Genomic DNA, 55654 nt, shown 5'->3' with positions numbered 1-55654 from the left:
CGGATGAAACTTCAGCCACTTAACGCAAATTTAAGAATTTGTTTGCCTGTGGCGGTAAAGCAAGGGGTGGTCTGCCGGTAAAAACGGCAAAAGCCGGCGCCTGGCGCCGGCCCCGCTGATCAAACGCGCTCGGGATTCCGCGGTTCCGCAACGCCAGCCGTCACACGCTCCCCACCGTCTTCAGCCGCGCCCGCGGATGGATTTCGGCCTGCGACAGCACCGTGGTCTGGGCGCGGAAGCGCTCGACCAGCGAGCGGACGAAGGGCCGGATCGCGGCCGACGTCACCAGCACCGGCGATTCGCCCTCGCGCGCGGCGCGCTCGAACGCATCGCGCGTCGCGGTCATGAACTCCGACAGCTTCGACGGCTGCATCGCCAGGCTGCGCTCCTCGCCCTGGCCGATCAGCGATTCCGCAAACGCCTGCTCCCACCTCGCCGACAGCGCGATCAGCGGCAGGTAGCCCATCGGCGAGGTGTTCTGGGCGCAGATCTGGCGGGCGAGGCGGGCGCGGACATGCTCGACGATCGTGGCCGGGTTGCGCGAGAACGCGAGCGCGTCGGCGATGCCTTCGAGGATGGTCGAGAGGTCGCGGATCGAGATGCGCTCCGACAACAGCAGCTGCAGCACGCGCTGGATGCCGGAAATCGTGATCTGCGTCGGCACGATGTCCTTGACCAGCTCGCTCTGCTCCTTCGGCAGCTCCTTCAGGAGCTTCTGCACCTCGCCGTAGGAGAGCAGGTCGCTCATGTTGGCCTTGAGCAGCTCGGTCAGGTGCGTCGACAGCACGGTCGCCGCGTCGACGACCGTGTAGCCCTTGAGCGTCGCCTCTTCCTTCAGGCCGGCGTCGACCCAGGTGGCGGGCAGGCCGAAGGTCGGCTCCGTCGTGTGGATGCCGGGCACCGCGACCTGGTTGCCGCCGGGGTCCATGACCATGAACTGGCTCGGCCAGATCTTGCCGGAGCCGGCGTCGACCTCCTTGATCTTGATGATGTAGGTGTTGGCCTCGAGCTGCACGTTGTCGAGGATGCGCACCGATGGCATCACGAAACCCATCTCGATCGCGAGCGACCGGCGCAGCGCCTTGATCTGGTCGGTCAGGCGGTCGGTGCCGTCGGGTGCGTTCACGAGCGGCAGCAGCGCATAGCCGAGCTCGATCTTGAGGTCGTCGATCTTGAGCGCGGCCGAGATCGGCTCCTCGGCGGCCGCGGCGGTGGCAGCAGCCGCCGGCGCTGCAGCCGCGGCGACCTCCTCGGCCTTCGCGACCTCCTTCTGCTTGCGCGCCTTGAGGGCGAGCGCGGCGGCGCCGCCGCCGAGCGCCAGGAACGGAAGGGTCGGGATGCCCGGCAGCAGCGCCAGCACCAGCATCACGGCGGCCGACATGCCGAGCGCCTGCGGATAGCCCGAGAACTGCTTGATCAGCGCCTTGTCGGCGGCACCGCTGACGCCGGCCTTGGAGACCAGGAGGCCCGCGGCGGTCGAGACGATCAGCGCCGGCACCTGGGTCACGAGGCCGTCGCCGACGGTCAGCGTGGTGTAGGTGCGGGCGGCCTCGGCAAAGCCGAGACCCTGCTGGGCGACGCCGATGATGATGCCGCCGATGATGTTGATGAAGACGACGAGCAGGCCGGCGACCGCGTCGCCGCGAACGAATTTCGAGGCGCCGTCCATGGCGCCGAAGAAGCCGCTTTCGTCCTCCAGCTCCTTGCGCCTGATCTTGGCGACCTTCTCGTCGATCAGGCCGGCGGAGAGGTCGGCGTCGATCGCCATCTGCTTGCCGGGCATGGAGTCCAGATGGAAGCGCGCCGCGACCTCGGCGATGCGGCCCGAACCCTTGGTGATGACGACGAAGTTCACCGTCACCAGGATCGCGAACACGATGATGCCGATGACGAAATTGCCGCTCATCACGAAGTTGCCGAACGCCTCGATGACGTGCCCGGCCGCATCGGTGCCCTCGTGGCCGCGCGACAGGATCAGCCGGGTCGAAGCCAGGTTGAGCGACAGCCGCAGCATCGTGGAGATCAGGAGGATGGTCGGGAAGGAGGAGAATTCCAGCGGTGCCTGGATGAACAAGGCGGTCATCAGGATCAGGATCGACAGGGTGATCGAGATCGCCAGGAACAGATCGAGCACCAGCGAGGGCAGCGGCAGGATCAGCACCACCAGGATGGTGAGGATGCCGAGCGCCAGCGCGATGTCGCCGCGCAGGACTGCTGTCTTGAGGTCAGCGAATGAGAACCCGCCGGCCGGAGATCCGACCCCCTGACCCGCCGTGACGTCGACCATGGCTTTCGCCCCTTCCCGCCGGCCGCGTGTGCCGGCCCCAAACGACTGCGCGACGGCCGCAGGGCCGCCGTTCCGAAACTGAGGTACCGCGCCGGCGTCCACGGAAGGTCTCCTCCGTCAACTGCACCCAACCACGACACGCACATTCCACTCGGCAATTTTTGCCCGGTGGTTGGTTAGCGTTCGGTTAATGGCGGTTAACAAAGGGTTGCGGGGGAGACGGGATGCGCTCTCCTGCCGCATCTCCGTTACGCCACCACGATCCGGGCCTCGCCTTTCGAGACGCCCGCCTACGGCGGGCTCCTCAGGGTGAGGAGCGAGGGTCGTACCCGGACGATGAATTGTGCCGGCCATCGCGCTCCTCCCGATGAGCACACCGCTCACGGCCAAATGCAGCTCCGGTTTCGGCGCCAAACCCTCATGGTGAGGAGGCGCGCAGCGCCGTCTCGAACCATGAGGCCCCTGCCGGCCCTGACTGCGAACAAGCACGAATGAATTTCCGCTCGCAGACATGCGGCATCGTCTCCCGCGGCGCCGCGCGCCCGAGTTGTGCGTCAGGTCCGCCCTCGATCGGATGGAGGGCGCAGGGAAGGCCGGGCGCTGGCCGCGCCCGTGGCCCGCCTGCAGCAAAAAAAGCAGGCGGCAGTCACCACAGGTCTGGCCGAAACACCCGGCCTTCCCTGCGCGACGGTTGGAACGGCTTATACGTGGTCTCCCTGGTGCACCGGGCTTGTTGGCCACCATGCGCGACGGCGCGCTTGCGCACGCCAGCCGCGGGACACCAGCATCGGGGTGTCAGGACCGCACGATTTCGCCGTGCGCAACGAACCGTTCGTCCGCGCGACCAGAGGCCACGCTGCGATTCCCTGCGCCCATCGCATCCCACTCCCCACGTCTCGTGACGGTCGCGACACGCCCCTCCGGCGGAAGCAGGACGGCGCAATATAAGCACGGATTCGGAAAAAATGAAATAGAAAAGTCTCGGTAAATCAAAATACTCGCGCTTCTAGCGAATCTCTTGGGGCGTCCTTGGAATGCCGCATTGCTACCAAGGGCGTTCCTGCGAAATTACACAATCCAACGGATCATGCAGCTACGGCCGGCAAGTAACTCAAGATACTCTGATCTCCCGATGCCTTTCACTTGCCGATCGCCGCGATAGCTTCAGAAACTCCAATGAGCACATCGGTCGCTTGCATGTAGAGGAGGTGCTCCTTGTTGTCGGGTTCGAAGCTGATTGGCTTGCCCCGAGTCATGTCACGCGCAATCTCCTTAGGGGTAGGAATTTTGCGGAAGTCGAATTGAAAGTCTTTTCTAAGGATCTCTAAGATCTCCTGATCGGACTTGCTGAGATAAATCTGCTTCATCAACGATCGAAGCCAATCTGCATATAGTAATTGGTGGATGTATTCATAGTGTGACTGCGAAATGAATGCCGGTCGCCAAGCGATTGGAAAGGGGGTTCTTCCTGTATTTGCGATCGTTAGTCTCTCCGATTGCTGTTCAGTCTGAGTAGCTCCACTAGCGTCAACGGAAGATAGCCGCGATCTAATGACCCCGCTCGCAGCTGCGCTCACTCTAGTCGTTGTTCGGTAAGCAGTGTTCACTGTTGCGTACCAAACTGATTGGATGATCCATGGAACGCTATTCGGGTCGTCGGATGTGGATCGTAGCAAAGAGAGTAGACGTTGACGGCAGGCATTCTTGGTATTCTGGTCAGACAGAAGGGTGCCTAGGTTGCGGACAGTGATCTGGTCCCACTTAACTTTGCCGCTCTCTCCGAACGACACTTTCACGGAATTTTCGAGTGATGTTCCCGCTTCGGCGGTGATCTGCCCGATCATCTCGCGAGCCGCTGCAGCTTCTCCGGATAGATTTCTGATGTCTAAAGTGAGGGCTCTTAGAAAGTATGTCTCAGAAGAATCGACTTTAGCTTCTGGAAAACAATCAGCTTTGCGGGCGTATATCGTGCCGGGGATATCATAAATGTCACCCGGTCGCTCATTTTGTGGAGTTACGATTGGCAGTGCTGGAATGAGGGAAAAGTAGTTATATAGTTCGATATAGTAGCTGGCATCGGCCTTCGTTGGAAAAGAGACTAATGCAAAAAATCCGAGAGCAAACAAGCTCCGCGAGGAATTTTCAAGCATCCTCCCCCCTCCCAAATGCCTTCATCTTATGATTGCATTTCGGTGTATCTGTCACAAGTCTTTTTGATTGTTTTGCGATCTGCTGGCTGACGAAGCTAACCGTCGTTAGCCCGTTTCCGGGACGAGTCTTCCAGTAGCTGTATTATTCCTCGGTGCCCACCGATTCGCGCCCACCTCAGCGCATCGTTGTCGGCAGCATGAGGACTGGCTCCAGCCTGTAGGAGGAGCCTAACAGTTTCGATCTGTCCAGCGCTGGACGCAACGCGCAAGGCCAAATCGTCCTCGGCGTGTATATTTGCTCCCCTTTCGAGCAGTATCTGAACAATTTCGGTCCGGCCGTACTTCGCCGCTTCCGCTAGAGCGAAATCGTCCGCAGCGTGAACGTCTGCTCCCGCATCTAGAAGGGCTCTTACGGTCGCGCTATTACCCATAAGTGCGGCGATCCATAGAGCTTGGCCATCGATCGCCGGGCTGTTCGGTCGAGCCCCCAAATAAATCAAAGGTTCTATGGCAAGCGCCGCATTGGTCCGAGCTGCTACTTTCAGCCAGTAGTCGGGAGCGGCACTAACAATCCAAACGCCGCATATTGCCGCCGTGCTCACAATCCCAATGGCCGAATAGAGCCGTCTAAGCATGATGGGCTCCCGCGAAGTTGCGCTCCAACTATCCACTGACACTTAGCAAGGCTCGTGCCACTGAAGTCGGGCGATCGTCCGGCTGAGGTATTATAATGTGGATTGCTGGAACGTCCCTCCAATCAGTCTTCAGGCAATTCTCCCGTGCTTTGCTGTTGGCGGATATCACTTCCTAATCTGCCAGAGAGGTACGTGTTTCAATCTGGCTGTCTCGATCCCGTCGCGTTCCGCGAATTGACACGCCGTCAGTCCACGTCTTCGCCCTCCATTGGGATCGCCGATCGTCGCGCCCGACGCCGAGCCATCGGCGTGCGCGATGCTGTGGCGGCGCGTGGGCAAGGTTCGTGTTCTTTTAGGCCGGGCGGCGCGGTGAAGCTAGCCGAGCTGAAGCGCCTCTCCAGAAGCAACTCGCCATAGGTGTGGTCGATTGGCGCATCGAGCAGCGTGCTGGTCAGAAACTCGAGTGTAGCGCGAGGTTACGGTGACGCTGCTGGGCTGAACTAAATGCGCAAGGCCGGCCATCCTGAGATGGCGGCATCGGCAGCGTTGGCCGCGATGAGCTGATCCGCCCCATGATGATGCCGGCCATTGCCTCCATGCCTACAATGTCACGACCACCTTGCCGAAATGCGAGCCGGACCGGAGATGGGCAAACGCTTGCGGTGCCTCGTCGAAGCCGAAGACCCGATCGACGATCGGGTGGATCGCGTGTTCGCTGAGGAAACGATTCATCGCGGTGAAATGCGCGACCGATCCGACGGTGACGCCGATGATATCGGCATTTTCCCACTGCAGGCGCGCGAGGTCGGGCTTCGGGCCGAATCCGGTCAGGACGCCGATCTGAACGATCTTGCCACCCGAGGCGACCGATCGCATCGATCGGTCATAGGTGCCGGGGCCGCCGAGCTCGAGGATATGACTGGCGCCTTGGCCGTCGGTCGCCGTCATCAGTGCCACATCCCAGTCAGGCGTGGTGCGGTAGTTGATCAGGATCGCCGCCCCGAGCGCCTTGGCACGGGCGAGCTTCTCATCCGACGACGAGATCACGATCGCACGCGCGCCCAGCGCGGTGGCGAACTGGAGCCCGAACAGCGCGACGCCGCCGGTGCCCTGCACCAGCAGCGTGTCGCCTTGGCCCATCCCGCCGCGAGTCATGAGGCCGTGCCAGGCCGTGACGGCCGCGCAGGGCAGGGTCGCGGCCTCGATCGACGTGAGGTGCTCCGGCACGGCGACCACCGCCGTGGCCGGCAGCACGACATGCTCCGCCAGCATGCCATCCATCGTGCTGCCGCCCAGCGCTGACGCGACGTAGTCGGTCTTGAACGGACCCGAGACCCAGTCGCGAAAGAACGACGCGGCGACCCGGTCACCGACCTGCCATTGGACGACATCGGGGCCCACGGCATCGACGACGCCTGCGCCGTCGGAAAGCGGAATGCGGCCGTCCAGCCCGTCTTGGCCCGCGCGGTCGAGGATGATGAGGTCACGGTAGTTGAGGCTCGCCGCCTCGACGCGGATGCGGACCTCGCCATTGCCGGGTTCGGGCTTGCGGACGTCTACCCGCACGAGGCGACCGGCACCGGCATGGCCATTCACATGATAGGCTTTCATGGTTGCTCCTTTCCAAGGGCATTCACCTGGATGAGCAGACTCTGTAAGGTCTGACAGCGCTGTCAGGGTCAAGAGGTTTTCAGGTGAAGATTGGTGAGCTCTCCCGGAGGACGCGGGTCAGCGTCCGGATGCTGCGTTACTACGAAGACCAGGGATTGCTGGCGCCGCGACGGACCGGTGCCGGTTATCGCGACTACGGCCCGGCGGAAGAGGAAACCGTGCGGCGGATCAAATTGCTCGGCGCGGCCGGGATGACGCTGGAGACGATCCAGCAGTTGCTGCCATGCGTGAAGAGCGACCAGCCAGCTTTCACGCCATGCGACAATCTGCGACGCATCTTGGCCGAGCAGGTTGGCCTGATCGATCAACGGATCGAGACGCTGAGCCAGAGCCGGACAATCCTGGCCGGCTTCCTGTCGAGCGTGAACTGAGCTCTCTGTCGACGGCCGGACGGCATCGAAGCGTCATCACCAGGCCGCGGCGGTCGGCGTCCGGGTGTTGCCGCCATGGCCCGCAAGGCACCGCGGCGACGCGCTCCGCAAGCGGCGCATCGCATTGACCGCTCACCGACGCAGGGATGATCGAGCAACTCGGAAAAAAAGAAAGCAGATTGTTTCGATAAATCAAAAATTTCAGGAGAGACTTGGAGGAGCTCTCGCGGTTTTGCTCAGGCTCGATCAACTCTGTCTCATCGCGCCTTGGCGCGGATCAGCAGGGTGATCCGCCGCTTCCATTCGCGGAGGTTGCAGGCGATTCCAGTTGGACCTGGAGGGGGCGCGGGCCGATGGTGCCCACGGCACCAGGCAATGTGGCCGGATCATGCGCGTCGCGCTGCGTGACGCTTCAAGTTTTTCTGATCGCTGCGATCAGCGATTGCGATTGGCGATGCGGGATGTTGCTCTTTAGAAGGCTTCTAAATCTTTCTCAGGAGACCCGAAGATGCATCGACCGAAGCTCCGCCATGGTCTGCGGCTGACAGTGACGGCCGCTGGCCTTGCCGGGCTTGCATCGCTGATCGCGATCGCCGCGCCAAGGGCGGAGACGCCGACGCCCGCACCAGCACCGGCCTATCTGCCGACCGTCAGCGACCTGATGATCGCGACCATCCAGCCGCGCCATCTCCGGCTCTGGATCGCCGGCCATAGCGGCAATTGGGCGTTCAGCGCCTATGAGCTCGGCAATCTCAAGGGCGCGTTCAACCGTGTCAGCCGGGCGCAGCCGGTGGTCGAGGGCAATTCGTTCGCCGACATGACGACGGCGGTGACGCAGCAGCCGTTCGACGAGCTGGCGCAGGCCATCAAGCAGAAGGACATCGGCCGCTTCGAGCGCTCCTATGCCGACCTCACGGCCGCCTGCAATTCCTGCCACCAGGCGCTCAATCGCGCCGCCGTGGTCATCAAGGTGCCGCAGACCGCCGGCGTTGCCGACCAGGACTTCACGCCGGGCGCGGAGTGACGGGACGAGCCTCGGGCAAGACGATTCGGAAGCGGCGGGCGCCTTCATCGAAACTATATTGGTTGCTGAAATGCGATATTGAGGTGAAGGGGGACCCGCATGAAGCTCTATTCGTTCTGGCAGTCGCTTGCGAGCTTTCGCGTGCGCATCGCGCTCAACCTCAAGGGCATCGCCTACGAGCAGGTCGCGGTCGATGTCGACCGGCAGCAGCATCGCGACGAGGCCTATGCCGCGCTCAACCCGCAGATGGCGCTGCCGGCGCTGGTGCTCGACGACGGCACCGTGCTGACGCAGTCGCTGGCGATCCTCGAATATCTCGACGAGACCTGTTCCGGCGCGGCGCTGCTGCCTGCCGATGCCAAGGGGCGCGCGCGGGTGAGGGCGCTGGCGGCGATGATCGCCTGCGATGCGCATCCGCTGACGACGCCGCGGGTGCAGCGCTATCTCACCGAGGTGCTGCACGTGGACGACGCGGCACGCGCGGCCTGGCTCAGGCACTGGACGGCGGAGATGCTGGTCGCGATCGAGGCCCAGCTTGCAGGCCATGTCGCGACCGGCCGGTTCTGCCATGGCGATGCGCCGACGATGGCCGACATCTGCCTCGCCGGCCACGCCGTCTACGCGCGCAATAAGGGCCTCGACCTCGCCGCGACGCCGACGGTGCAGCGCGTCGTCGAGGCCGCGATGGCGCTGCCGGCCTTCGCGTCCGCCCATCCGCTGGCGCAGCCGGACACGCCGCCGGCGCTGCGCGCCAAGCCGGCTGCGCCGTAGCCTCATCGCTTTGTTGAGCATGATCTCCGCGCAAAACGCCTTCGGCGTTTGTCGCGAGGGAAAACCGGTTTCCACTTTTCCGGATCATGCTCTACGCCAGAACCATCGGCGCTACCGCGCCGGCTGGCCGCCGTCGCGCTTCATCCAGTCGCGGAACTGCTCGAACAGCACCCTTGTTTCGTCCTCGCTCATTCGCCGGCCGCCGGTCGGCGCCCTTGCGCTCATCCACTCGTCGAACTGCTGCTTGATGGCGGCGCCGTCGGCCTGCGGCGCGCGCGTGCTGGCCAAAAGCTCCTCCGCGGCGCGGAAGCGGGTCCAGCCGGGCAGCGAGGAGGAGAGGCTGATCTCGTTCCATTTGGGGTGGAACGGCGGCCGCTTGAACTGATCGAACCGCTTGAACAGATAGTCGACGAAGCGCGCGACGCGGCGGTAGCGCTCGGTCTCCGGCGGCCAGTTGTAGACCGCCAGCACCTGCGGCACGCCGATGGTCTCGACGCTCTCGCCGGGCTTGAGCAGATTGGGATAGTCCTGCGACGTCAGCTTGGTCGGCACGTAGTAGTCCTGCAGGCTGCGCGCGAACGGAATCGGCAGGAAGTGGAAGCCCGGCTCGGGCTTGAACTTGGCGAACAGATCGGTCGGCTTGCCGGTGACGTGGACGACGCCGGCGATCTCGCCGCTGCGCATCTTCTCCAGCGCCACCGAATTGTTGATGAACACCTTTTCCGCGCCGATCTTGAGCCGGTCGAACACGATGCCGCCGGTGAGGTTGGCGGCGCTGCCCACGGTGTTGAAGGAGACCTTCTTGCCGGCGAGATCCTCGAGCGTCCTGATCTCCGGGCGGACGTAGACGTGCATCTCGTTGATGTAGAACGAGCAGATGTAGCGGATCCGGTTCTTGATGTTGGCGAGCGTGCCGTTGCGGACGAACTCATCGAGCACGTCGGCCGAGGTGATGGTGACGTCGACGCCGCGCAGATAGAGCAGGTCCTCGATGTTGCCGAGCGCGCCGTAGGTCACCATCGGCAGCACGCGCAGGTTCGGACGGTCGTCGAGCACCTTGGCCATCTCGGCCGCAAAACGGATGTTGGTGCCTTCGAGCAGGCCGCCGGCGACGCCGACCGTCCATTCGTTGGACTCCTGCAGCTTGCCGCCTTCGCCGGCCGCGGCGGCCGTTGCCGCCGCCGGCCTTCCGGTCCGCGCCGTCTGTGCCATGGCCGGCAGCAACGGTGCCACCAGACTCAATCCCGCCGCAACGACGCAACTCAACAACGCGACCCGCATGCCCCAAATTCCTCCGTTGCCGGCCACACGGCGATCGTGAGGCGCGGCCGATTTTCGCGCATTATCTCCTTGGTTGAGGAATGAGGTCTACTACTCGCCGGTTGGGCGCAGCCGGGGCTGCTGCGAAGCGCATCCTCGCCACCAAAAAGCCATAGGCTTGATTGCGCCTCGGTCTGGACGGAGAAACGCCGCGATATCAGTCCGAGAGTCGTCGCCTCATCGCACGCGGCCACAATGGCTCGCTGGAAACCGGTGCAGCTTGCGGTTGCAGGGAGCGGTCGAAGCCGGACCGTCGTGAGCGCGGCTCGTGCGCGCGCGGGACGTTCTTGCGATCGGGCCTCTAGGCCTGCTGCGAGATGCTGACCTCGGCGATGCCGGCGCGATCAGGCGCCGGCCTTGCTTGCCTTGGCGCAATGGTCGCGCCAGAACTGCCGATAGCCGGCCTCCACGCAGCGCGTGTAGTTGGCGACGTCGCCGGCCGGCGAGCGCGCGACCAGGCCGGGCAGCTCGGGCCGCAGCTTCGCCAGCAGCTCGGGCTGCGCGGCAAAGTTCTTGGCGATCCGGATGTAGCCGTCATCATCGCCGGCGACCCAGTCGGCGAGGCCGGCCGCGGTCAGGATGCCGCCGGCGGCGCGCGAGGCCGCGCCGGCGCCGAGCTTGGCGACGACCGGCACGCCCATGTAGAGCGATTCGAACGTCGAGATGCCGCCGTTCTGCGGGAATGGATCGAGCGAGATGTCGATGCGCTCGTAGGACTTGAGATGCTCGACGCGCTCGCTGGCGCCGAGGCAGAGGATGCGCGCCTCGGGCACGCCCTGCGCAACGAAGCGGGCGAGCAGCCCGTCGCGCACCGCGGGATCGTTGAGCGCGAGATGCTTGACGACGAGCTTCGCGTCGGGGAGCTCGGTGAGCAGCCGCGCCCACAGCGCGATCGCCGCGTCGGAGATCTTGTCGATGCGGTTGTAGACGCCGAAGGTGACGTGGCCGTTGGTGAGCATCGGCAGCGGTGCCGGCGGAACGTCGAGCACCGGATCGATCGTGATCACCGACGGCAGGTCGTGGACGTGCTCGGCGAACAGCGGCCGGACGCTCTCGGGCACCGTTACCGGATCGGCGAAGAAGTAGTCCATGGTGGCAAGGCCCGTGCCGGTGCCGCTGCCCCAGGCCGTGACCTGGATCGGCGCCGGCTTGCGCGCGAATACCGGCATGCGCGTGCCCGTGGTGTAGCCGGAGAGGTCGACCAGGATGTCGACGCCATCAGCCTGGATGCGGTCGGCCAGCTCGTCGTCGGACAGGCTCGAGGCCTCGACCCAGACGTCGGCAATCGACTGGAACGTCGCGGTGTAGGAATCGTGCCGCGGCGAGGTCGAGTAGCAGTTGACCTGGACCTGCGTCTTGTCGTGGCCGCGCAGCACCGGCAGGAAGGCGAAGGCCGCCGAATGCATGCGGAAGTCGGCCGAGACATAGCCGACGACGATGCGCCTGTCGGGATCGAGCGAGCGCGGCGCAAGCTTGCGGCGCGGGAATCTCGAGCCGACCGCCATCCACCAATACTGCCGCGCCGCCTGCTGGACCGCGAAGTCGGCGCCGGGCAGGAAGTCGAGATAGAAGATCTTCTTGGTGATCGCCTCGTCGTAGTCCGGCTGCACCGCGAGCGCCTGGTCGAACTGGGCGATGGCGCCTGCGACGTCGCCGAGCCGGCCGCGGCAGGCGCCGAGCAGGGTGAGCGCGACCTGCGCCTTCGGATTGGTGTCGAGCACGCGCTTGCAGGCGGCCATCGCCTGCGCGACGTTGCCGTTGAGGATGCAGATCTGCGCCTTGCCCTGCCATCCCAATTGCAGATGGGGATCGAGCGTCACGGCGGCGTCGAAATCGGCTTCGGCTTCCGCCGTGCGTCCCGAGATCATGTAGAGCCGGCCGCGATGCGCCCGCAGCTCGGCATGGGACGGGCGTGCGGCCAGCGCCGCATTGAAGGTCGCTTCCGCCAGCTCGAAATGGTGCAGCTCGAGTTGCGCGAGACCCTTGTTGACCGTGGCCTCGAAATGGTTCGGGTTGAAGGCCAGCGCGCGCTCGGCGCTGGCGGCAGCGGCGTCCCAGCGCCGCAGCATCAGCTCGGCGACGCTGCGATTGCACCAGGCATCGACGTCGTCGGGCTTGAGCTCGAGGGCCCGCGTCGCGGCCGCGAGCGAGGCCTCACCCTGTCCGAGCCGCAGCAGCGCGATCGCGAGGTTGCGCAAGGTGATCGGCGCATTCGGGCGCAGCGCCAGCGATCGCTCCAGCGCGGCGCGCGCCTCCTCGTAGCGCTCGCAATTGATCAGCGCCCAGCCGAGATTGGACTGCGCGTCGGCGGAATTCGGCTCCATCGCGACGGCCTGCGCCAGGAAGGCGGTGGCCTCGGCGAAGCGTGCCGACGACACCAGGGACACGCCGAGCAGATGCATGGCATCGAAGCAGCCGGGGACCTCCTGCAGCAGCTTCGCGCACAGCGCCTGCGTCTCCGCCTGGCGTCCGGCCTGGAAGGCCTTGAACGCCACCGCCAACTGCCCCTCGACGAGCTTCTTCTGCTTCTTTTCCTGTCGTGCCTTCTGGAAGGCGCGCGAACCGACGGTGCTCAAGGACTTGGGTCTCCGGACAGACAGGACGGCATGGCGTCGGACGCCGCAGCGATGCGCTGCGGCCGGCAACCGGGGCGCCGCCATGCCCGGCGGCAGCAAAGCCCAGGATGTCCTGTGGTCGTCCGGTCGCCGGCCACGCGCAGCGCGACGCGGCAAAGCTTGCCCGCGTCATGGTTAGCAAATGGTTAACGGGATGACGGAAGGAGCTTGTCGCGCCCGCGATGCCCCGGGGAATGACGGGGCAGCTCGCGCAGGGTGGATCAGCGCCGCGCGATCCACCAACTGCGGATGTCACACCGACGATAGGGATCTTCCTTAGCTGGGCACCGTCGTCCGGCACGACATTGCAACGCGCGCTCACGCCGTGCAGCCGTCGACCAGCACCAGCCGGCTCGTCGTGGTCCGGTGACGGATCGCGAAGAGGCCCTGGATCTCGGGATCACCGAGGAAGTCGGTGGCGGTCTGGCGCGACGGGAATTCCAGGATCACCATCCGCTCGGGCGTCCAGCTGCCTTCGACCGGCGTGGGCACCGCGCCTTGGACGATGTAGCGGCCGCCATGCCTCGCGATGAAGGCGGGGATTCGTTCGATATAGACCTTGAACGCCGCGAAGTCGTGAACGGCGAGATCGAGGACGAGATAGGCTTTCATGGCATGCTCCGCGCAGGGAGCCGCGATCATACGATCAGAACTTGGAATGCAAACACATCCGGCCGCCGGTTCGTAGCCTCATCCACCCGCACGTCATTCCGGGCTCGCGCTGTCCGGCGACGTCGTCGCCGCGCGCGCCCCGGAATGGCGGTGGACAGAGGGGCGGCTCGAAACGCTGCCGCCTACTTGCCCTTCTCGATCTTCGTCACCGTGTAGCCGGAGGCGTCCTCGACCGCCTCGAACTTCACCTTGTCGCCGGCCTTGAGGCCCTTCAGCAGCGCGGCGTCCTTGACGCGGTAGACCATCGTCATGGCCTCGCCCATGCCAAGGCTCTTGGCCGGGCCGTGGTGGAGCGTGATCTTGGCGTTGGCCTCATCGACCTTCTTGACGTCGCCGCTGATCGCCTCGGCGGCGAGGGCAGGGCTCGCGAGAGCGAGAACCAACGCGGCGGCGGTCGTGAGCTGAGAGAACGTCTTCATGATGTGTTTCCTTCTACTGGTGAACTCATAGCGAGGCGTAGGGCGGATGACGCTGCGCTGATCCGCCCTACGCCTTGTCAAGACGGCTTCATCCGTCACTTCACGGCAACGTGGCCGGTCATGCCGAACTCGCGATGATCTGGGATCAGGCAGGAATATTCGAACGTGCCGGGCTTGGTGAACCGCCACAGCAGCTCGGCGGTCTTGTTCGGCGCGAGCCGGGTGCCGTTCGGCTCGTCGTGCTCCATATGCGGGTGCTTCTTCATGACCGCGGCGTGCTTCAGGTTCTCGGCCTTGGTGGCGAGCAGGAACTCGTGATCCTCCTTGCCGGTGTTGCGCAGCACGAAGCGGATCTGCTCGCCGCGCTTGACCTCGATGCGCGCTGGCGTGAACTCCATCTCGCTGAGGAGCACCTCGATGGTGCGTGACGGCTGTTTGGGATCGCCCGGCTCGCCGGCGGAATAGCCGCGCGATCCGTGCTGCTCATGGCCACGGGCCGGTGCGACGATCAGAGCGGCCGCCGCCATTGCGCTGATCGCGAATGCAGTCTTCATGGAGATCTCCTGATGGTGGTCGTCGGTTGATGCGGTGCTTGGTGAATTCAGCGCTGGGTGCGGACCTGCGTCGGTGGGCCGTCGCTTCGCCGCACCGGCTCCGGTGCGCTTGCGACCTCATAGGCCACGCTGCCCTGCGGGAACTGATAAGGGCCGGGATCGCGGTAGTCGTCGCGGGCGAGGCCCTCGCGTACCTTCACGGTCGTGAACATGCCGCCCATCTCGATCGGCCCGAACTGGCCGCTGCCGGTCATCATCGGCAGGGTGTTGTCGGGCGCCGGCATCTCCATGCTGCCCATCGCCATGCCGGTGTTGCCCATCACCATGCCGTCGGGCGCGAGCTTGCCGACGGCGGCGGCCAGCTCCTTGCGCGGCACGCCGACCAGGTTGCGCATGTCGTGGCCCATCGCATTCATCGTGTGATGCGACTTGTGGCAGTGGAACGCCCAGTCGCCGGGATTGTCGGCGGTGAAGTCGAGCACGCGCACCGCGCCGACCGGCACGTCGGTCGTGGTCTCCGGCAATTGCGCCGTTTCGGGAAGCCAGCCGCCATCGGTGCCGATCACCTTGAACTTGTGGCCGTGGAGGTGGATCGGATGGTTGGTCATGGTGAGATTGCCGATGCGGATGCGGACGCGATCGCCGAGCCGCACCGGCAGGGGATCGATGCCGGGAAACACCCGCGCGTTCCAGGTCCACATGTTGAAGTCGGTCATCTCGGTGACCTTCGGCAGGTAGCTGCCGGGCTCGATGCGATAGGTCGACATCACGAACACGAAGTCGCGGTCGACCGGCGGCGGCGGCGGCTGCGGCCCGCGCGGATGCACGACGATCATGCCCATCATGCCCATCGCCATCTGCACCATCTCGTCGGCATGCGGGTGATACATGAAGGTGCCGGCGTGCCTCATCTCGAACTCGTAGACGAAGGTCTTGCCCGGCTTGATGTGCGGCTGCGTCAGGCCGCCGACGCCGTCCATGCCGCAGGGCAGGATGACGCCGTGCCAGTGCACGGTGGTGTATTCCGGCAGCCTGTTGGTGACGAAGATCCTGACCTTGTCGCCCTCGACCGCCTCGATGGTCGGGCCCGGCGACTGGCCGTTATAGCCCCACAGATGCGTGGTCATGCCGGGCGCGAACTCGCGGGTGACCGGCTCGGCGACGAGATGGAATTCCTTCCAGTCGCCGTTCATGCGGAACGGCAGCGACCAGCCGTTGAGCGTGACCACGGGCTGATAGTCCGGCCCGGCGCTGGGATGCAGCGGGGGCTGCATCACCGCCTTGTCCATCACCGGCGCTTCGGGAATGGCGGCGGCCTGGACCCGGCCGGAGACGGCGGAGGCGCCGGCCAGCGCCGCGGAGCCGAGCAGTGTGCGGCGTGAAAACATGCGTGCTCTCCTGTCAGTCGTTGCTTGGCGCGAGCGCGCTCGCGGTCTGCTGTGTGCTGTCCTCGCTGCTCGCGACTCCGCCATTGACCGCAGCCGACAGCTCGGCCTCGGCGAGGAAGAAGTCTCTGACGGCGTCGATCGCGGCGCGGCGTGACGCCAGGCGCTGCCGCGCCTCGAGCAGCAGCGCGAAGATGTCGACCTGCATGCTGGAATAGCGCAGTTGCATCTCCTCGCTGATGATCCGGCGCAGCGGCAGCACCTCGCGGGCGTAGTGGCCGGCGATGTCGAAGGCCGCGCGGTAGCTGCGATAGGCGTCGCGCGCCTCGGAGCGGACGGTGACGGCGCGCTCGGTGAGGCGGTTGAAGGCGATGTTGTAGGTCTCGGCGGCCCGCCGCACGCGGACCTCGCCGCCGTCGAAGATCGGGATCTGGAACTGCACGTCGTAACCGCGTTCGCGGATGACGCGGCCGTCGGGCTCGACGGTCTTGCGATCGAGGCCGGCGAGATCGAGCAGGGTGACGAAGCGCGTCGCCTCGCTGAGCTGCAGCGATGTGCCGAGCGCCGTGAGCTCGAGGCGGGCGATCTGCAGATCGATGCGATGGCCGACGGCATCGGCCTCGACGAACGGCTGGCTCAGCGGGCGGCGCGGCAGCGCCGGCAACCGATCTGGCAGGCGGAAATTCAGATCGTCGCCCCACAGGCCCATCAGCCGGATCAGCCGCTCGCGGGCGCTTCTGGCGGCACGGCGGGCGGTGGCGAGCTCGGCCGTGGTCTCGGCATAGAACACCTGCTCGCGCGCCTGGTCGAGCCGGTTGAGCGCGCCGGTCTCGCCGAGCTTCGAGGCGAGCTTCGCGGTCGCCTCCGCGGCCGATTGCGCCTCGACCAGCAGGGCCACCAGCTCGGTGGCGGCGACGACGCGCACATGCGCGCGGCGCACCTCCGCGGCGAGCCGCAGCGTCGCCAGCGCGGCCTTCAACTGGGCCTGGCGAAACCGCTCGCGCGCGATCTCCGAGCGCAGCGGCAAGGTGGCGAGCGCCAGGATGTCGCCGGCGACCTGGCGCTCGGCCTCCAGCGCGCCGTCGCCGCTGATGCGCATCAGGGAGAAGGTCGGGTTCGGCGGCAGGCTGGCCTCGACCATGTCCGCCTCGCTGAGCGCGAGCGCGTTGTAGGCCGCCTGCAGGCCCTTGTTGTTGAACAGCGCGATCTGCACGGCGGCATCGGCCGACAAGGGCCGGGCGAGCAGGCGGCGCGTCGCAGCGTGGACGCGTTCGGCGTCGTCATTGCCTCTCACGGAGGCGACCTCCTTGCCGGTGGTGTGGCCGGTGATGTCCGCGACGGCGCTCATGCCGCCGTCCGGCGAGAACGAGGCACAGCCTGCGAGCGCAAGTGCTGCGGCGAGCGCCGCGAGCCTGATGATCCCCTGCATGTGGCGCTCCTTAGCGGCTCGGCTCAGGGCGCGGTGCGCCGGGGTCGGTGCGCTGGCCCCAGGCGGCCGGCGCGGCCGGGCGCAGCGGCGTGTAGGGCCCGACGACCCCCGACATGCGCACGGGCGCAACGTTCGCCGCCGGATCGGCCGGATCAGCCTCGGCCAATGCGATCGTGCGCGGCTGGCAGGCGCCGAGGCTCGCCGCGGCAAGCAGCGTCAATGCGCAAGCGGCAACGGAGAATGGCAGGCTGCGCCGCGCCGGAGATGCGGCAGCGGGCGTCGCCATGTATTGCGACAACATGAGGTATCCTTGGTCTGTCGATGAATCGCGAGCAGCCGCGCGCGACACGCGCACGAAGCCGGCGTCGTTCGCTCAGACCAGGACGATGGGGGGCCGATACAGGCGCGGCGGCGTGCGACCGGGCAGGCCTTCGTCGCGCGGGGTCACGCTGGTGGCGGCGAACGAAGCGGGAAGGGTGACCGCCGGCAGCGCGGCAGCGAGGCCCACGGCGCACATCATGGCGCAACAGGGGCCCGGCATCTTGCTGTGATCGTGGTGCGACGGCGCGGGAGCTGGCGCGTGCATCCCAGCGTCTGCAACAGGGTGATCATGATGATGGGCGTGCGCGGTCTCTACCTGCGGCATCGCCGCCAAGATCATCTCGTGATGAGCCGCGTCATGATGAGTGGCCGCAACGGCAACGACGGTCTCGTCGAAGCAGGGCGCCGCCCCATCGCCCAGCGCGAGCGCCACGCCCGGGCTGAGCACGCAGACGAGGTAAGCGAGGACGAGCAGCCGTCCCGCCACCATCAGCATCTTCCGTGTCAGTCCCAACGACATGCGCGCCCAAATCACTCCGATCCGCCGCGCAACCTAATGATAAAGCGCGGCGCCGCCAAGAGGGCCGGACCGTGATCGTGCAGATCCCTCCTGTTGCGCTGCTTCTGCATGCCCAATGCCGCAGCAATGTGGCTTGACCTGATGCGGTGCGGCAATGAAGTTGCGGACATCGTGCACGGACCCAATACAAGATTCGAGGAAGCGCCTCATTTCATTCCGGACTCGCGCCAGGCCTGGGCGCGGCTGGCGCTTGCGCTCGTCATCGGTTCCATCGGCGGCGCCGGGATGTGGACCGTCGTCGTCGTTCTGCCGGTCGTGCAGGCCGAGTTCGCCGCCAGCCGCGGCGCGGTCTCGCTGGCCTATACGCTGACGATGTTCGGCTTCGGCCTCGGCGGCGTCGTCGTCGGCCGCATCACCGACCGCTTCGGCATCGTCACCGCGATGGCCCTCAGCATCACCTGCACCGCGGCCGCCTATCTGCTCGCCGGCGCGTCGGTGACGCTGTGGCAGTTTCAGGCGGTGTATTTCCTGATCGGGATCGGTTCGTCCGTCACCTTCGCGCCGCTGATGGCGGAGGCATCGCACTGGTTCGTGCGCTATCGCGGCCTCGCCGTCACCATCGTCGCCTCGGGCAACTACGTCGCCGGCACGGTGTGGCCGCCGCTGGTGAATTGGGGCGTGCAGCAGATCGGCTGGCGCGCCAGCCATGTCGCGCTCGGTGTCTTCTGCGCGGTGACGATGAGCGCGCTGCTCCTGGTGCTGCGCGCGCGCATGGACGGTGCCGGCGCGCAGGACCATGCCGGCGCGGCGCCGCCGCAACTGGAGCTGCCGATCTCCACCAACGCGCTGACCGTGCTGCTCAGCATCGCCGCGATCGCCTGCTGCGTGGCGATGGCGATGCCGCAGGTGCACATCGTCGCCTATTGCGGCGACCTCGGCTATGGCGTCGCTGTCGGCGCGCAGATGCTGTCCTTGATGATGGCGCTCGGCATCGTCAGCCGGATCGGCTCCGGCTTTCTCGCCGACCGTGTCGGCGGCATGCGGACGTTGCTGATCGGCTCGCTGGCGCAGGGTTTTGCGCTTCTGTTCTATCTGTTCTTCGATGGCTTGACGTCGCTCTATTTGATCTCGGGCATGTTCGGCCTGTTCCAGGGCGGCATCGTGCCGAGCTATGCGATCATCGTGCGTGAGGCGATGCCGGCACGCGAGGCCGCCACCCGGGTCGGCATCATCATCTTCGCCTCGGTGTTCGGCATGTCGTTCGGCGGCTGGGTCTCGGGCGTCATCTTCGACGCCACGGGGTCCTATTCGGCGGCCTTCGCCAACGGCATCGCGTGGAATGGCCTGAACCTCGGCATCGTCGTGACGCTGCTGATCCTGGCACGACGGCAACACCGGCTGGCGGCCTGAAACAAGAGGCGTTGCATCGGAGCCACAGCCGGAGTCCAATATCCGGTTTATATGCACGTCGTCATACAAAATCCCGGCGCCCGCCGCAAATTCATCGAATCACCTCACCCAACTGTGGAACTCGATCGGAGCCGATCGTGGCCATTTGGCCTCGTGCGTGCTCCGCATCGCGAGGTTGGTTGTCGCGAGGTCTCAGCCGAGGCCGCGGTCGCCCGTCGCATGCCTGACGCAGGCAGGCCTCGAGGTGAATGCTCCGGACCGGTCGAGAACGCTGCGGCGGCATCGCGATGGTGCAGGAGGCCGTTGCGCTATGTCCATCGTCACGAAGGCAGCTTCGCAAGTCGTGCTCGCCGCGCTCGCAGCCGGACTCATGCTGAGCCAGGCATCGGCGCAGGCGTGGCCGCAGCTGCAACAACAACCGCCGCAGCCGCCGCGCCCGGCAGCGACCCGCTCCATCATCGTGCCTGTCGCCCCGGCCGCCCGGCCGAACGGCGCGCCCGTGATCCCCGCGCCGCCACGTCCCGCCGGCCTGCCGGCGTCGCTGTCGCCCGCGCCCGGCAGCGGGCCGGACGTATGGCGGCTGCCCAACCCGACCGACGTCAACGACGGCACCGTCACCATCATCACCGCGCCGGCCGGCGGCGCCACCTCCGTGTTCGGCTCGGACATGGCGCGCGTGCTCGATGATCAGACCAACGTCCGCGTGCTGCCGGTGCTCGGCAAGGGACCGGTGCGCAACGTCTCCGACATTCTGTTCCTGAAGAGCATCGACATGGGCGCGGTCGCAGCCGACGTGCCCGAATTCTACCGCCTGCAATACGGCATCCCCGACATCACCTCGCAGCTCCGCTACATCGCGCGGCTCTATCACAACGAGATCCATGTCATCGCGCGCTCCTCGATCCGCTCGATCTTCGACCTCAACGGCAAGCGCATCATCGCGCCGACCGATGTCGGCTTCTATTCCGCGCGCGTGATCTTCAACCGGCTCGGCCTGACGGCGTCGTTCGACTACGCGACCGATGATGCCAGATCGATCCAGAAGCTGATCGATGGCGACGCCGACGCCTACATCGTCTCCACCGGAAAGGTGTTCCAGCTCGCCCGCAGCATCAGGAACGACAACCGCGCGCTGCACCTCGTGACGATCCCCTACGACCGCCGGCTGCAGGACCTCTATCTGCCGACGACATTGTCCTCGGAGGAATATCCGAACCTGCTCAACCCCGGCGAGACGATCGAGACGGTGGCGATCGGCATGCTGCTCGTCAGCTACAATTGGCCGGAGAATACCGAGCGCTACCGAAAGGTGGCGCGCTTCGTCGAGGCGTTCTTCGCCAACTACGACGAGTTCATGAAGCCGCCGCGGCATCCGAAATGGCGGGAGTCGAGCATCGTCGCCGCCATCCCGAACTGGAAGCGGTTCAAGGCGGCGGACGAGTGGCTGCTGGCGCGCAACATGGTGCCGCGGCCGCAGGTCGCCGACGTGCGCCAGACCCAGTTCGAGAGCTTCGTGCGCCAGAGCGGGGGACAGCTGTCCAACGATCCGGCTGAGCGCAGCTCCCTGTTCCGCCAGTTCCTGCAATGGCGCCAGCAGCATGGCGGGCCGCCGACGCCGTCGCGCTGAGCTGTCAGCTCGCGGTTGTCTACTTCGCGAGCTCTTTCGAGCGCGCCGTGGCCGCGGCGACCGCCCTGGTCAGCAGCGGCTGGAAGCCGTCGGCTCCCATCAGCACCGACAGCGCGGCGGCGGTGGTGCCGCCCGGCGAGGTGACGTTCTGGCGCAGCGTGGCGGACGGCAGGTCCGATTGGCGCAGCAATTCGCCGGCGCCCGACACGGTGTGGCGCGCGAGCTTCGTCGCCAGCGCCTCGGGCAGGCCCGCGGCGACGCCGGCGCGGGCGAGTTCCTCGGCGAGCAGGAACACATAGGCAGGACCCGAGCCGGACACCGCGGTCACCGCGTCCATCAGCGCCTCGTCGTCGACCCATTCCACCGCGCCGGTGGCGCGCAGCAGCGCGTCGGTCAGCGCCCGTTGCGCGGCGCTGACGTTGGCGGCGGGCACCGCCACGGTGATGCCGCGGCCGATCGCGGCGGGCGTGTTCGGCATCGCGCGCACGACCGCGCCGCCGATCGTTTGCTGCAGGCCGGCGATCGTCGTCCCCGCCATGATCGACAGCACCAGCGTCGCGTCGCCGACCCACGGCTTCAAGGCGGGGCCGGCGTCGGGGAACATCTGCGGCTTGACGGCGACGATGACGACCTCGGCCGGCGCAGCCGCCGTCGGATTGAGGCGGACGCCCCTGGCCACCTGCGCCGTGATCTCCGCCGATGGCATCGGCTCGATCACCACCAGGCGCGCAGGATCGAGCCCGCCGGCCAGCCACCCGGTCAGCATCGCGCCGCCCATCTTGCCGGCGCCGGCCAGCACGATGGTGCCGGTGAGCTGATGAAGCAGGTTGTTGTCCGCTGATGTCACGACGCACTCCGCTGTCGTCCCTGCGAAAGCAGGGACCCATAACCACCGGCGGTTCTAGTGGAGCAGGGGCAGAGCGACAAGCGTCGCGCGCCAGACGGACATCACGCGGTATGGGTCCCTGCGTGCGCAGGGACGACACCGCGTGTGAGGAAGCGGCGGCGGCTTACGCCTCGCCGTCGGTATCGAACAGCGCGGCCGCCATGGCCTCTTGGGTCGACTTGCCGGCCCAGACCACGAACTGGAAGGCCGGGAAATAGCGCTCGCAGGCGTGGATGGCGCCGGCCAGCATGCTCTCGCATTGCAGTCCCGACGCGGTGATCCCGCCGGGCAGCACCAGGGCCTGGCGGTGCATCACCATGCCGGTGTGGGTCCAGATGTCGAAATGGCCGAGCCAGAGCTGCTCGTTGATCGCGGCGATCAGCCGCTGCACCTCGGCGCGGCGCGCTTCCGGAATCTTCATGTCGAAGGCGCAGGCCAGATGCAGGGCCTCGATCTCCGCCATCCAGGTGAAAGAGAGCTGATAGTCGGTCCACTGGCCCTTGGAGGCAATCGTGATCTCGTCCTCGCCGGAGCGCTCGAACATCCAGTTGTTGTCGGCCGCAATGGTCTCGACCACGCTCAGCGGGTGGTCGGTGGAATCGATAGTGCTTTCGAGCAGGGACATGCCGTCTCGACCTCGTCTTCTTGATCTCGTTGGTACATACGCGGCGACCCGGCCCACGCCCTCTCGGCGCTTCGAGACCCGGCTTGCAGTCCCAGAGGTACCCCGGGCGTGCGAGGACAAACTGATGTGATTTGCGGAATCTGCGCAACGGGGGGGCGAGTCCGTCCACAGCCAAACACCGCTTCGTCCACAACTCCTGTCCGGCCTGTGGAATCATGGCCGAATGAGAACAAAACGGAATCGGATTCGCCGCAACCGCCCCGTCCGAGCCGATTTGGCCGCGGGAACGGCCGCGAGCGGTTGCATGGCCGCCCGTCGTGGACCGCGGGCGTGAGGCCTTGCCGCAGCCGCCGACCGCCTGCATAGTTCGTTCAGGCCGTCCATCCGGGCGGCCGATGTTCTCAGGGCGGGGCGAAATTCCCCACCGGCGGTAAGCGTTTCTCGGTCGAGCGCGCGAGCCCGCGAGCGCCTTCTCGGCAAGGCACGGTCTGGAGAATTCTGTTCTCCGGAACGCGTCGCGCAGAGAAGGGTCAGCAGATTCGGTGCGACTCCGAAGCCGACGGTCACAGTCCGGATGAAAGAGAACGGGTCCCGGCACCCCGCGCAATCCAGCGTGGGGGCGTCGTTGTTCCGTGTGCCCTGATTCTGGTCTCTGACGAGGACAACCATGAATCAGATGTTGCAAGACGCGCCTACTGATACGCCCACCGACACCATCACCGCAGGAACGTCGCCGCCGGCGGATACGCCGGTCGCGTCACCGCCCGACGAGTCGCCACCGGCGCCGTCGCATCCGCGCTTCAGCAAGCCGCAGCGCGTCGCCTTCGTGCAATCGGCCTGGCATCGCGACGTCGTCGCCGAATGCCGTCTGGCCTTCCTCGACGAGATCGAGGCGCGCCACATCCCGCGCGATCGGGTCGACATCTTCGAGGTGCCAGGCTCGTTCGAGATCCCGCTGCATGCGCAGCTCCTGGCCAAGACGCGGCGCTACACCGCCATCGTCGCGGCCGGCCTCGTTGTCGACGGCGGCATCTACCGCCACGAGTTCGTCGCCGACACCGTGATCAAGGCGCTGATGGACGTGCAATTGCGCACCGAGGTGCCGGTGTTCTCCGCGGTGCTGACGCCGCAGCAATTCCACGAGACGCAGGCGCATTTCGAGTTCTTCCGCAAGCATTTTGCTACCAAGGGCATCGAGGTGGCGACCGCCTGCGCCGAGACGCTGCTGAGCCTGGAGCGGCTGCGGGGGCAGGTGGCCGCGGGGATCATCTGAGGCGGTGATGTCGTGTGGCTGGCTTCAGGCTAGCCACACACCCGCTATCGAAACGCCGGGATCGAGATCTCACGGCAACGGCAGTGAACTCCCCTCCCCCTTGCGGGGAGGGGTTGGGGGTGGGGGTCTCCGGGCGCCGAACTTCGTCTTGTGCATCTTCTGCTTTACCGAACAAGACGAATGCGATGGCGTGTGTCATCGCCGTCATCCTCTCGAATGCGAGTGATCATCATCGAGAGCACGACTCGTGGACCCCCCCCACCCCCGACCCCTCCCCGCGAGGGGGAGGGGGGCTTACCGTCTCGCGGCTCGAGCTCGAATTCAGCCTCTTGCTCCGCGCCGATCAGTCATCGTGTCGTCTGCCCCACCCCAGCGACACCACGCCCCCTCACGCTCCCCGCCTTGTGTTGTCAATTTCCTCGCCACCCCTGTAAAATCCCTCCTGGGAGGAGGCTTGCCCGTGGCGACGGGCGGCCGACAAGGATGATCGAAGGATACGATCCTTATCTCGTCGCGCTCTCGGTCGTGATCGCGAGCCTGGGTGGCTATACCGGTTTCAGTCTCACCGCGCGCATCCGCAGCGGTCCGGGAGAGAATGCGCGCGTGCTGCTGTCCGGCGCCGCCGGCATTCTGGCCGTGGGCATCTGGACCATGCACTTCGTGGGCATGATGGCGGCGCCACTGCCGGCCGATGCCGTCTATCTGGTGCTGCCGACCATCATCTCGTTCCTGATCTGCGCGCTCGTGATCGGCATCTCGCTGTTCTTCGTCAGCATCGGCGATCCCTCCCCCCGGCGCGTCGTCCCTTCCGCGCTGCTGCTCGGCGCCGGCATCGCCAGCATGCATTATGTCGGCATGCACGGCCTGTCCGGCTCATTCGGGCTGACGCATGATCCGGCGCTGGTGGCGCTGTCGGTGGCGATTGCGATCGTCGCCGCCTATGGCGGCCTGCGCATCTTCCTGGCGCGGCAGGACGGGCTACGGCTCGCCATCAGCGCGGTTGCGTTCGGCATCGCCGTGTCCGGCATGCATTACACGGCGATGCTGGGAATGCATGTCGTGCCGATGGGCGAGGGACATCATCACGCCGCAACAGGACTTGCTGCGTCGCCGCAAGCGCTCGCGATCGTCGTCGCCGTGCTGTGCTTCGTCATCGTCGCCGGATTTTTGCTGTCGCTGGTGCCGGACCCGCGCCGTCAATCGCAGCCGATGCCGGCCGTTGCCGAGGCTGCGCCGCAATTGGCACCGGAGCCGGCCGCGACGGCGGCCGAGCCGGTCGTCGAGGTCGCCGTTCCGAGCCGGGCGACGGCGGCGCCGCTGGGGGGCATCGGCCAGCCGCCGCGCGCGACCGCGGCGCGGCTGCCACTGGAGGGCGCCAACGGCACCCATTTCATCGATGCCGGGGACGTGCGCAGCGTGCGCGCCGATGCGCACTACACGCGGATCCACGACGGCACCCGGGAGCGGATGTGCCCATGGTCGATCTCCGAGGCTGAGGCGCAGCTCGATCCCGGCCGCTTCATCCGCGTGCACCGCAGCCACATCGTCGCGATCGAGCATGTGATCTACGTCGGTCGGGAAGGCGAGGGCGCGATCATCGAGCTCGATGGCCCCTCGAAGCCGCGCGTGCCGGTGAGCCGCGCCAAGGTCGCCGAGGTCAAGGCGCGGCTCGGGCTGCGGCGGCCGGCCTGAGTTCAGCGTTCGTTTCGCTGCCGCAACAGAGCGCCGCCATTCTCCCCAACGCATGCAACACCGCGCGCGCGTCTTGCGCGGCCGCTCACGCCGTCACTCGCGCGATTGGGTCGCCCTCGCTGACGCAATTCGTGCACGACCAGCCGCATTTCGTGCGATTTCGCCGCTCTCCGTGCCGGCTTCGTTGCGCGGCCAGCGATCCCGATCGACGCTCCGCGCCAATCCGCGATGCGTCCGCGTTCGCACTTCGCTCTCGCAGCACGAACGCCCGCCGCAACAACGCGACGGCCTTGCCGATAGAGCAGGCCAGCACAGGAGAGGAAACGTCATGATTCCTGGCCCGTTCGACTATCACCGGCCGGCGAGCGTCAGCGATGCGATCAAGCTGCTCGCCGACCTCGGCGATGACGCGCGACCGCTCGCCGGCGGCCACAGCCTGCTGCCGATGATGAAGCTGCGGCTGGCGACCCCGGCGCATCTGATCGATCTGCACGGCATCGCCGGGCTCAAGGGCATCCGCCGCGATGGCGACCGCATCGTCATCGGCGCGATGACCACGCAGGCCGAGCTGCTGGCGTCTGCCGACATTGGTGAGGCGCTGCCGATCCTGCACGAGACCGCGCTCTTGATCGCCGATCCGCAGGTGCGCTACCGCGGCACGCTCGGCGGCAATGTTGCCAATGGCGACCCCGGCAACGACATGCCGGCCTTGATGCTGGCGCTGGACGCCTCCTATCGGCTCGAAGGGCTGAACGGCGTTCGCGAGATCGCGGCGCGCGAGTTCTACCAGGGCGCTTATTTCACCGCGCTCGAGCCCGGCGAGATCCTGACTGGCATCAGCATCCCGCTTCCGGCTGCGGGGCACGGCTACGCCTACGAGAAGCTGAAGCGCAAGGTCGGCGACTATGCGACGGCCGCAGCCGCCGTGGTGCTGACGATGGCGGGCGGCAAGGTGGCGACGTGCGTGATCGCACTGACCAATCTGCATGAGACGCCGTTGCTGGCGACCGACGCGGCGACTGCAGTGATCGGCACCACGCTCGATGATGCCGCGCTGAAGGCGGCGGCGAGCGCCGCGCGTGCGATCATGCAGCCGGCCTCCGACGCGCGGGGACCTGCCGAGTACCGCACGCATGTCGGCGGCATCATGGTGATGCGCGCGCTGCAGCGCGCTGCGAGGCGGGCGAAGTAACAGAGTTGGTCGACGCTATTGCCACGCAGGCGGTCATCGCCTCGCGGCACGATCTCTCTTCTCCCTCCCCCCTTGTGGGGGAGGGGCGGGGGAGGGGGGTAGCCCCAAGCGACACTGCCGCTGTGGACCCCCACCCCCGACCCCTCCCCGCAAGGGGGAGGGGAGCGCACTGACACTGCGGCTCAAGTGGTGCCCAAGCTTTGCGATTTCCCAGGGAGCAACGAATGCCCAAAACCCATATCACGATGAAGGTGAACGGCAGCGAGGTCGAGGGCCTCGCCGAGCCACGCACGCTGCTGGTTCATTTCCTGCGCGAGCAGGCGCAGCTCACCGGCACCCATATCGGCTGCGAGACCAGCCATTGCGGTGCCTGCACCATCGACATCGACGGCATGAGCGTGAAGAGCTGCACCATGCTCGCGGTGCAGGCCAACGGCTCCGAGATCACCACGATCGAAGGCATGGCCAACGCCGACGGATCGCTGTCGGCGCTGCAGGAAGGCTTTCGCATGATGCATGGCCTGCAATGCGGCTTCTGCACGCCGGGCATGATTCTCCGCGCGCACCGGCTGCTGCAGGAGAATCCCTCACCGACCGAGGCCGAGATCCGCGCCGGCATCTCCGGCAACATCTGCCGCTGCACCGGCTATCAGAACATCGTCAAGGCGATCCAATACGCCGCCGCCAAGATCAACGGCGTTGAATTCCAGGAGGCCGCGGAATGAACGACCTGACTCCCACGCGGGAACAACGCGAAGCCGCACTCGAAGGCATGGGCTGCCGGCGCAAGCGCGTCGAGGACGTCCGCTTTACCCAAGGCAAGGGCAACTACGTCGATGACGTCAAGCTGCCGGGCATGCTGCACGGCGACTTCGTGCGCTCGCCGCATGCCCATGCGCGGGTGAAGGCGATCCACACCGAGGAGGCGCTGAAGGTGCCCGGCGTGCTCGCGGTCATCACCGCTGAGACCCTGAAGACCGTCAACCTCGCCTGGATGCCGACCTTGGCCGGCGACGTGCAGATGGTGCTCGCCGACGGCAAGGTGCTGTTCCAGAACCAGGAGGTCGCCTTTGTCGTCGCCACCGACCGCTACGCCGCCGATGACGGCGTCAACAAGGTCGTGGTCGAGTACGAGCCGCTGCCGGTGCTGGTCGATCCGTTCAAGGCGATGGATTCGGATGCGCCCGTGCTGCGCGAGGACCTCGTCGGCAAGACCTCGGGCGCGCACGGCCCGCGCAAGCACCACAACCACATCTTCGAGTGGAGCGTCGGCGACAAGGAGCTCACCGACGCCGCGTTCAAGAAGGCCGACGTCACGATCAAGGAGATGATCTCCTATCACCGCACCCATCCATCGCCGCTGGAGACCTGCCAGTGCGTCTGCTCGTTCGACAAGATCAAGGGCGAGCTGACGATCTGGGGCACCTTCCAGGCGCCGCATGTCATCCGCACGGTGGTATCGCTGATCGCAAAACTGCCGGAACAGAAGATCCACGTCATCGCGCCGGATATCGGCGGCGGCTTCGGCAACAAGGTCGGCGCCTATCCTGGCTACATCTGCGCCGCGGTGGCCTCCATCGTCACCGGCAAGCCGGTCAAATGGGTCGAGGACCGCATCGAGAATCTGACCGCAACCGCCTTTGCGCGCGACTATCACATGACAACGGAAATCGCTGCGACGAAGGACGGCAAGGTCACCGGCCTGCGCGTCCACGTGCTGGCCGACCATGGCGGCTTCGATGCCTGCGCCGATCCGTCGAAATGGCCGGCCGGCTTCTTCAACATCGTCACCGGCTCCTATGATTTCCCGGTCGCGCATTGCGTCGTCGACGGCGTCTACACCAACAAGGCGCCGGGCGGCGTCGCCTATCGCTGCTCGTTCCGCGTCACCGAGGCGGCCTATTGCATCGAGCGCGCGATGGACATTCTGGCGCAGAAACTCGGCATGGATCCGGCCGAGCTACGCCTGAAGAACTTCGTCAGGCCGGAGCAGTTTCCTTACCACTCGGCGCTGGGCTGGGAATATGACTCCGGCGACTACCACACCGCCATGCGCAAGATGATGGAGGCCGTGGACTACGTGGCCTTGCGCAAGGAGCAGGCCGAGAAGCGCGCCGCCTTCCAGCGCGGCGAGACCCGCGAGATCATGGGCATCGGCGTTTCCTTCTTCACCGAGATCGTCGGCGCCGGACCGTCGAAGAACTGCGACATTCTCGGCATCGCGATGTTCGATTCCTGCGAGATCCGGCTGCATCCGACCGGCGCCGGCATCGCGCGGATGGGCACCAAGAGCCAGGGCCAGGGGCACGAGACCACCTGGGCCCAGATCATCGCCAGCGAGATCGGCATTCCCGCCGACAACATCATGGTCGAGGAGGGCAACACCGACACGGCGCCCTATGGCCTCGGCACCTACGGCTCGCGCTCGACGCCCGTCGCAGGGGCAGCCATCGCCATGGCCGCGCGCAAGATCAAGGCCAAGGCGCAGATGATCGCGGCCTACAAGCTCGAGGTCCATGAGGACGATCTCGAATGGGACATCGACGGCTTCCGGGTCAAGGGCCTGCCCGAGAAGGTGATGTCGATGAAGGACATCTGCTGGGCGGCCTACAACTCCGTACCGCCCGGCATGGAGCCGGGGCTGGAGGCGGTGAGCTACTACGATCCACCCAACATGACCTATCCGTTCGGCGCCTATCTCTGCGTAATGGACATCGACGTCGACACCGGCGTGTACAAGGTCCGGCGCTTCTATGCGCTCGATGACTGCGGCACCCGCATCAATCCGATGATCATCGAGGGCCAGATTCATGGCGGCCTCACCGAAGCCTTCGCGATCGCGATGGGCCAGGAGATCCGCTACGATTCCGAAGGCAATGTCGTGACCGGCTCGTTCATGGACTTCTTCATGCCGACCGCGGTCGAGACGCCGCATTGGGAGACCGACTTCACGGTGACGCCCTCGCCGCATCACCCGATCGGCGCCAAGGGCGTCGGCGAAAGCCCCAATGTCGGCGGCGTGCCGGCGTTCTCCAACGCGGTCAATGACGCGTTCTCGTTCTTAGGCTCGACGCACATCCAGATGCCGCATGATTATTGGCGCAACTGGCAGGCGGCGAAGAACCTGGGTGTATTGGGGTCGTAATATTGAAGGCGTTGGCGTTCGCCGCGCGCGCGCGTTCCCTCCCCCCTTGTGGGGGAGGGCTAGGGAGGGGGGTACCCCACGGGCAGTGTGCGTGGAGACCCCCACCCCCAACCCCTCCCCACAAGGGGGAAGGGAGTTCACCTCCGATGACGCAGCAGTCGAACTTGACATGAAGACCCGCGACCACATAGCCCAATCCCTCGCAGCCTGCGGCTACATCGCCGATGGCGAGCTTGCGACTGCGATCGCGCTGATGCATCTGCTCAAGCGGCCGCTGCTGCTGGAAGGCGAGGCCGGGGTCGGCAAGACCGAGGTCGCCAAGGCCCTCGCCTGCGTGCACGGCACCGAGCTGATCCGGCTGCAATGCTATGAGGGTCTTGACCAGAGCTCCGCGCTGTACGAGTGGAACTACCAGCGCCAGCTGCTCGCGATCGAGGCGCATCGCGGCCAGCCGGAGACCATCGAGGACCAGATCTTCTCCGAGAAGTATCTGCTGGAGCGGCCACTGCTTGCGGCGATCCGCCGCGCCACGCCGCCGGTGCTGCTGATCGACGAGATCGACCGCGCCGACGACGAATTCGAGGCGTTCCTGCTGGAGCTCCTGTCGGACTTCCAGATATCGATTCCCGAGCTCGGCACCATCAAAGCCATCAGCATCCCGCACGTGGTGCTGACCTCGAACGGCACCCGCGAGCTGTCGGACGCGCTGCGCCGGCGGTGTCTGTATCACTATGTCGACTATCCCGATGTCGATCGCGAGGCCCGCATCATCCTGGCGCGGATCGATGGCGCGTCGGCGTCGCTTGCGCTGCAGATCGCGCGCCTGGTCGAGGGCCTGCGAAAAGAAGAGCTGCGCAAGGTGCCGGGTGTGGCCGAGACGCTGGACTGGGCAGCCGCGCTGGTCGGGCTCGATGTGCGCGACCTCGAGGACCAGCCGGAGGTCGTGCATGACACCTTGATGTGTCTGCTCAAGACGCATGAGGACCGCTCCCGCATCACCCGCGAGGTCGCCGCGCGATTGTTGGGGAAGGTCGCATGAGCTGCTGTGGCGCCACGCCTGATCATGAGGACATGGACGCGGTGGCGCGGCTGGTCGCGGGACGCCTCAGCGCATTTCTCAAGACGCTGCGCGACAACGGCTTTGCGGTCGGCCTGTCGGAGGGGCAGGATGCGGCGGCCGTGATGACGGCGGGCTATGCCGACAGGCCCAGCCTGTTGCGCTCGGCCTTCAAGCACCTGTTTTCGGCGCGCAAGAGCGAGTGGGATCGCTTCGACGGCCTGTTCGACGCGTTCTGGCTCGGCAAGCGCGTGCGCTCGCGCGTTCTGACGGCAGGGTCGCCGCAATCGGCGAACAGCCCGTCCCTGAAGAGTCTGCAGGATGCGAATGCTGCTCGGCAGGGGCATCGCGGCCCGACCGATCAGATTCCATCTGACGAAACCCCGCGCGAGGCGGGCGGCGAGAGCGTCCGCGAAGGTGCCTCGCGCGTGGAGTCCATCGGCGATACCGACTTCCGCAAGCTCGCAGATCCCGACCAGGTCGCGCTGGCGCATGAGGCGGCGGTGCGTCTCGCCAAGGCGATGCAGACGCGCCTGACCCGCCGCGATCAGCTCCGGCGCAAGGGCGAGCGGCTCGACCTGCGCCGCACCATCCACCGCAACATCAGCCATGGCGGCGTGCCGATCGCGCTGGTGCATCGCCGCCGCAAGCCCAAGCCGCTGCGGCTGGTGGTGCTGCTCGACGCCTCCGGCTCGATGAGCCCCTATACGTCGGTGTTTGTTCGCTTCATCCACGGCGTGCTCGACGCCTTCCGCGAGGCCGAAGCGTTCCTGTTTCACACCCGGCTGGCTCACGTCTCCGATGCGATGAAGGAGAGGGATGCCGCGCGGGCGCTGGATCGGCTGTCGATGATGGCGCAGGGCGCCGGCGGCGGCACCAGGATCGGCGAAAGCCTAGCGACCTTCAACCGCTGGCACGCGCCGCGCGTCATCCATTCGCGCACCTGCGTGATGATCGTCTCCGACGGCTACGACACCGGTGATCCAGCCTTGCTCGGCCGCGAGATGGCGCAACTGCGACGCCGTTGCCGTCGTATCGTCTGGCTCAATCCGATGCTCGGCTGGCACGGCTACGCGCCGGAAGCCCGCGGCATCAAGGCGGCGCTGCCGCATGTCGATCTCTACGCGCCCGCGCATACGTTGAGCTCGCTCGCGGCGCTGGAGCCTTATTTGGCGAGGTTGTGAGGATGCGATGCGCGGCATTGTTGTGAGCTCAAGGCGCGCTGTCGCAGCATCGGTGGTGCGCTCCCTCCCCCCTTGTGGGGGAGGGCTGGGGAGGGGGGTACCCCGACATCGGTGCAAGACGCCCCCCTCCCTAGCCCTCCCCCACAAGGGGGGAGGGAACATACCTTCTCTGTCGAAGCAGTGTGCTTCCGACAGTCCGCATAGGAGGCAGTCATGACCGCTGCTCCCGAACTGCTCGATCTCGCCGCCCAATTGAAAGCTGCCGACGAAAGCTTCGTGCTCGCCACCGTTGTGCGCACGGTGTCGGTGACCGCGGCAAAGGCCGGTGCCAAGGCGATCATCCGACCGGATGGCGCCATCGTCGCGGGCTGGATCGGCGGCGGCTGCGCCCGCGGCGCGGTGCTCAAGGCGGCGCGCGAGGCGCTCGCCGACGGCATTCCGCGCATGGTGTCGGTGCAGCCGGACGACCTGCTCGCCGAGCTCGGCGTCAAGCCGGGTGAGATGAAAGAGGGCGTGCGCTTCGCTTCCAACATGTGCCCGAGCAAGGGCACGATGGACATCTTCGTCGAGCCGGTGCTGCCGTATCCCTCGCTGGTGATCTTAGGCGCGAGCCCGGTGGCGCTGTCGCTCGCCGCGCAGGCGCGGCCGCTCGGCTATCACGTGACGCTGGCGGCGCCGGCGCCCGATCTCGTCACGACACCAGAGGCCGATGTGCTGATCGATGGCTTCGCGCGGGATCAACCGGCCGGGAGCAGCCGCTTCGTCGTGGTGTCGACGCAAGGCAAGGGCGACGAGGCGGCCTTGCGCGCCGCACTCGCCTGCGATGCGGCCTACCACGCCTTCGTCGGCAGCCGCCGCAAGATGGACAGCCTGCGCGACAAGCTGATCAAGGACGGCATCGACGCCGCGCTGCTCGACAAGGTCAAGGCACCGGCGGGCCTCGATCTCGGCGCCATCACGCCGGAGGAGATCGCGATGTCGATTCTGGCCGAGATCACGCAGGTGCGGCGGCGCGGCCAGCGCGGCTGAGATCGAATAGACGGGTCACCCGCCAGAACCCTGCATCCGTCGATGGAGATTGGATGCCGGCCAATCCTTTTCGGGTTTGCTTGCGAAGAAGAGCTTAATCACCTTCGCCTCGTCCGCGCTAATCTTTCCAGACGAAACGCTCTGCTCAAGATGCTCTTCGGCCCTGTCTTGTTTATCCCGATCGGTCATCTAGGGCCTCTCGCTCGTTTCTTGGAGAACAACAACCAGCTTGTCTTGTTCCTCACCAGCGGACAGGAACTCTTTGTCGATCACAAGGAACGTGCATCCGGTGGGAAGGAGAGCTTCCTCTTCGTGGAAGTTGGGCGAAAGCCACCAGATTGACCTCGCACTTAACGCCCGAATGATGAACAAAACGTTTCCACCGAAAGCGCCAGTCTCGGAAAAGGACGCGCTGGTGAATGCAGGAAAATGCACCGGCCGATCGAGCGGGTATTGTTCACTGAACGCATTCAGATCCGGGGCGCTATAACCACGGTACACGGTTCCAGGCTTGCCCCTGATTGGAATAATCTTGCTCAGGCCCCTGTTCAAAACAGCAGCAAACGCCAGTACGTCCGGGGCCGGATTGCCCGACCAAAGCTGCTCATTGATGTAGCTGTGCCAGCCGTTAGCTGTCGAATAGACATAAAATGCCAGGGCTTCGGTATTCGTGATTTTTTCGTGAAATAGGGAGTCAAGTTGCGCGGCTGTGCAGATTTTGCGCAAACATCTCACCGCCTCGTCGTTCCCGATCAGCCGGCAAAGCAAATTGAAAAATTCATGTCCATCCATGTTGCTGGCGATTGGTTACGACAATGAACGCAAGTTAAGAAATCTCCTGTAGTAGAGTCGGATATGTAGCACATCCGTTGATGTATATGAAGCGTTCAGGAGAAGTGTGTTCGCCGCCCGCTCAGTGTTTGAGCGGCAGATCAAACGTCACCTTCAATCCGTCCGGCGCGAAGTCGCGCGTGACCTCGCCCTTCAGCGCGGCGCCGAGAATGCGCTCGAACAGCAGCGAACCGAAGCCGTTGCGTGCGGGCGGGGAGACATCCGGCCCGCCGTTCTCCTGCCAGAACAGCTTGAGCCGTCCGTCGGCATGGGTCCAGCCCAGCGTCACCCGCCCCGCATCGTTCGACAGCGCGCCGTATTTCACCGCGTTGGTGACGAGCTCGTGCAGGCCCATCGACAGATACAGCGCGATGCCCGGCGCGAGCTGCAGGGCGGGGCCGTCGACGGCGATCCGGTCGGACTGCAACGGCGCCAGCTCGGCGCACACCAGCTCATTGAGCGCGATCGCCTCGCGGCCGCGATCCAGCGCCAGCGCGTGGCTGCGCGTCAGCGCCGCGATGCGTCCGCGCAGCACCTCGCCGAACTCGGCCAGCGCCGAATCGGCGCGGATGCTCAGCGCGATGACGCTGTCGACCAGCGCCAGCGTGTTCTTGACACGGTGATTGAGCTCATGGACGAGCACGCGATGGTGCTGCTCGACCGTGCGCCGCCGCGCATTCTCGGTGCGCAGTGCGATCTCGTCCATCACGATCTCGCTGAGCTCGGTGAGCTGGGCGATGTCGTCGTCGCTCCACGGCCGCGGCTCGTGATCGATGGCGCAGAGCGCGCCGATCACCTCGCCGCTCGGCAGCCGCAGGGGAACGCCGAGATAGGCGACTACGCCGAGAACCGGCACCGCGAGATTGTCCTTCACCAACGGATGCTCGTTGGCGTCGCTGATCACCAGCGGCTGCGCCGAGGTCACGACGTGCTGGCAGAAGGAGTGGCTGAGCGGCGTCTCGCGCAGCGACGCCCATGGCTCGCACAGGCCGACCGAGCTCTTGAAGAACTGCCGGTCGCGATCGACCAGCGCGATGATCGCCGCTGGGGCCTGCAACAGCCGCGTGGTCAGGCGCGTGACGCGGTCGAAGCCCGGCTCCGGCGGCGAGTCGAGCAGCTCGGTCTGCAACAGGGAAGTCAATCGGTCTGGCGCGGAGGCGTCGCGATCGGACGTCATGCAGCTTTCGTCGGTCGGGCGTTCAGCCGGTGACAGGTTGCAAGACGGACCGGACGGAGCGCAAATCCGGAGCCGGTCGATCGTGCGGCGCAGTGGTGTTCGGCTGGAACGAAGCCGGCGCAGAGACGAGATGAAGCCATCAACGCGGCCATCGCCGCGCTTCAGGGGCGGGGCGAATCCCGGTTCCACGCAGGTAACCAAGTGGTAGACTATGGCCTGACCAAGGCAAGTTCGGCATTCCGCCGCAGGTTCTCTTTGGTATGCATTATACCCGTCAGCCCCCCTTGACCGCACCCGCCGTCAGGCCGGCCACGATCTGCCGCTGTGCGAACACGGTCAGCAGCAGCACCGGCAGGGTCACGATCAGCGCCGCCGCCGCGAGCGGCCCCCACGAGAGCTGATCGAACGAGATCATGTTGTAGACCGCGACCGGCAAGGTGCGGGTCTCGCGTCCGGCCAGCACGATGCCGAACACGAAATTATTCCAGGAGAAGATCACCGCGAGGATGAAGGCGACCGCCAGGCCGGGCTTCGCCACCGGCAATGCCACGTGGCGGAAAACCTGCCAGCGCGTTGCGCCGTCGATGCGCGCGGCTTCCTCGAGCTCGATGGGCGTCGTCTCGAAATAGCCGATCATGATCCAGATCACGATCGGCACGGTGACGACGAGATGGATGATGATCTGCGGCCACAGCGTGCCGAGCAGGCCGAGCCACTGAAACAAGAGGAACAGCGGGATGAGGTACGACAGGCCGGGCGTGATGCGCGCGATCAGGATCACGATCGCCGATTTATGCGCGGCCATCCGTGCGATGCCGTAGCCGGCGGGCACGCCGACCAGCATGGCGAGAAAAGTCGCGCCGCCGGTCACCAGCAGGCTGTTCTTGAAATAGGTGAAGAAGCGGTTGGACGACAGCACGTCGGCATAGTTCTTCCAGGCGAAATGCTCCGGCCAGAACACCGGCGGATACGCGGCGTTGTCGACCTCGAACTTCACCGACAGCGAGATCATCCAGAGGAAGAACAGGATCGCCGGGGAGACGATGAGGAAGACGCCGAGCGCGAGGCCGAGCCGGCCGAGGATGGTCTGCGCGCTCATGCGTCGCTCCCCAGCGCATTCCACTGTGCGCGCCGGCGCAGCACCAGCAAGAGCGCAGTCAGCGCGATGATCAGCGCGAAGAACACCACCGCGATCGCCGAGGCATAGCCGAGGTCGTAATAGACGAAGGCGACGCTGTAGAGATAGAGGTTGATGGTCTCCGACGCCGAGCCCGGCCCGCCCTGGGTGATCGCGAAGATGATGTCGAAGCTCTTGATCGCGTCGATGGCGCGGATCATCGCGGCGATGAACAGGAACGGCATGATCAGCGGCAAGGTGATGTAGCGGAACATCTGCCAAGTCGAGGCGCCGTCGATCTGCGCGCTCTCATACGGTTCGGTCGGCAGCGAGGCGATGCCGCCGAGCACGATCAGCATGACCAGCGGCGTCCACTGCCAGGTCTCGACCAGCACCAGCGAGGGGATCACCGTGCCCGGATGAAACACCCAGAGCTGTGGCGGCAGGCCCACCAGCGACAGAAGATAGTTCAGGATGCCGAGCTGCGGGTGGAACATCATGGTCCACACCAGCGCGATCGCGACGGGCGTCGCCATCATCGGCATGATGAAGAGGGCGCGCAGCAGCCCGCGCCCGGGAAAGCGGGCGTGGAAGACGACCGCGGCGAAGGTGCCGAGCACCAGCGGCAGCAGCACCGACAGCGCAGTGTAGGACAGCGTGTGTCCGACCGACTCGACAAAGCGCGGATCGGCCGGCAGCCGCAGGTAGTTCGACAGCCCGACGAAGGTCGTGGGTGAGCCGACCTTCCACTCCTGGAAGCTCATCCAGATCGTGAACAGCCAGGGAAAGATGATCACCGCGAGCACGGTGACCAGCGCCGGCACCACGAACGGCCAGTACGACGGCGGCCGCAACGCACGTTCCGGCGCAGCAGCGTCCGCTGCCGCGCCGGCCTGTTCGACGATCGTGCTCACGCTTTCTCGCTGCGCTCCAGGATCGGGCGGAACTGCTCGTGCGCCTTCTTCAGCTCGGTCGCGGGATCGGCGCCCGACAGGGTGGCGGTCAACGCAGCGCCGACGAGGTCGCGGAATTCGGCGACCGGGATGATCACGGGCAGGCCGAGCTTAGAGATCTTGCCGGAGTCGATCGCCGACTGCAGCCACTCCTTCGGCATCTTCACGCCGCCCTGGACTCCGGGATCGTTGAGCACCGAGTTGCGGAACGGCACGCCGCCGCCGGCTTGCACCAGGCGGGCGCCTTGCGGCTTCGACACAAGCCACTGGCACAGCAGCCAGGCGGCTTCCTTGTTCTTGCTCGCAGCCGCAATGCCGATGCCGTCGCCATAGGTCGCCGAGTACTGTCCCTTCGGTCCGGCGGGCACCACGGTGTAGCCGACCTTGCCGACCACGCGCGAGGCATTGGCGTCCTCCAGCGGCGGCGCCCAGCCGACGCCGTCGATCCACATCGCCGAGCGGCCTTGCGTGAACGAGGCCATCGACTCCATCCAGTTGAAGCCGGCCACGCCGGGCGGCGCGCAGGTGGTCAGCAGCTTCTGATACAGCTTGGTGGCCTCGATCGCTTCGGGGCCGTCGGTCAGGATGTTGCCCTTGGCGTCGAGGAACTCGCCGCCATAGTTGAGGAAGAAGTTCGTCCACAGCGTCATGTTGGCGTTGCGCAGGCCGCGGCCGACGAAGCCGAACGTGCCGTCCTTGGCATCGGTCAGCTTCTGCGCCGCCGTGACCATCTCGTCGAGCGTCTTCGGCACTTCGACGCCCTTCTTCGCGAACAGCTCCTTGTTGTAGTAGAGGATGAAGTAGTCCACCGACCACGGCAGCGAGAACATCCGGCCCTTGTCGTTGCTGGCGTAAGTCAGGCCGGCGGCGGAGAAATCGCTCTGCACGAGGTCCGGCGCCGTGAGGTTCGGATCCTTCATGAAGTCGGTGATGTCGGCGAGCCAGCCGGCCTTCTCGAACTGCCGCTTCTGCACGTGATAGCTGAGATGGACGACGTCGAAGCTCGGCTTGCCCGACGACAGCTCGATCACGACCTTCTGCCGCTGCTGCTGCTCCGGGATCTGCTCGGATTCCACCTCGATGCCGGTCAGCGCGGTGAATTCCTTGATGTTCTTCTGCAGATTGTCGCCGCGCGGCCCCTTGGCGAGGATCACCTCGAGCTTGGTACCGGCATATTTCTTCCACTGCGGCTCAGACCAGGCCGGCTGGCCGGTGAGCGCCAGCGCGCCTGCTGCTGCCGTGCCCGCAAGCATGTTGCGACGCGTGATCGCGGTCATTGGTATCCTCCCGGAAGACTTCTTGTTTGGTCGTGAAGTGTAGCGCGATCCAGCGGCGCTGCAACAGCATGGTGCCCGTTCGACTGGGGATGCGACGACCGCGCGTGGTGCGATGCGGCAATCCGTTATGCGCCCGATGCGGCTGTGAAATCCGCCCGCTCCAGCAGCCACGACAGTGCAAAGCCAGCGACGAGCCCCCAGAACGCCGCGCCGATGTTGAGCAGCGGCACGTCGGCGACGGTGACGAGGAAGGCGATCAGGGCGCCGAGGGAGAAGTTCGTTCTGAACGCGGTCACGAACGCCGTCTGCAGCACGCGCAGCATGGCGAGGCCCGCCAGCGCGGTGATCAATGATTTCGGCGCGATCAGCAGCAGCGTGGTGAAGGTCGGCGCCAGCAGGCCGAAGCCGAGCGCCAGCACGCCCACGACCATCGCCGCGGTATAGTGACGTTTGCGCTCGCCGCCGGAGACGACGATGGCGTTGGTCGGCCCGGTCAGGCAGGTCGAGACGCCGCCCACCATCGCGGCGAGCGCCGAGCCGATGCCGCAGGCCACGGTGACGAGATTGACCGGGGGCGTGTGGCCGGCCGCGGTCAGCACCGCAAAGCCTTGGCCGTTCTGCACCACCAGCACGGTGACCGCGAGCGGCACGATCAGCTCGATCATCGCCGCCAGCGACCAGGACGGCGTCTGGATCACGGGCCGGATCAGCGCGATCTGCAGCGACGCGCTCTGGTCGTATTTGCCGAACAGGATGGCTGCGAGCGTGCCAATGACGAGCGCGCCGATGATCGGCGGGCAGCGCCGGCCCAGCGCAGGGAGCGCGGTCAACAGCAGCCAGAGCACGACCATCGGCCCGGCGATGGCAAAGTCGGCGAACACGGCGCGGACGAGATCCAGCCCGAAGCGCAGGAATACGCCGGCGACCATGCCCATCACGATCGGCATCGGCACCAGTTGCATCGCGCGCTTGACCCAGCCGCTAAGCCCGAGGATCAGCATCAGCAGCGCCGTGCCGTAGAACGCGCCGACCACCTGCGGGAAGGTCAGATGCGTCAGCGACTGGCCGACCAGCACGGTGCCCGGAATGGTCCAGAACAGCACCAGCGGCTCGCGATAGAGCCACGACAGCAGCAGCGTGATTGCCCCGTTGATGAAGAACACGCCGAAGATCCACGACGCGATCTCGCCTTGCGACAGCCCGCCATTGGCGCCGACCGACAGAATGATGGCGACCGGTCCTGTGATCGCGAACAGCCAGCCGATGAAGCCGTGCGAGGCGTAGAGCGGACCAAAGTCACTGGCGATCTGGCCGAGGCTGGGCGGCGGGCCTGCCGGGCGTTCGATGGCGTTGAGCATGGAGGGCAGGGCTCGGCTGCGTTCTTGTTGTTGTCCTTGGCGTCTCGTGGGATGTTGTGAACCAACGGCATCAGGTGTGCAAGGCGCCCGCCGATCGCCCATGCGGCTGGCTCTACGCGGCGGCAACGGTTTCGATTGACGGGTTGGGACTCATCCGGGCTATCTTTGGCCATGAGCTGGTTCATGAGAAAACGTCTCCGTGCCGTCTTTGGAGACTTTGTGTCTGAAGAGACCTTGGAGGCGCTCGGGCAGCGCGACCTATCCATCCCTCCACTCCAGCGCACGAGAGTGTGCCATGTGCTGCTTCAGGTTCGCGACGATACGGCCGAGACGATCCCGACCTATCGCTCCGATGCCATCGAGCTGATGCTGCGCGAGGGCGCGATCGTCGAGAGCGTTCTGTCCTCGTTCGTGTCGGCTGTCTTCATGTTGGAGACCAAGACGCCTTTGGATCCGATCAAGGCAACGCTGGATCGGCTCGGCCCGAACGTCCGCGCGGTGTATCACCTCGGCGACCATCTGCGTGGGGTGATCGCGTCGACCAGCCGCTTAGACTATGGCACCATCGTTCCGAACATGGGTGTGGCGCTGGAGATGCTGCTGCGCCTGGAGTTCGGTTCTGTCGAGCGGCTCGAGGATGAGGCGGGATCGGCGTAGCTCGAGCTCATCAGCAAATTCTGACAGGCTCAGACTGCCCGCCGGGCAAATCGTCTTGTCCTCGCAAAATCCTGTCCAGCCCTTCGGATAAAAATAAATCGCTTGTCGATTTCGCAAAATCAGCATTATGGTCCCGCTCGTTCCGTTGCGTCGGAGGGGACGTATCGCGGTCGTCATGGACGTCGGCAGCGGAATGCGATGGGCGGGTCGGGTCGCAGCGCGTTTTCGCGCCGACGAACAACTCGGCCCGCACGGTCAAGTCGCGCGGTCCTGATACCCCGATGCTGGTATCCCGCGTCATGCGCTTAAAGCGCATGGCGCGCACGGTGGCCAAAAGCCGGTGCACCGGGGAGAACGCGAAGCAGCCGTTAAAGCCGTCGCGCAGGGAGGGCCGGATCGTCCGGCTGGACCTGTGGTACCTGCCGCCTGCATTTTTTGAGCAGGCGGGCCACGGGCCTCAGTCGAGGTCCGGCCTTCCCTGCGCCCTCTCTCTATCGAGGGTGATGAGCTCGCAAAGCTCGGACGCGAAACGCGCCGCGAGATTGCGGAGGTGTATCCGCAGATGCCGTTCGAAATTATCAGCTGAAATATGCCACGAGCGTCGGCGCGAGGGCGCCTCGCGATCACGGAGTGTGGGGCACGACGCCCACCCTCCCCTGGAGGGGGAGGGTCGCTCGCGCGCGAAGCGGGCGAGCGGGGTTGGGTGAAGCCACGGATACCAGTGCTCGTGGAGAGATCACCCCACCCCGCCTCACGTTTCGCTTCGCTCCCCGTGAGGCGACCCGCCCCCTCCAGGGGAGGGTGGACGACAGCGAGACGCTTGCATGCGAGGAAGCAGGAAGGCGCGAAGAAGACGATGCGGGATGCTATTAGAACCAGCCTCAGTCGAACAGGCTCGACACCGATTCTTCCGCCGCCGTGCGGCCGATCGCCTCGGCGATCAGCGGCGCGATCGCCAGCGTGCGGATGTTGGGCGCGTTGCGGACCGCTTCGGTCGGCATGATGGAGTCGGTGATGACGAGCTCCTTCAGCCGCGACGAGGTGATGCGGGTCGCGGCACCGCCGGAGAGCACGCCATGCGTGATGTAGGCGTAGACGTCCTTGGCGCCGTATTTGAGCAGCGCATCCGCCGCGTTCACCAGGGTGCCGCCGGAATCGACGATGTCGTCGATCAGGATGCAGGTGTGCCCGGAGACGTCGCCGATCACGTTCATGACCTCGGACTCGCCGGGACGCTCGCGGCGCTTGTCGACGATGGCAAGCGGCGTGTTGATGCGCTTGGCCAGGCCTCGGGCGCGCGCCACGCCGCCGACGTCCGGCGAGACGACCATGAGGCTGGAGAGATCGAAGCGATCCTTGATGTCGCGCACCATCAGCGGCGAGGCAAAAAGGTTATCGGTGGGGATGTCGAAGAAACCCTGGATCTGGCCGGCATGCAGATCGAGCGTCATGACGCGGTCGACGCCCGCATGGGTGATCAGATTGGCGACGAGCTTGGCCGAGATCGGCGTGCGCGAGTTCGATTTGCGATCCTGCCGCGCATAGCCGAAATAGGGCACCACGGCGGTGATGCGGCGCGCGGAGGCGCGGCGCAGCGCATCGGTGATGATCAGGAGCTCCATCAGCAGGTCGTTCGCCGGATAGGACGTCGATTGAATGATGAAGACGTCGGAGCCGCGGACGTTCTCCTGGATCTCGACGAAGATCTCCATGTCGGCGAAGCGCCGGACCACAGCTTTCGTCAGCGGCAGCCCAAGTTCAGCGGCGATGCCGGCGGCGAGGGCCGGATTGGAGTTGCCGGCGACGAGTTTGATGGAGCCGTTCTTGGCCGACATCGTGAATTCTCCTCGCGTCTCGCTGGAGACCTTGTTCAGCATATCGGGCTATCCATGGAACCGGCAGTTTTGCACGGGCGAGGTGATATCAAGGACACTGCGCGCATGGCAACCCGCCGCAGGTGTTTTTCCCGGTCAAACAGGTGTTTTTCCCGGTCAAGAACGGCGCAAATTGCGCCTCTTTGCCTAATGGTCGGTGTAGCCGAGGGCCGCGACGCTGGTGCCGTCGGATCTGGGCGATGCGGGCTCGGCCGCGGCGACCGCGGGGCCGCGGGCGGCCGGCGCCGCCGGTGGCGCGCTGTCGGCCGGCGCGGTGCCGTTCAGCATGTTCGAAAGTCCGCTGAAGCCAGCCTGCGCGATTTTCCGAAGCACCATGTCGTCGACATTGTTCCACGGATCGCGGCCGCCGCGTCCGACCGGCTCTTCGCCCGACAGCCGCAGCGCGCGCTGCTGATTGCGATCGTAGACGTCGAACACCCAGGCGATCACGCCCTTGCCGCTGACGACCTGGGCGGAGAGATAGGTGCGGACACGATACGCTGCAGGGGCCTCGCGCGACACGATGGCGAGGCTGCGCAGCTTGGACTCGCTGTCGAGCACGCTGACCATGCGGTCGAAGATCTGCGGCGGCGGACCGTCGATCTGCTCGAAGGCGATCGTGGCGCTATCGGATGCAGGCGCCATCGCATAGGCGTTGGACGGACCACCGCTGCTGGTCGCGCAGCCGCCGAGCGTTGCGGCCGACGTCATCAGCAAAACGGCAACGCAGGCGTGCTGCGCAGCGCGGCTGATCCGTCGAAGTGGTGTCGGCGCTCCCCTCATCGTCGGGAGCGATATCGTTAAAATCGATTAACGTCTAGGTCGCGGCTGCCACAGATCGGGACAGAGTGCACTCAGTTGTACAGAAAGGGTTAAGCAATCCACATGCGGCCACAATGGCGCCCAGCTTCAGCCTTCGAGCATGATGGCGTGGACGTGCCGGCCATAGTCCGGCTCGTTGCGATGGACCGAGCGGCGGTAACTGAAGAAGCGCTCGTCGACATAGGTGTCGAGGCCGAGATCGTCGATCAGCAGCACGCCGGCGTTTTCCAGCCGCATCCGGATGAAGCCGGCGAGGTCGAACATCGCGTGGCCGTCGCGAACCGACGGCAGGAAGAAGCGCGCGTGTTCGGCGTCGTCGTCGAGGAAGCGGGTGACGAACTCGGCGCCGACCTCGTAGCTCGGCTGGCGGATCAGGGGGCCGATCGCGGCAATGATCCGGCCGCGCTCTGCGCCGAGCTTCTCCATCGCCTGCAGCGCGCCTTCGAGCACGCCGGTGAGCGCTCCTTTCCAGCCGGCATGGGCCGCGCCGATGACGCGCTCATGCGGGTCGACGAACAGGATCGGCCCGCAATCGGCCGTGGTAACGCCGATCGCGAGATTCGGCGTCGCGGTCACCAGCGCATCGGCCTTAGGCCTGACGGGGCCGTCCCAGGGCCCGGTCGCAACCACGACGTCGGGCGAATGAATCTGGTGCAGGCTGAGGAACTGGTCGGGCGCGACGCCGAGATGGACGGCCATGCGGCGGCGGTTTTCGCGGACGTTCTCCGGCACGTCATTCGATCCAAGCCCGCCATTGAGCCCGGCATAGATGCCGTCGGAGACGCCGCCCTCGCGGGTGAAGAACGCGTGGCGCAGGCCAGGAATCGCGGACATCACATCCGATGATACCAGCATCATGCGCCTCCCGTGTTCTCGTTGGTGTGCTCGTCGCTGATTCCCGCCAGCACCGGAATGGCCGGATCGGAGATGCCGAGCACCTTGAACAGCGACCCCATTCCGCCGCGGCCGCCGCCGGTCAGGCGCTTCAGCCCGCTCGCGATGTCCTCCGAGACTTCCGGCGAGGCCTTCTGCATGAGGGTCAGCGCGCGGGTTTCGATGCCGAGCCGCTGCAGGAACTCGCCCTGCGTGACCGGGCCGTGAACGCGCGCGCCGACGGCTTCCGCGGCCCGCGCCAGCGCGTCGAAATCGACATGGGCGGTGATGTCGGCAAGCCCCGGTGTCTTGAGGGGATCAGCGAAGCTATGACGGGCGATGGCCTGGAAGGTGTCGCCGACGTCGCTGCGCACATGGCCGTAATCGATGATGACGGCGGCGCCGCGCTGGTCGCGGATGCGCCTGGCGATGGCCATCATCTCGGTGTTCGGCCGCCATTCGAAGATCGCGCCGGCCGGGGCGGCGCGCACCAGAGGCGGCAGCAGCAGCTCGAAGCCGGGCGTCGGATCGGCGGCCGCGCCGTAGACGAAGTTCTCCTCCTCGTCGAGCTCGACCACGCGCTCGTGCCAGCCGGTTTCGCGCTTCACCATCTGGTGAATCGGCAGCACGTCGAAATACTCGTTGGCGAAGATGACGCTGGGGCCCTCCGGCACCTCGTCGAAGCTCTCGTGCCAGGTGACGTTGCGCAGGCCGGTCAGCGTCGCCTTCTGCTTTTCACGCAGCACCGGATTGACCTCGACCATGTGAACCGAGATCGTCTGGTACAGCGGCGGCAGCACGCGCAGCGCCCGCAGCGCATCCGACATCATGGTGCCGCGGCCGGGCCCGAGCTCGATCAGCCGGAACTGCTGCGGCGAGCCGGCCGCCTTCCAGATCGAGGCCGCCCACAGCCCGAGCAGCTCGCCGAACATCTGGCTCACTTCGGGGGCGGTGGTGAAGTCGCCCTCGCGTCCGAGCGGATCGCGCGAGATGTAGTAGCCGTGCTCCGGATGCATCAGGCACAGCTCCATGTAGCGCCAGACCGGCATCGGGCCGGACGCCTTGATCAGCCGCTTGATCTCGGTGTGGAGCGGAGACGTCTCGATCACGGATTGGCCTGCAGCGACGGAGTGGCTTGACGACTCTCGGGCCTGCGCAGCGCCCGTGCCACCAGGATGGCGCCGACGATCAGCATCGGCACCGACAGCAGCATGCCCATGGTCAGGCCGCGCCAAAGGAAGCCGAGTTGCTCGTCCGGCTCGCGGAACAGCTCGCTGACGATGCGCGCCGTGCCATAGAGGCCGATGAAGCTGCCGAGGATCATGCCGGGCCGCCTCAACGCGCCGAGCCGGATCATGATCGCCAGGACGATGAACAGCAGGATGCCTTCGAGGCCGGCTTCGTAGAGTTGGCTCGGATGGCGCGGCAGGTGGGTCGGATCGCGCGGGAAGATCATCGCCCAGGGCAGGCTGGGATCGGCCGTGCGGCCCCACAACTCGCTGTTGATGAAATTGGCGATGCGGCCAAGCAGCAGCCCGATCGGAGCGACGGCGGTGGTGAGGTCGCCGAGCGACAGGATCGGCAGGCCGTTGCGGCGGCTGAACCAGATCACGGCGATGACGCAGCCCATGAAGCCGCCATGGAACGACATGCCGCCCTTCCACAGCTGGAAGATCTCGAGCGGATGGTCGATGAAGAACGGCAGATTGTAGAACAGCACGTAGCCGGTGCGGCCGCCGAGAATGATGCCGATCGTGACCCAGAGAATGAAATCGTCGAGCTGTGGCAGCGAGATCGGCGCCGGGCCTCCCCACAGCCGGTCCTTCTTCAGCAGCGAGCGAGCGTAGAGCCAGCCGAGCACGATGCCGCAGATATAGGCCAGCGCGTACCAGCGGATCGCGAACGGGCCGATGGCGATCGCAACCGGATCGAACACGGGGAAGTCGATGAGGAGAGGCGTCATTCACTGGCTTTCGTGGACACGGCGTCCCGCTTCTGGAAGCCCCCGGGCGCTGCGGGCTTCGAACGGGCCCCGCCACATGAACAGGCGCGGCGCGATGTGATCTCAGGGCTGCTCATACCAGCGCCGCGGGCCGGCGCAACAAGTACGATGACAAGGAAACCAAGGCATGACAAGACGGGCCCATCTTGCGGGCGGCGACAGGGATCGCCATTCTGTCTTCCACAATCGTGCTCGTCGCGGGACGCGGAGTTTCTCACATGACCCAGACCAACAACCGGTTTTTCGACGAACTCGGCCGCCTGATGAACGATGCCGCCGGTGCCGCCCAGGGCATGAAGCGGGAGGTCGATTCCGTCATCCGCAACCAGGCGGAAAAGATCCTGAACGACCTGGACATCGTGAAGCGCGAGGAGTTCGAGGCGGTCAAGGACATGGCCCGGCTCGCCCGCGAGGAGAACGAGGCGCTGAAGGCCCGAATCGCGGCGCTGGAAGCCAAGCTGGGCGGCGCGGCCGGCACGCCGCCGGGTGCCGGCAGCGCGGACGGCTGACGCCGCGGCCGGGTCGCCCTGGGACGGGAGGGCAGGCGGCCCCTTCATTTCCTTGTCATTTCCCAGGTTTGCCGCTAGAACGCCGCCACGTCCGCGGCCCCCGCACCCCTGGAGGCTTGCCGAAGGACGTCCAGCAACGGGCCGCATTGCGGCCTTTAACTTTTTAAAACAAGGACTTAACACGATGGCGACCGTCAGAGAACTGAAGGCGACCGCCCGTCCGTCAGTCGGCAAGGGGGCCGCACGGGCAGAGCGTCGCGCCGGGAGAGTGCCCGGAGTGATTTATGGAGACAACCAGCCCCCGCTGCCGATCTCGGTGGAAGACCGCGAGCTGCGCCAGCGCATCCTTGCGGGCCGGTTTCTGACCACGATCTTCGACGTCACCCTCGACGGCAAGAAGCACCGGGTGATCCCGCGTGACTTCCATCTCGATCCGGTCAAGGACTTCCCGATCCACGTCGACTTCATGCGGCTCGGCCAGGGCGCGACCATCCGCGTCAGCGTGCCCTTGCATGTGGTGGGTTCGGAAGCCGCGCCGGGCGTCAAGCGCGGCGGCACGGTCAACATCGTGACCCACACGCTCGACCTCGAGTGCCTGGCGGAGAACATCCCGCAGTTTATCGAGGCCGATGTCAGCGCGCTCGAGATCAACCACTCGCTGCACATCTCCGACGTCAAGCTGCCGACCGGCGTGAAGACGCTGTCGCGCGACGACGCCACCCTCGTCACCATCGTGCCGCCGTCCGGCTATGGTGAGGAGCAGAAGGCTGCTGCTGGCGCCGCCGCGGCACCCGCTGCCGCTGCTCCGGCTGCCGCCGCCAAGGCACCCGCTGCCGCGGCCAAGGCGCCGGCTGGCGGCGACAAGAAGAAGTAAGCCGTTCCGCTTGCGGGAAGCACGGGCGGGTCCCGTGCTTCCCGAAGCGACGGCGGGTGCGGATGCCGCGTCATGCTGCTGTTTGTCGGCCTCGGCAATCCCGGCGCGAAATATGCGCGCAACCGGCACAATATCGGCTTCATGGCCGTTGACGAGATCGCGCGGCGTCACCGCTTTTCGCCGTGGCGACGCAGGTTTCAGGGCGAGACCTCGGAAGGCACGCTGGACTCCGAGCGCGTCATCCTGTTGAAGCCCTCGACCTATATGAACGAATCCGGCCGCGCCGTGCAGGAGGCGACCAGCTTCTTCAAGCTCGGCGTCGGCGACGTCACGGTGTTTCAGGACGAGCTGGAATTGCCGCCGGGCAAGCTGCGCGTGAAGGTCGGCGGCGGCATTGCCGGCCATAACGGGCTGCGCTCGATCTCGGCGCATCTCGGCAACGACTATCGCCGCGTCCGGCTCGGCATCGGCCATCCCGGCGTCAAGGAATTGGTGCACGGCCACGTACTGTCGGACTTCGCCAAATCCGACATGCCCTGGGTCGAGGCGCTGTGCGAGGCGGTGGCCGACAATGCAGGTTTGTTGACGGGCCGGCGCGACTCCACCTTCGCCAACAAGGTGCATCTGGCGCTGCAGGCCAAAGGTTTTCTGGACAAGGGCGACGCTGGCGCCGTGTGAGGCGCCTCAGGCCGTCGTTTAAAAGGATGCGGGACGGGTCATGGGATTCAAATGCGGAATCGTCGGGTTGCCCAATGTCGGCAAGTCGACGCTGTTCAATGCGCTGACGGAGACGGCGGCGGCGCAGGCCGCGAACTATCCGTTCTGCACCATCGAGCCGAATGTCGGCGAGGTCGCCGTGCCCGATCCGCGGCTGGAGAAGCTCGCGGCCATCGCCAAGTCGGGACAGATCATCCCGACGCGGCTGACCTTCGTCGATATCGCCGGCCTGGTGCGCGGCGCCTCCAAGGGTGAAGGCCTCGGCAACCAGTTTCTCGCCAACATCCGCGAGGTCGACGCGATCGCGCATGTCGTGCGCTGCTTCGAGGATTCCGACATCACCCATGTCGAGGGCAAGATCGCGCCGCTCGCCGATATCGAGACCATCGAGACCGAGCTGATGCTGGCCGATCTCGACAGCCTCGAGAAGCGGGTCGACAACCTGTCCAAGAAGGCCAAGGGCGGCGACAAGGATGCCAAGGAGCAGTACGAGCTCGTCACCCGTGCTCTGGTGCTGCTGCGCGACGGCAAACCGGCGCGGCTGTTGGAGCGCAAGCCTGAGGAGGAGCGCGCCTTCGGCATGCTCGGCCTGCTGACATCCAAGCCCGTGCTCTATGTCTGCAATGTCGAGGAAAGCTCTGCCAAGGACGGCAATAGTTTCTCCCAGGCGGTGTTCGCGCGGGCCAAGGAGGAGGGCGCGGTCGCCGTCGTGATCTCAGCCAAGATCGAGTCTGAGATCGCGACGCTGTCGCGCGAGGAGCGCGTCGACTTCCTGGAGACCTTGGGGCTCGAAGAGGCTGGCCTCGATCGGCTCATCCGCGCCGGCTATCAGCTGCTCGACCTGATCACCTATTTTACCGTAGGTCCGAAAGAGGCGCGGGCCTGGACCATTCACCGCGGCACCAAGGCGCCGGCGGCTGCCGGCGTCATCCACACCGATTTCGAGAAGGGCTTCATCCGCGCCGAGACTATCGCCTTTGCCGACTACGTCGCGCTTGGCGGAGAGGCGGGCGCGCGCGAGGGCGGCAAGCTGCGGCTCGAAGGCAAGGAGTATGTCGTCGCCGACGGCGACGTGATGCACTTCCGCTTCAACAACTGAGAGCCTGTGGGGCGGCTACATCCGCCCCTGCTCGCGGATCGCGCCGAGGTGCTCGTTGATACGGAAGACGATCAGCACGAACTCGGCGATGATGCGCGAGAACACCATGCCGACGATGATTCCGGCGAGCGAGGACAACAGCATCAGGAAACCGCCGAATGGGCTGATCGCCATTTCGGAGAGGCCCGTGAAAATGCCGCGAATTCCCGACAGGATGATCAGCGCAATCACGAGCCAATAGAACGTCTTGATGATGGTGGGCGTGATGAAGCGGTCCCACTGGAACAAATCGCGAAATTCCAACATCCTGATCCCCCGGCCACGTCCGAATCGAAGTCGAATCCGTCTTTAAGTCCTGCTCGACTCTCGCGCCAGACGACATGCGCGGCGGCCGAGTTGGTCCCAGTGTGTGGCGCCTTCTGGCACTCTCGTGCGACTGGACCGGGCGTCAGCCATGCGAGCGGCCCGGTTGTGATTGCTGCAAAGTGCGGCCACAATCGGGCTTCTTTCAGCCATTCCCAGCCTCATGACCCTCACCTTCGAAGATTTTCCGCAAGGCCCGTTCGGCAGCTTTGGCCCGCGACACGTCACCCGCGACGAGATCATCGCCTTCGCCTCTGAGTTTGATCCGCAGCCGATGCATTTGGACGAAGAAGCCGCCTCGCAGTCGATGCTCAGGGGCCTGTCCGGCTCGGGCTGGCACCTCTGCTCGCTGATGATGCGCATGATGTTCGACGGCTTCATCGGCCGCACCGCCTCGCTCGGTTCACCGGGCGTCAACGAGGTCCGGTGGCTCTCGCCCCTGCGTCCTGACGATGAGCTGATGCTCGATGTGGAGGTTCTGGAAGCGCGGGTGTCGCGGAGCCGTCCGTCGACCGGGATCGTCACCTTCAAATGCAGCGTGCGCAACAAGGCAGGCATGAGGCTTTGCGAGATGGTCTCGCCGATCATCGTCGAGCGCCGTGAGAGCCGCGGGCAGGTGGGCTGATGCGCTTTTTCGAAGATCTTCAGGTCGGCCAGCGCCGAGAGCTCGGCTCCTACACGTTCACAGCCGAAGAGATTAAGCGCTTTGCCGTTCAATTCGATCCGCAACGCTTTCACCTCGACGAGGAAGAGGGCCGCCGATCGCTGTTCGGCGGGCTCGCGGCATCGGGATGGCACATCGGCTCCATCTGCATGAAGCTGATCGTCGCGGATAATCAGCGCCTCTTGGAGATCGCGCGCTCGCGCGGCGAGCCGATCGTCCTCGGAGGTCCTTCTCCCGGTTTTCGGGATCTGCGCTGGTACAAGCCGGTGCTTGCGGGTGATACGATCAGCTTTTCCAGTGAGATTGATTCGCTTCGCGCGTCGGCGTCGCGCCCGGAGTGGGGCATCCTGCAGGCGCGCAATACCGGCATCAATCAGCACGGCGATCTGGTGTTCTCGGTGCTGGCATCGGCCTTTGTCCCTCGACGGAACGAGGGTTGAGGCGAAAAGGTCACGCTTCGTAGGATTGTCGGCGCGGAACGAACTTCGCGCTAACGCATTCTGAACTCCGACTCTATAAGACAGCCAATCAGGGATCAGGATGTGGGGGATGAGTATGGCAGATCGCGGTGGTCTGAAACTCCTCGGCTTTATCTTTGCCAGCGTGACGCTCGCGGTGATGCTCGCGACGGGAATGGTCGTGAAGGGCTATGCCGACGGCTCGTATTCGCTGGAGACGTCAGCGACGATCAACGAGTGACGGATTAACTACTCGTTAACCAGAACGGACCACGCAGTTCTGTTGTTTGTAGAGGCGGTCTAGCGGCTCCAGATGAGCGCCATGACCGCCATCGCCACCACCAGCAAACCGACGAAGCGGACCATGATGGTCCCGATCCGCTGAGGCTCGGGCCGCAGAGGAATCGGATCGGTGTTTTCCGGCCGGATCGTTTCCATGTAAGTGACACCCTTTTGACGCAACCTGCCCGCCACGAGATGGGCGGGAGTTGGTCGCGGGAGGGCCGGGTCACGTTCAAGGGCGAGGCGCTGCAAAGACGAAAACCGCCGCGCGATGCCTCGCACCCTCGCACGGCGGTCCTCTTCAAGGTCCGGAAAGAACGCTCAGCTGCTGCGCAGGCCGTCGGCGGCGCGCTTCCACTGCGTCACGTTCTCGGCGATCGCCCGGGTCGACTTCATCGCCGCCTGGCTGAGCTGCGCATAGCTCGCGATCTCGCGCTGCACCCGCTGGCCCTCGGCGTGCAGCAGCTCGCGCAGGCTCTCGAGCTCCCCGATCAGGTTCTCGATCTCCGACAGGGAGGTGCCGGCGACGCGCTGGATCAGCGTGGTGACGCTGTTCACCGCCGCATCGGCATCGATCGAAGCCTCGGCCGTGGCGGCCGCATTGGGACGGCGCAGATAGGCGATATCATTACGGACGAAATCACGAATGCCGGCCTCGACTTCGGAGACCGCCGCCAGATCCGTATCCAGCTCGGCTTCAGTTCCATCGATCTTGTCCGGACGAATGACATTCATCGGCTATTTCCTCATTTCGCGTTCAAGCGAGCGCGGTGTCCCCGCACGACGAACTTCTCAAAGCCTATCAGTGCGGCCAAATTGGGCCGCACCGCGGCGAAGCTGCGGCGATGGTTCGACCATTCGTGGCGGGCTGCCGCAATGGTGAACGTCACCAGCTCCGCTTGAAGCCGGCTGAAATGCTCTTGCTGGTGCCGCCCTGCGCGGTCTCGCTGACCGAGCCGGATACGCTCAGGCCATCCGACAGCTTCTGCTCAGCACCGAGCTTGCGCAGCCATTTGTCGTCGCTGGACGACAAGGTCTGGCCGGCGGTGACGCTGGTGCCGGTGTCGCCGATCGAGAGCCTGGCGGATTGCTCGGTGTCGAAGCTGCGGCTGGTCTTCGGCGCCGCGCCGGGAATCGGCACCATGCCCTGCTGGGTGACGTTGTAGCCGTTCTGCAGGGTCAGATTGTAGTGATCGATCGGCACCGCCTTGGTGATGGTGGTACCCAGCCGGCTCTGGTCCGAGCCAGGGTTGACGCGGGCCTCGATGGCGGTCTTGTCCCAGATCGAGCCGGCGCCCGGGGCGGTGACGGCCGCCCAGGCCGAGCCGCCGGATTGCGGAGCATTGCCGCCGTTCTCGGCCTTCTCCGCCAGCAATTCCGACATCGTGGTCGGCTGCCGCGCGACCGTCATGTCGGCGCCGACGCGGGCGTCCCAGAACGGCGACACCGACTGCTTGACCGACACGCCCGAGGCGAGGCTGCCCTTGTTCTGGTTCGACCAGTCGAGCGCGGCGGCTTTCTCTGCGGCGGCCTTGCGCCGCGCCGCGGCGGCGGCTTCGGGACGGTCGAGGAAGGTGGTGTCGTCGATTGCGAGCTGGCTCCAGTCGAGCTTTTCGACGTCGATGTCCTTCATCGGGTCGGCCGCTGCGGCCTGGTCCTCGGACTTGTCATCGTCCTCCGGCGCCGGCGCGATCTGCTGCCAGGGCACGATCTGCAGCGGTTGCGGCGCCTGCATCAGCGTCTGGGCCTGCGCGGCGGACGCAAGAAGGCCGAAGCCGGCCGTAAAAACCGCCAGCGCGCAACCATACGATGTCATGAGAGCAACCCCCGCCGCCCGAACCTGTGTGCCGGAATATGGTGGAATCTTGGCGCAAAATTATGGCTGCGCCAGTCACGATCTGTTGGGTTGTCGGTGAGTGCGACCACAATCCAACGCGCGGGGCGGCGGGCTCAGGCGAAGCTGCCGATGCGCGGCAGGTCGATGGAGCGGCCGAGCGTCTGCTCGACCAGATCGAACGTATCGATCAGGATCCGCAGCCGGGCGAGCTTTCCGGCGCGGAATTGCATGAATTGCGCGAGCCGCGCGGTGATCGGCTTGTCGGAATCCTGCGCCGTCATCGCGCAGCGGACCATCGTCGCCGCGCTGGTCTCGTCCAGCATCAAGGTCTCGCGCTCCAGCCGCCGGATGCTCACATTGTCCGCGATCTGCCTGACGGCGTCGAGCACCGCCGCGCGGCCGTGCCGCGCGCCGAGGAAGGGAAACATGTCGATCGGGCCGTAGATGGCCCAGTCGATGTCGTCGTCGAGAAGCTCGGCGAAATCGTCGAAACGGCGGTCGTTGATCGCGCCATGCAATGCGCGCGACAGACGCCAGAGGCTGTGCTCCGTCATCGGCTCGGGATCCTGAACTGGCTTGCGAGGGGGCGCGCCGGCCCGAAGGCGACGCCGCAATGGACGTCACGCCGGGGCGCCGAATCTATCTCTCTTACGCCTCACATAAATCAACCACCTGCGCGCGCAACGGTTGTTTTTGCATCGCACAAATGCATGCCAGTGCCGGCAGCGGGGCGCCAGGACCCCCGTCAACGCCCTTCGTGCTGCATCCGCTGCTGCGCGATCGCGACCTCGTGGTCGCGGAAGGCGGCCATGCCGAACAGGGTGGCGCCGGCGAGACCGCCGATCAGGGCGCCGAGGGGCATGAAGGTGAAGAACACCAGCATGCCCGCATAGCCTTCGAATTCGCTGGTGTTGAACAGCTCGATCCAGGCCAGTCCAAGCCCTACTCCGATCGTCGCGCCGCCGACGACGCCCATCACCAGTCCGGCCATCGCCAGGAATGCTATTCTCATGTCACCGATGCCCCGTATACCACCGCTGATGGGGTGCGGAGCCCGGGCCACAGGTTCAAGGCAACGGCGCCGCCGGTGGTGACGTTTCCGTGATCGGCCGGTCAGGGCTGGCCTCCCCAACCGCCGTGCCGGGCCTCAGGGCCGGGCGGCGCCCGCGATCAGCAGCCGGCTGAGATCGCATTCGAGCACCTGCTGCACCAGGTCGTAGGTGTCCATGATCTCGCGGATGCGGGCGACGCGGCCGTCGCGCAGCGTGTAGAAGGCCGCGAGGTCGTATTGCACGATGCGGTCGTTGTCGCGCTTGCGCAGGAAGATGCGCAGATCCACGGCGACCTGGTCGCCTTCGCAGATCATGGTCTTGATCTCGTGCCGGACCTCGGCATAGCGGCTGCGTGCCGTCTCCCACATCTGCCGCACCTCGGCCTTGCCCCGGCGGCCACCGAGATGGGGGAAGATGTCGATCGGCGCCGAGGCGAAGTGCTCGAGATCGTCGGTGCAATGCGCCAGCACGCTGTCGAAATCGCCGGCGGCATGGGCCTCGAGCAGCTTGCGCACGCGCTGCTTGTTGATGTGCTCGATCATCCTGTCTCCACTGACGGGAACGCCCGCGTCGGCGATGGCGTTCTGGAGATGCCGGCCCGCGGCCGTCAACCACTTGCGTCACCGTCTGCCGGCGCAATGCGCCGGTACGGTGAACGGAAGCTTGGCGCGGGATCGCGTCATGATCATGTCTCGGGCCATCTCTCACCCCATGGGTCATCCCCGCGCGCGAAAGGTTCGCGCAAGGCGTCATGTCGGTTGCGAGGCGGGAACGGCTCCGCCGCGTCGCCGTTACCCCGCACCATTCTTGCGGAGCTCGATCACGAAGATGTCGATCACCAAGACCATGCTTGCCGCCTCCGTCGCAGCGCTGGCGCTGCTGTCGACGCAGGCCGCCGAAGCCAAGGGGTGCATCAAGGGCGCCATCGTCGGCGGCGTGGCCGGCCACTATGCCGGTCATCACGGCGTGCTCGGCGCCGCCGCCGGCTGCCTCTATGGCCGTCACCGTGCCAAGGAGCAGGAGCGTCAGCAGCAGCAGCAGGGCCAGGTGAACGGGCAGGGCCGGACGTAGTTGATCCGTGCGTCCATCGTGCTTGGCGTGCCTTCACCTCAAGCTGGCGGCGATGGCCCGGCGTGACCGGGCGTTCGGTCCGTGCCGGAGGTGCCGGCTACAAGGGAGCGACTCTTGTTCGCGTCGTGGCTTTTTCCGTTACGCCAGCGAGGATGATGCGCATCGGCCTCAACAAACCCTGTTGTCGTCCCGGCGAACGCCGGGACCCATACCCCCAAGGGAGCGGTTTGAGGCACGCTTGCTATTGGCTTCTTGTCCCTCACGACCGCCGCTGCGTATGGACCCCAGGTCGCCGCGCCGCGCCGTCGCGTCGCAGCTTGCCCGCGACGGCAGTGGAGAGAACAACGGATTTACGATTCAAACAGCTAAGGATTGCTCCGGGACATGACGGCGCAGTCTCGCGGCATGTGATGCCCGAGTGATACGATCCGCGTGGCCCTCGTGAGTGCAGAGGGCGCAGGGAATGCCGGGTGAAGGCCTCACCCATGGCCCGCCTGCGAAAAAAATGCAGGCGGCAGGTACC

General features: G+C 65.7%; 56 protein-coding genes and 1 riboswitch. Of the genes, 22 read left to right on the top strand and 34 right to left on the bottom strand.

What is annotated here, in order from left to right; translation table 11 throughout:
• Positions 1 to 160 precede the first annotated feature (160 nt).
• The 4 genes from flhA to QX124_RS09030 form a co-directional block, all read right to left on the bottom strand.
• Positions 161 to 2287 (bottom strand): flagellar biosynthesis protein FlhA, encoded by a 2127-nt coding sequence (flhA, locus tag QX124_RS09040; RefSeq protein ID WP_315714040.1) that lies wholly within the window; start codon positions 2285 to 2287, stop codon positions 161 to 163.
• A gap of 1139 nt (positions 2288 to 3426) precedes the next feature.
• Positions 3427 to 4437, bottom strand: coding sequence for a hypothetical protein (locus QX124_RS09035; RefSeq protein WP_315796955.1), 1011 nt, complete (start codon positions 4435 to 4437; stop codon positions 3427 to 3429).
• Between the two features lie 95 nt (positions 4438 to 4532).
• Positions 4533 to 5072, bottom strand: a complete 540-nt coding sequence (locus QX124_RS31845) for an ankyrin repeat domain-containing protein (protein ID WP_409997677.1) — start codon at positions 5070 to 5072, stop codon at positions 4533 to 4535.
• Positions 5073 to 5672: 600 nt separating this feature from the next.
• Positions 5673 to 6683 (bottom strand): NAD(P)-dependent alcohol dehydrogenase, encoded by a 1011-nt coding sequence (locus tag QX124_RS09030; RefSeq protein WP_315796954.1) that lies wholly within the window; start codon positions 6681 to 6683, stop codon positions 5673 to 5675.
• A gap of 83 nt (positions 6684 to 6766) precedes the next feature.
• On the opposite strand from QX124_RS09030, the gene QX124_RS09025 reads away from it, so the two are divergent.
• The 3 genes from QX124_RS09025 (at position 6767) to maiA (ending at position 8909) form a co-directional block, all read left to right on the top strand.
• Positions 6767 to 7114, top strand: coding sequence for a MerR family transcriptional regulator (locus QX124_RS09025; protein WP_315796953.1), 348 nt, complete (start codon positions 6767 to 6769; stop codon positions 7112 to 7114).
• A gap of 508 nt (positions 7115 to 7622) precedes the next feature.
• Positions 7623 to 8138, top strand: a complete 516-nt coding sequence (locus QX124_RS09020) for a cytochrome family protein (protein WP_315775335.1) — start codon at positions 7623 to 7625, stop codon at positions 8136 to 8138.
• Positions 8139 to 8237: 99 nt separating this feature from the next.
• Entirely contained in the window at positions 8238 to 8909 is a 672-nt protein-coding gene (gene maiA, locus QX124_RS09015) for a maleylacetoacetate isomerase (protein WP_315796952.1), read from the top strand.
• A 111-nt stretch (positions 8910 to 9020) separates the two neighbouring features.
• Here the strand turns inward: maiA and QX124_RS09010 are convergent, their stop codons facing one another.
• From QX124_RS09010 to QX124_RS08970, 9 genes are all read right to left on the bottom strand, one after another.
• Positions 9021 to 10190 (bottom strand): TAXI family TRAP transporter solute-binding subunit, encoded by a 1170-nt coding sequence (locus QX124_RS09010; RefSeq protein ID WP_315734048.1) that lies wholly within the window; start codon positions 10188 to 10190, stop codon positions 9021 to 9023.
• Positions 10191 to 10573: 383 nt separating this feature from the next.
• Positions 10574 to 12805, bottom strand: a complete 2232-nt coding sequence (locus QX124_RS09005; RefSeq protein WP_315796951.1) for a tetratricopeptide repeat protein — start codon at positions 12803 to 12805, stop codon at positions 10574 to 10576.
• Between the two features lie 357 nt (positions 12806 to 13162).
• Positions 13163 to 13456, bottom strand: coding sequence for a DUF1330 domain-containing protein (locus tag QX124_RS09000; RefSeq protein ID WP_315796950.1), 294 nt, complete (start codon positions 13454 to 13456; stop codon positions 13163 to 13165).
• A 182-nt stretch (positions 13457 to 13638) separates the two neighbouring features.
• Positions 13639 to 13935, bottom strand: coding sequence for a copper-binding protein (locus QX124_RS08995; RefSeq protein WP_315796949.1), 297 nt, complete (start codon positions 13933 to 13935; stop codon positions 13639 to 13641).
• 95 nt (positions 13936 to 14030) lie between these two features.
• Positions 14031 to 14489 (bottom strand): cupredoxin family protein, encoded by a 459-nt coding sequence (locus QX124_RS08990; RefSeq protein ID WP_315796948.1) that lies wholly within the window; start codon positions 14487 to 14489, stop codon positions 14031 to 14033.
• 47 nt (positions 14490 to 14536) lie between these two features.
• Positions 14537 to 15877, bottom strand: a complete 1341-nt coding sequence (locus QX124_RS08985; RefSeq protein WP_315796947.1) for a copper oxidase — start codon at positions 15875 to 15877, stop codon at positions 14537 to 14539.
• A gap of 13 nt (positions 15878 to 15890) precedes the next feature.
• Complete coding sequence (locus QX124_RS08980; RefSeq protein WP_315796946.1) at positions 15891 to 17303, bottom strand: TolC family protein; 1413 nt, start codon at positions 17301 to 17303, stop codon at positions 15891 to 15893.
• 10 nt (positions 17304 to 17313) lie between these two features.
• Positions 17314 to 17604: a hypothetical protein gene (locus tag QX124_RS08975; protein ID WP_315796945.1), complete on the bottom strand. Its 291-nt coding sequence runs from the start codon at positions 17602 to 17604 to the stop codon at positions 17314 to 17316.
• A 72-nt stretch (positions 17605 to 17676) separates the two neighbouring features.
• Positions 17677 to 18120, bottom strand: a complete 444-nt coding sequence (locus QX124_RS08970) for a hypothetical protein (RefSeq protein WP_315796944.1) — start codon at positions 18118 to 18120, stop codon at positions 17677 to 17679.
• Between the two features lie 195 nt (positions 18121 to 18315).
• On the opposite strand from QX124_RS08970, the gene QX124_RS08965 reads away from it, so the two are divergent.
• Both QX124_RS08965 and QX124_RS08960 read left to right on the top strand, forming a co-directional pair.
• A complete protein-coding gene (locus QX124_RS08965; RefSeq protein WP_315796943.1) occupies positions 18316 to 19554 on the top strand; it encodes an MFS transporter in 1239 nt (412 codons plus the stop codon).
• Positions 19555 to 19864: 310 nt separating this feature from the next.
• Positions 19865 to 21181: a TAXI family TRAP transporter solute-binding subunit gene (locus tag QX124_RS08960; RefSeq protein WP_315771833.1), complete on the top strand. Its 1317-nt coding sequence runs from the start codon at positions 19865 to 19867 to the stop codon at positions 21179 to 21181.
• A gap of 19 nt (positions 21182 to 21200) precedes the next feature.
• On the opposite strand, the gene proC is transcribed toward QX124_RS08960, so the two are convergent.
• Complete coding sequence (gene proC / locus QX124_RS08955) at positions 21201 to 22028, bottom strand: pyrroline-5-carboxylate reductase (RefSeq protein ID WP_315796942.1); 828 nt, start codon at positions 22026 to 22028, stop codon at positions 21201 to 21203.
• Positions 22029 to 22191: 163 nt separating this feature from the next.
• Positions 22192 to 22692, bottom strand: a complete 501-nt coding sequence (locus tag QX124_RS08950) for a YbjN domain-containing protein (RefSeq protein ID WP_315771836.1) — start codon at positions 22690 to 22692, stop codon at positions 22192 to 22194.
• A gap of 393 nt (positions 22693 to 23085) precedes the next feature.
• A riboswitch (FMN riboswitch) is annotated at positions 23086 to 23282 on the top strand.
• A 77-nt stretch (positions 23283 to 23359) separates the two neighbouring features.
• Between QX124_RS08950 and QX124_RS08945 the strand changes: the two genes are divergently transcribed.
• From QX124_RS08945 to QX124_RS08910, 8 genes are all read left to right on the top strand, one after another.
• The gene (locus QX124_RS08945; RefSeq protein ID WP_315771838.1) at positions 23360 to 23965 is read left to right on the top strand and encodes a 6,7-dimethyl-8-ribityllumazine synthase; all 606 of its coding nucleotides are present in this window, start codon (positions 23360 to 23362) and stop codon (positions 23963 to 23965) included.
• A 483-nt stretch (positions 23966 to 24448) separates the two neighbouring features.
• Entirely contained in the window at positions 24449 to 25657 is a 1209-nt protein-coding gene (locus tag QX124_RS08940; RefSeq protein WP_315771839.1) for an MHYT domain-containing protein, read from the top strand.
• Positions 25658 to 25985: 328 nt separating this feature from the next.
• The gene (locus tag QX124_RS08935) at positions 25986 to 26849 is read left to right on the top strand and encodes a xanthine dehydrogenase family protein subunit M (protein ID WP_315796941.1); all 864 of its coding nucleotides are present in this window, start codon (positions 25986 to 25988) and stop codon (positions 26847 to 26849) included.
• Positions 26850 to 27073: 224 nt separating this feature from the next.
• Positions 27074 to 27574, top strand: coding sequence for a (2Fe-2S)-binding protein (locus QX124_RS08930; RefSeq protein WP_315796940.1), 501 nt, complete (start codon positions 27074 to 27076; stop codon positions 27572 to 27574).
• Positions 27571 to 29994: an aerobic carbon-monoxide dehydrogenase large subunit gene (locus tag QX124_RS08925; RefSeq protein WP_315796939.1), complete on the top strand. Its 2424-nt coding sequence runs from the start codon at positions 27571 to 27573 to the stop codon at positions 29992 to 29994. The genes QX124_RS08930 and QX124_RS08925 overlap by 4 nt, the downstream gene beginning before the upstream one ends.
• A 169-nt stretch (positions 29995 to 30163) precedes the next feature.
• Positions 30164 to 31033, top strand: coding sequence for a MoxR family ATPase (locus tag QX124_RS08920; RefSeq protein WP_315796938.1), 870 nt, complete (start codon positions 30164 to 30166; stop codon positions 31031 to 31033).
• Positions 31030 to 32235, top strand: coding sequence for a VWA domain-containing protein (locus tag QX124_RS08915; RefSeq protein WP_315796937.1), 1206 nt, complete (start codon positions 31030 to 31032; stop codon positions 32233 to 32235). Before QX124_RS08920 ends, QX124_RS08915 begins: the two co-directional genes overlap by 4 nt.
• A gap of 213 nt (positions 32236 to 32448) precedes the next feature.
• Positions 32449 to 33264, top strand: coding sequence for an XdhC/CoxI family protein (locus QX124_RS08910; RefSeq protein WP_315796936.1), 816 nt, complete (start codon positions 32449 to 32451; stop codon positions 33262 to 33264).
• A 15-nt stretch (positions 33265 to 33279) separates the two neighbouring features.
• Here QX124_RS08910 and QX124_RS08905 read toward each other — a convergent pair whose 3' ends face one another.
• From QX124_RS08905 to QX124_RS08875, 7 genes are all read right to left on the bottom strand, one after another.
• Positions 33280 to 33453 carry a hypothetical protein gene (locus QX124_RS08905; RefSeq protein WP_315796935.1) on the bottom strand — a complete coding sequence of 58 codons (174 nt, stop codon included), beginning with the start codon at positions 33451 to 33453 and terminating at the stop codon, positions 33280 to 33282.
• A complete protein-coding gene (locus QX124_RS08900; RefSeq protein ID WP_315796934.1) occupies positions 33454 to 34056 on the bottom strand; it encodes an ADP-ribosyltransferase domain-containing protein in 603 nt (200 codons plus the stop codon).
• Positions 34057 to 34177: 121 nt separating this feature from the next.
• Positions 34178 to 35272: an HWE histidine kinase domain-containing protein gene (locus QX124_RS08895; protein WP_315796933.1), complete on the bottom strand. Its 1095-nt coding sequence runs from the start codon at positions 35270 to 35272 to the stop codon at positions 34178 to 34180.
• 274 nt (positions 35273 to 35546) lie between these two features.
• Complete coding sequence (locus tag QX124_RS08890; protein WP_315733991.1) at positions 35547 to 36371, bottom strand: carbohydrate ABC transporter permease; 825 nt, start codon at positions 36369 to 36371, stop codon at positions 35547 to 35549.
• Positions 36368 to 37303 carry a sugar ABC transporter permease gene (locus QX124_RS08885; RefSeq protein ID WP_315757369.1) on the bottom strand — a complete coding sequence of 312 codons (936 nt, stop codon included), beginning with the start codon at positions 37301 to 37303 and terminating at the stop codon, positions 36368 to 36370. The genes QX124_RS08890 and QX124_RS08885 overlap by 4 nt, the downstream gene beginning before the upstream one ends.
• Positions 37300 to 38619 carry a sugar ABC transporter substrate-binding protein gene (locus QX124_RS08880; RefSeq protein WP_315733987.1) on the bottom strand — a complete coding sequence of 440 codons (1320 nt, stop codon included), beginning with the start codon at positions 38617 to 38619 and terminating at the stop codon, positions 37300 to 37302. Before QX124_RS08880 ends, QX124_RS08885 begins: the two co-directional genes overlap by 4 nt.
• A gap of 125 nt (positions 38620 to 38744) precedes the next feature.
• Complete coding sequence (locus tag QX124_RS08875; RefSeq protein ID WP_315796932.1) at positions 38745 to 39977, bottom strand: benzoate/H(+) symporter BenE family transporter; 1233 nt, start codon at positions 39975 to 39977, stop codon at positions 38745 to 38747.
• A 183-nt stretch (positions 39978 to 40160) separates the two neighbouring features.
• Between QX124_RS08875 and QX124_RS08870 the strand changes: the two genes are divergently transcribed.
• Positions 40161 to 40634, top strand: coding sequence for a hypothetical protein (locus QX124_RS08870; RefSeq protein WP_315778018.1), 474 nt, complete (start codon positions 40161 to 40163; stop codon positions 40632 to 40634).
• Between the two features lie 881 nt (positions 40635 to 41515).
• Here the strand turns inward: QX124_RS08870 and QX124_RS08865 are convergent.
• The 5 genes from QX124_RS08865 to lgt form a co-directional block, all read right to left on the bottom strand.
• Entirely contained in the window at positions 41516 to 42469 is a 954-nt protein-coding gene (locus QX124_RS08865; RefSeq protein WP_315735662.1) for a ribose-phosphate pyrophosphokinase, read from the bottom strand.
• A 186-nt stretch (positions 42470 to 42655) separates the two neighbouring features.
• Positions 42656 to 43219 carry a hypothetical protein gene (locus QX124_RS08860; protein ID WP_315733982.1) on the bottom strand — a complete coding sequence of 188 codons (564 nt, stop codon included), beginning with the start codon at positions 43217 to 43219 and terminating at the stop codon, positions 42656 to 42658.
• Positions 43220 to 43417: 198 nt separating this feature from the next.
• Positions 43418 to 44164, bottom strand: a complete 747-nt coding sequence (gene pgeF, locus QX124_RS08855; protein ID WP_409997684.1) for a peptidoglycan editing factor PgeF — start codon at positions 44162 to 44164, stop codon at positions 43418 to 43420.
• Between the two features lie 20 nt (positions 44165 to 44184).
• On the bottom strand, positions 44185 to 45312 hold the full coding sequence (locus tag QX124_RS08850) for a class I SAM-dependent methyltransferase (RefSeq protein ID WP_315796930.1): 1128 nt from the start codon (positions 45310 to 45312) through the stop codon (positions 44185 to 44187).
• Positions 45309 to 46166 (bottom strand): prolipoprotein diacylglyceryl transferase, encoded by an 858-nt coding sequence (lgt, locus tag QX124_RS08845; protein WP_315778023.1) that lies wholly within the window; start codon positions 46164 to 46166, stop codon positions 45309 to 45311. Before lgt ends, QX124_RS08850 begins: the two co-directional genes overlap by 4 nt.
• 257 nt (positions 46167 to 46423) lie before the next feature.
• Between lgt and QX124_RS08840 the strand changes: the two genes are divergently transcribed.
• From QX124_RS08840 to ychF, 4 genes are all read left to right on the top strand, one after another.
• Positions 46424 to 46714: an accessory factor UbiK family protein gene (locus QX124_RS08840; RefSeq protein WP_315714079.1), complete on the top strand. Its 291-nt coding sequence runs from the start codon at positions 46424 to 46426 to the stop codon at positions 46712 to 46714.
• 184 nt (positions 46715 to 46898) lie between these two features.
• On the top strand, positions 46899 to 47588 hold the full coding sequence (locus tag QX124_RS08835; RefSeq protein WP_315733977.1) for a 50S ribosomal protein L25/general stress protein Ctc: 690 nt from the start codon (positions 46899 to 46901) through the stop codon (positions 47586 to 47588).
• Positions 47589 to 47660: 72 nt separating this feature from the next.
• Positions 47661 to 48266: an aminoacyl-tRNA hydrolase gene (gene pth, locus QX124_RS08830; RefSeq protein ID WP_315733976.1), complete on the top strand. Its 606-nt coding sequence runs from the start codon at positions 47661 to 47663 to the stop codon at positions 48264 to 48266.
• A 40-nt stretch (positions 48267 to 48306) separates the two neighbouring features.
• The gene (gene ychF / locus QX124_RS08825; RefSeq protein WP_315778028.1) at positions 48307 to 49404 is read left to right on the top strand and encodes a redox-regulated ATPase YchF; all 1098 of its coding nucleotides are present in this window, start codon (positions 48307 to 48309) and stop codon (positions 49402 to 49404) included.
• A 15-nt stretch (positions 49405 to 49419) separates the two neighbouring features.
• Here the strand turns inward: ychF and QX124_RS08820 are convergent, their stop codons facing one another.
• Entirely contained in the window at positions 49420 to 49710 is a 291-nt protein-coding gene (locus QX124_RS08820) for a DUF4282 domain-containing protein (protein WP_315714083.1), read from the bottom strand.
• 220 nt (positions 49711 to 49930) lie between these two features.
• Here QX124_RS08820 and QX124_RS08815 point away from each other — a divergent pair, with 220 nt between their 5' ends.
• The 3 genes from QX124_RS08815 to QX124_RS08805 all read left to right on the top strand — a co-directional run bounded on the left by QX124_RS08815 (position 49931) and on the right by QX124_RS08805 (position 51130).
• Entirely contained in the window at positions 49931 to 50392 is a 462-nt protein-coding gene (locus QX124_RS08815) for a MaoC family dehydratase (protein WP_315757358.1), read from the top strand.
• Positions 50392 to 50871: a MaoC family dehydratase gene (locus QX124_RS08810; RefSeq protein WP_315796929.1), complete on the top strand. Its 480-nt coding sequence runs from the start codon at positions 50392 to 50394 to the stop codon at positions 50869 to 50871. Before QX124_RS08815 ends, QX124_RS08810 begins: the two co-directional genes overlap by 1 nt.
• Positions 50872 to 50980: 109 nt before the next feature.
• The gene (locus QX124_RS08805) at positions 50981 to 51130 is read left to right on the top strand and encodes a hypothetical protein (RefSeq protein ID WP_315714401.1); all 150 of its coding nucleotides are present in this window, start codon (positions 50981 to 50983) and stop codon (positions 51128 to 51130) included.
• A 59-nt stretch (positions 51131 to 51189) separates the two neighbouring features.
• Here QX124_RS08805 and QX124_RS08800 read toward each other — a convergent pair whose 3' ends face one another.
• The 6 genes from QX124_RS08800 to QX124_RS08775 form a co-directional block, all read right to left on the bottom strand.
• The gene (locus QX124_RS08800) at positions 51190 to 51327 is read right to left on the bottom strand and encodes a hypothetical protein (protein ID WP_315796928.1); all 138 of its coding nucleotides are present in this window, start codon (positions 51325 to 51327) and stop codon (positions 51190 to 51192) included.
• Positions 51328 to 51492: 165 nt separating this feature from the next.
• Positions 51493 to 51906 (bottom strand): hypothetical protein, encoded by a 414-nt coding sequence (locus tag QX124_RS08795; RefSeq protein WP_315714086.1) that lies wholly within the window; start codon positions 51904 to 51906, stop codon positions 51493 to 51495.
• Positions 51907 to 52057: 151 nt separating this feature from the next.
• Positions 52058 to 52987 (bottom strand): hypothetical protein, encoded by a 930-nt coding sequence (locus tag QX124_RS08790; protein ID WP_315796927.1) that lies wholly within the window; start codon positions 52985 to 52987, stop codon positions 52058 to 52060.
• Positions 52988 to 53121: 134 nt separating this feature from the next.
• Positions 53122 to 53562, bottom strand: a complete 441-nt coding sequence (locus tag QX124_RS08785) for a nuclear transport factor 2 family protein (protein ID WP_315733968.1) — start codon at positions 53560 to 53562, stop codon at positions 53122 to 53124.
• A 191-nt stretch (positions 53563 to 53753) separates the two neighbouring features.
• Entirely contained in the window at positions 53754 to 54020 is a 267-nt protein-coding gene (locus tag QX124_RS08780; RefSeq protein ID WP_315714089.1) for a hypothetical protein, read from the bottom strand.
• A 135-nt stretch (positions 54021 to 54155) separates the two neighbouring features.
• Positions 54156 to 54602, bottom strand: coding sequence for a nuclear transport factor 2 family protein (locus QX124_RS08775; RefSeq protein ID WP_315733967.1), 447 nt, complete (start codon positions 54600 to 54602; stop codon positions 54156 to 54158).
• Between the two features lie 304 nt (positions 54603 to 54906).
• Here QX124_RS08775 and QX124_RS08770 point away from each other — a divergent pair, with 304 nt between their 5' ends.
• Complete coding sequence (locus tag QX124_RS08770) at positions 54907 to 55131, top strand: hypothetical protein (protein WP_315735660.1); 225 nt, start codon at positions 54907 to 54909, stop codon at positions 55129 to 55131.
• The last annotated feature ends 523 nt before the right edge of the window (positions 55132 to 55654 follow it).

Origin of the sequence: Bradyrhizobium sp. SZCCHNRI3043 (assembly GCF_032377735.1) — a bacterium.
Classification (GTDB): domain Bacteria; phylum Pseudomonadota; class Alphaproteobacteria; order Rhizobiales; family Xanthobacteraceae; genus Bradyrhizobium.
The sequence above is the reverse complement of the archived record's forward strand: the minus strand, read 5'-3'. Positions and strand labels throughout refer to the sequence as shown.

Excerpts from the sequence above, each read along its gene's own strand:
- flhA (WP_315714040.1), bottom strand. The coding sequence starts at position 2,287 with ATGGTCGACGTCACGGCGGGTCAGGGGGTCGGATCTCCGGCCGGCGGG.
- QX124_RS09035 (WP_315796955.1), bottom strand. The coding sequence starts at position 4,437 with ATGCTTGAAAATTCCTCGCGGAGCTTGTTTGCTCTCGGATTTTTTGCA.
- QX124_RS31845 (WP_409997677.1), bottom strand. The coding sequence starts at position 5,072 with ATGCTTAGACGGCTCTATTCGGCCATTGGGATTGTGAGCACGGCGGCA.
- QX124_RS09030 (WP_315796954.1), bottom strand. The coding sequence starts at position 6,683 with ATGAAAGCCTATCATGTGAATGGCCATGCCGGTGCCGGTCGCCTCGTG.
- QX124_RS09020 (WP_315775335.1), top strand. The coding sequence starts at position 7,623 with ATGCATCGACCGAAGCTCCGCCATGGTCTGCGGCTGACAGTGACGGCC.
- maiA (WP_315796952.1), top strand. The coding sequence starts at position 8,238 with ATGAAGCTCTATTCGTTCTGGCAGTCGCTTGCGAGCTTTCGCGTGCGC.
- QX124_RS09010 (WP_315734048.1), bottom strand. The coding sequence starts at position 10,190 with ATGCGGGTCGCGTTGTTGAGTTGCGTCGTTGCGGCGGGATTGAGTCTG.
- QX124_RS09000 (WP_315796950.1), bottom strand. The coding sequence starts at position 13,456 with ATGAAAGCCTATCTCGTCCTCGATCTCGCCGTTCACGACTTCGCGGCG.
- QX124_RS08995 (WP_315796949.1), bottom strand. The coding sequence starts at position 13,935 with ATGAAGACGTTCTCTCAGCTCACGACCGCCGCCGCGTTGGTTCTCGCT.
- QX124_RS08990 (WP_315796948.1), bottom strand. The coding sequence starts at position 14,489 with ATGAAGACTGCATTCGCGATCAGCGCAATGGCGGCGGCCGCTCTGATC.
- QX124_RS08985 (WP_315796947.1), bottom strand. The coding sequence starts at position 15,877 with ATGTTTTCACGCCGCACACTGCTCGGCTCCGCGGCGCTGGCCGGCGCC.
- QX124_RS08980 (WP_315796946.1), bottom strand. The coding sequence starts at position 17,303 with ATGCAGGGGATCATCAGGCTCGCGGCGCTCGCCGCAGCACTTGCGCTC.
- QX124_RS08975 (WP_315796945.1), bottom strand. The coding sequence starts at position 17,604 with ATGTTGTCGCAATACATGGCGACGCCCGCTGCCGCATCTCCGGCGCGG.
- QX124_RS08970 (WP_315796944.1), bottom strand. The coding sequence starts at position 18,120 with ATGCTGATGGTGGCGGGACGGCTGCTCGTCCTCGCTTACCTCGTCTGC.
- QX124_RS08960 (WP_315771833.1), top strand. The coding sequence starts at position 19,865 with ATGTCCATCGTCACGAAGGCAGCTTCGCAAGTCGTGCTCGCCGCGCTC.
- QX124_RS08950 (WP_315771836.1), bottom strand. The coding sequence starts at position 22,692 with ATGTCCCTGCTCGAAAGCACTATCGATTCCACCGACCACCCGCTGAGC.
- QX124_RS08945 (WP_315771838.1), top strand. The coding sequence starts at position 23,360 with ATGAATCAGATGTTGCAAGACGCGCCTACTGATACGCCCACCGACACC.
- QX124_RS08940 (WP_315771839.1), top strand. The coding sequence starts at position 24,449 with ATGATCGAAGGATACGATCCTTATCTCGTCGCGCTCTCGGTCGTGATC.
- QX124_RS08935 (WP_315796941.1), top strand. The coding sequence starts at position 25,986 with ATGATTCCTGGCCCGTTCGACTATCACCGGCCGGCGAGCGTCAGCGAT.
- QX124_RS08930 (WP_315796940.1), top strand. The coding sequence starts at position 27,074 with ATGCCCAAAACCCATATCACGATGAAGGTGAACGGCAGCGAGGTCGAG.
- QX124_RS08925 (WP_315796939.1), top strand. The coding sequence starts at position 27,571 with ATGAACGACCTGACTCCCACGCGGGAACAACGCGAAGCCGCACTCGAA.
- QX124_RS08920 (WP_315796938.1), top strand. The coding sequence starts at position 30,164 with ATGAAGACCCGCGACCACATAGCCCAATCCCTCGCAGCCTGCGGCTAC.
- QX124_RS08915 (WP_315796937.1), top strand. The coding sequence starts at position 31,030 with ATGAGCTGCTGTGGCGCCACGCCTGATCATGAGGACATGGACGCGGTG.
- QX124_RS08910 (WP_315796936.1), top strand. The coding sequence starts at position 32,449 with ATGACCGCTGCTCCCGAACTGCTCGATCTCGCCGCCCAATTGAAAGCT.
- QX124_RS08905 (WP_315796935.1), bottom strand. The coding sequence starts at position 33,453 with ATGACCGATCGGGATAAACAAGACAGGGCCGAAGAGCATCTTGAGCAG.
- QX124_RS08900 (WP_315796934.1), bottom strand. The coding sequence starts at position 34,056 with ATGGATGGACATGAATTTTTCAATTTGCTTTGCCGGCTGATCGGGAAC.
- QX124_RS08895 (WP_315796933.1), bottom strand. The coding sequence starts at position 35,272 with ATGACGTCCGATCGCGACGCCTCCGCGCCAGACCGATTGACTTCCCTG.
- QX124_RS08890 (WP_315733991.1), bottom strand. The coding sequence starts at position 36,371 with ATGAGCGCGCAGACCATCCTCGGCCGGCTCGGCCTCGCGCTCGGCGTC.
- QX124_RS08880 (WP_315733987.1), bottom strand. The coding sequence starts at position 38,619 with ATGACCGCGATCACGCGTCGCAACATGCTTGCGGGCACGGCAGCAGCA.
- QX124_RS08875 (WP_315796932.1), bottom strand. The coding sequence starts at position 39,977 with ATGCTCAACGCCATCGAACGCCCGGCAGGCCCGCCGCCCAGCCTCGGC.
- QX124_RS08870 (WP_315778018.1), top strand. The coding sequence starts at position 40,161 with ATGAGAAAACGTCTCCGTGCCGTCTTTGGAGACTTTGTGTCTGAAGAG.
- QX124_RS08865 (WP_315735662.1), bottom strand. The coding sequence starts at position 42,469 with ATGTCGGCCAAGAACGGCTCCATCAAACTCGTCGCCGGCAACTCCAAT.
- QX124_RS08860 (WP_315733982.1), bottom strand. The coding sequence starts at position 43,219 with ATGACGTCGGCCGCAACGCTCGGCGGCTGCGCGACCAGCAGCGGTGGT.
- pgeF (WP_409997684.1), bottom strand. The coding sequence starts at position 44,164 with ATGTCCGCGATTCCTGGCCTGCGCCACGCGTTCTTCACCCGCGAGGGC.
- lgt (WP_315778023.1), bottom strand. The coding sequence starts at position 46,166 with ATGACGCCTCTCCTCATCGACTTCCCCGTGTTCGATCCGGTTGCGATC.
- QX124_RS08840 (WP_315714079.1), top strand. The coding sequence starts at position 46,424 with ATGACCCAGACCAACAACCGGTTTTTCGACGAACTCGGCCGCCTGATG.
- QX124_RS08835 (WP_315733977.1), top strand. The coding sequence starts at position 46,899 with ATGGCGACCGTCAGAGAACTGAAGGCGACCGCCCGTCCGTCAGTCGGC.
- pth (WP_315733976.1), top strand. The coding sequence starts at position 47,661 with ATGCTGCTGTTTGTCGGCCTCGGCAATCCCGGCGCGAAATATGCGCGC.
- ychF (WP_315778028.1), top strand. The coding sequence starts at position 48,307 with ATGGGATTCAAATGCGGAATCGTCGGGTTGCCCAATGTCGGCAAGTCG.
- QX124_RS08820 (WP_315714083.1), bottom strand. The coding sequence starts at position 49,710 with ATGTTGGAATTTCGCGATTTGTTCCAGTGGGACCGCTTCATCACGCCC.
- QX124_RS08815 (WP_315757358.1), top strand. The coding sequence starts at position 49,931 with ATGACCCTCACCTTCGAAGATTTTCCGCAAGGCCCGTTCGGCAGCTTT.
- QX124_RS08810 (WP_315796929.1), top strand. The coding sequence starts at position 50,392 with ATGCGCTTTTTCGAAGATCTTCAGGTCGGCCAGCGCCGAGAGCTCGGC.
- QX124_RS08805 (WP_315714401.1), top strand. The coding sequence starts at position 50,981 with ATGAGTATGGCAGATCGCGGTGGTCTGAAACTCCTCGGCTTTATCTTT.
- QX124_RS08800 (WP_315796928.1), bottom strand. The coding sequence starts at position 51,327 with ATGGAAACGATCCGGCCGGAAAACACCGATCCGATTCCTCTGCGGCCC.
- QX124_RS08795 (WP_315714086.1), bottom strand. The coding sequence starts at position 51,906 with ATGAATGTCATTCGTCCGGACAAGATCGATGGAACTGAAGCCGAGCTG.
- QX124_RS08790 (WP_315796927.1), bottom strand. The coding sequence starts at position 52,987 with ATGACATCGTATGGTTGCGCGCTGGCGGTTTTTACGGCCGGCTTCGGC.
- QX124_RS08785 (WP_315733968.1), bottom strand. The coding sequence starts at position 53,562 with ATGACGGAGCACAGCCTCTGGCGTCTGTCGCGCGCATTGCATGGCGCG.
- QX124_RS08780 (WP_315714089.1), bottom strand. The coding sequence starts at position 54,020 with ATGAGAATAGCATTCCTGGCGATGGCCGGACTGGTGATGGGCGTCGTC.
- QX124_RS08775 (WP_315733967.1), bottom strand. The coding sequence starts at position 54,602 with ATGATCGAGCACATCAACAAGCAGCGCGTGCGCAAGCTGCTCGAGGCC.
- QX124_RS08770 (WP_315735660.1), top strand. The coding sequence starts at position 54,907 with ATGCTTGCCGCCTCCGTCGCAGCGCTGGCGCTGCTGTCGACGCAGGCC.